This window comes from Mycobacterium sp. IDUB_21 (assembly GCF_055419425.1).
The window spans coordinates 1-57,671 of the sequence record NZ_JBVAXQ010000014.1 but is presented as its reverse complement, the minus strand read 5'-3'; the positions used below and the strand labels follow the sequence as shown (position 1 = coordinate 57,671).

General features: G+C 68.2%; 51 protein-coding genes (1 of these 51 running past the window's edge). 36 read left to right on the top strand and 15 right to left on the bottom strand.

The features are described from left to right. The 3 genes in view from zwf to tkt are tightly spaced (at most 44 nt apart) and all read right to left on the bottom strand, a layout consistent with a single transcriptional unit that may run on beyond the window. Nucleotides 1-825, bottom strand: partial view of a glucose-6-phosphate dehydrogenase gene (gene zwf / locus ACZYY4_RS18955; protein WP_463811545.1) — the 5' portion only. The gene continues 732 nt to the left of window position 1, outside the view; the window shows 825 of its 1,557 coding nt (coding positions 1-825); it begins with the start codon at nucleotides 823-825; its stop codon lies beyond the left edge, outside the window. A gap of 4 nt (nucleotides 826-829) precedes the next feature. Beyond that, nucleotides 830-1,942: a transaldolase gene (gene tal / locus ACZYY4_RS18950; RefSeq protein ID WP_463811544.1), complete on the bottom strand. Its 1,113-nt coding sequence runs from the start codon at nucleotides 1,940-1,942 to the stop codon at nucleotides 830-832. A gap of 44 nt (nucleotides 1,943-1,986) precedes the next feature. Next, nucleotides 1,987-4,077 (bottom strand): transketolase, encoded by a 2,091-nt coding sequence (tkt, locus tag ACZYY4_RS18945; RefSeq protein ID WP_463811543.1) that lies wholly within the window; start codon nucleotides 4,075-4,077, stop codon nucleotides 1,987-1,989. Between the two features lie 204 nt (nucleotides 4,078-4,281). Here tkt and ACZYY4_RS18940 point away from each other — a divergent pair, with 204 nt between their 5' ends. From ACZYY4_RS18940 to ACZYY4_RS18930, 3 genes are all read left to right on the top strand, one after another. Beyond that, on the top strand, nucleotides 4,282-5,205 hold the full coding sequence (locus ACZYY4_RS18940) for a heme o synthase (protein ID WP_463811542.1): 924 nt from the start codon (nucleotides 4,282-4,284) through the stop codon (nucleotides 5,203-5,205). A 216-nt stretch (nucleotides 5,206-5,421) separates the two neighbouring features. Further along, the gene (locus ACZYY4_RS18935) at nucleotides 5,422-6,987 is read left to right on the top strand and encodes a PPE domain-containing protein (protein ID WP_463811541.1); all 1,566 of its coding nucleotides are present in this window, start codon (nucleotides 5,422-5,424) and stop codon (nucleotides 6,985-6,987) included. 57 nt (nucleotides 6,988-7,044) lie between these two features. Then, the gene (locus ACZYY4_RS18930; protein WP_463811636.1) at nucleotides 7,045-8,652 is read left to right on the top strand and encodes a PPE domain-containing protein; all 1,608 of its coding nucleotides are present in this window, start codon (nucleotides 7,045-7,047) and stop codon (nucleotides 8,650-8,652) included. Here the strand turns inward: ACZYY4_RS18930 and ACZYY4_RS18925 are convergent. After that, nucleotides 8,649-9,635: a quinone oxidoreductase family protein gene (locus tag ACZYY4_RS18925; RefSeq protein WP_463811540.1), complete on the bottom strand. Its 987-nt coding sequence runs from the start codon at nucleotides 9,633-9,635 to the stop codon at nucleotides 8,649-8,651. The genes ACZYY4_RS18930 and ACZYY4_RS18925 overlap by 4 nt on opposite strands. A gap of 31 nt (nucleotides 9,636-9,666) precedes the next feature. On the opposite strand from ACZYY4_RS18925, the gene ACZYY4_RS18920 reads away from it, so the two are divergent. Then, entirely contained in the window at nucleotides 9,667-10,377 is a 711-nt protein-coding gene (locus ACZYY4_RS18920) for a hypothetical protein (RefSeq protein ID WP_463811635.1), read from the top strand. Here the strand turns inward: ACZYY4_RS18920 and ACZYY4_RS18915 are convergent. The 4 genes from ACZYY4_RS18915 to mptB all read right to left on the bottom strand — a co-directional run bounded on the left by ACZYY4_RS18915 (nucleotide 10,327) and on the right by mptB (nucleotide 14,826). Then, nucleotides 10,327-11,277 (bottom strand): COX15/CtaA family protein, encoded by a 951-nt coding sequence (locus tag ACZYY4_RS18915; protein ID WP_463811634.1) that lies wholly within the window; start codon nucleotides 11,275-11,277, stop codon nucleotides 10,327-10,329. The two genes, ACZYY4_RS18920 and ACZYY4_RS18915, sit on opposite strands and share 51 nt — an antisense overlap. Before the next feature lie 84 nt (nucleotides 11,278-11,361). Next, on the bottom strand, nucleotides 11,362-12,150 hold the full coding sequence (locus ACZYY4_RS18910; RefSeq protein ID WP_463811539.1) for an ABC transporter permease: 789 nt from the start codon (nucleotides 12,148-12,150) through the stop codon (nucleotides 11,362-11,364). 58 nt (nucleotides 12,151-12,208) lie between these two features. Further along, nucleotides 12,209-13,147, bottom strand: a complete 939-nt coding sequence (locus ACZYY4_RS18905; RefSeq protein ID WP_463811538.1) for an ABC transporter ATP-binding protein — start codon at nucleotides 13,145-13,147, stop codon at nucleotides 12,209-12,211. Beyond that, nucleotides 13,144-14,826 carry a polyprenol phosphomannose-dependent alpha 1,6 mannosyltransferase MptB gene (mptB, locus tag ACZYY4_RS18900; RefSeq protein ID WP_463811537.1) on the bottom strand — a complete coding sequence of 561 codons (1,683 nt, stop codon included), beginning with the start codon at nucleotides 14,824-14,826 and terminating at the stop codon, nucleotides 13,144-13,146. Before mptB ends, ACZYY4_RS18905 begins: the two co-directional genes overlap by 4 nt. A 195-nt stretch (nucleotides 14,827-15,021) precedes the next feature. Between mptB and ACZYY4_RS18895 the strand changes: the two genes are divergently transcribed. The 9 genes from ACZYY4_RS18895 to ACZYY4_RS18855 all read left to right on the top strand — a co-directional run bounded on the left by ACZYY4_RS18895 (nucleotide 15,022) and on the right by ACZYY4_RS18855 (nucleotide 24,153). After that, nucleotides 15,022-15,798: a helix-turn-helix transcriptional regulator gene (locus tag ACZYY4_RS18895; protein ID WP_463811633.1), complete on the top strand. Its 777-nt coding sequence runs from the start codon at nucleotides 15,022-15,024 to the stop codon at nucleotides 15,796-15,798. A 67-nt stretch (nucleotides 15,799-15,865) separates the two neighbouring features. After that, nucleotides 15,866-17,323 (top strand): Fe-S cluster assembly protein SufB, encoded by a 1,458-nt coding sequence (gene sufB, locus ACZYY4_RS18890; protein WP_463811536.1) that lies wholly within the window; start codon nucleotides 15,866-15,868, stop codon nucleotides 17,321-17,323. Further along, entirely contained in the window at nucleotides 17,323-18,516 is a 1,194-nt protein-coding gene (gene sufD / locus ACZYY4_RS18885) for a Fe-S cluster assembly protein SufD (RefSeq protein ID WP_463811535.1), read from the top strand. Before sufB ends, sufD begins: the two co-directional genes overlap by 1 nt. A 39-nt stretch (nucleotides 18,517-18,555) precedes the next feature. Continuing rightward, a complete protein-coding gene (gene sufC, locus ACZYY4_RS18880; protein ID WP_463811534.1) occupies nucleotides 18,556-19,338 on the top strand; it encodes a Fe-S cluster assembly ATPase SufC in 783 nt (260 codons plus the stop codon). Nucleotide 19,339: 1 nt separating this feature from the next. Next, complete coding sequence (locus ACZYY4_RS18875) at nucleotides 19,340-20,602, top strand: cysteine desulfurase (protein WP_463811533.1); 1,263 nt, start codon at nucleotides 19,340-19,342, stop codon at nucleotides 20,600-20,602. 1 nt (nucleotide 20,603) lies between these two features. Next, a complete protein-coding gene (gene sufU / locus ACZYY4_RS18870; protein ID WP_463811532.1) occupies nucleotides 20,604-21,146 on the top strand; it encodes a Fe-S cluster assembly sulfur transfer protein SufU in 543 nt (180 codons plus the stop codon). Then, a complete protein-coding gene (locus tag ACZYY4_RS18865; protein WP_463811531.1) occupies nucleotides 21,143-21,484 on the top strand; it encodes a metal-sulfur cluster assembly factor in 342 nt (113 codons plus the stop codon). The genes sufU and ACZYY4_RS18865 overlap by 4 nt, the downstream gene beginning before the upstream one ends. A gap of 2 nt (nucleotides 21,485-21,486) precedes the next feature. Further along, entirely contained in the window at nucleotides 21,487-22,311 is an 825-nt protein-coding gene (locus ACZYY4_RS18860) for a hydrolase (protein WP_463811530.1), read from the top strand. 132 nt (nucleotides 22,312-22,443) lie between these two features. Next, nucleotides 22,444-24,153, top strand: coding sequence for an amidohydrolase (locus ACZYY4_RS18855; RefSeq protein ID WP_463811529.1), 1,710 nt, complete (start codon nucleotides 22,444-22,446; stop codon nucleotides 24,151-24,153). A 6-nt stretch (nucleotides 24,154-24,159) separates the two neighbouring features. Here ACZYY4_RS18855 and ACZYY4_RS18850 read toward each other — a convergent pair whose 3' ends face one another. Beyond that, nucleotides 24,160-24,813: a DUF5666 domain-containing protein gene (locus tag ACZYY4_RS18850; protein ID WP_463811528.1), complete on the bottom strand. Its 654-nt coding sequence runs from the start codon at nucleotides 24,811-24,813 to the stop codon at nucleotides 24,160-24,162. 179 nt (nucleotides 24,814-24,992) lie between these two features. On the opposite strand from ACZYY4_RS18850, the gene trxA reads away from it, so the two are divergent. The 4 genes from trxA (at nucleotide 24,993) to ACZYY4_RS18830 (ending at nucleotide 28,255) form a co-directional block, all read left to right on the top strand. Beyond that, nucleotides 24,993-25,376: a thioredoxin gene (gene trxA, locus ACZYY4_RS18845; RefSeq protein WP_463811527.1), complete on the top strand. Its 384-nt coding sequence runs from the start codon at nucleotides 24,993-24,995 to the stop codon at nucleotides 25,374-25,376. A gap of 26 nt (nucleotides 25,377-25,402) precedes the next feature. Continuing rightward, the gene (locus ACZYY4_RS18840) at nucleotides 25,403-26,236 is read left to right on the top strand and encodes an enoyl-CoA hydratase (RefSeq protein WP_463811526.1); all 834 of its coding nucleotides are present in this window, start codon (nucleotides 25,403-25,405) and stop codon (nucleotides 26,234-26,236) included. 20 nt (nucleotides 26,237-26,256) lie between these two features. Further along, nucleotides 26,257-27,894, top strand: a complete 1,638-nt coding sequence (locus tag ACZYY4_RS18835; RefSeq protein WP_463811525.1) for an ABC-F family ATP-binding cassette domain-containing protein — start codon at nucleotides 26,257-26,259, stop codon at nucleotides 27,892-27,894. A gap of 160 nt (nucleotides 27,895-28,054) precedes the next feature. Continuing rightward, nucleotides 28,055-28,255, top strand: a complete 201-nt coding sequence (locus tag ACZYY4_RS18830; RefSeq protein ID WP_463811524.1) for a helix-turn-helix domain-containing protein — start codon at nucleotides 28,055-28,057, stop codon at nucleotides 28,253-28,255. Nucleotides 28,256-28,265: 10 nt separating this feature from the next. Here ACZYY4_RS18830 and ACZYY4_RS18825 read toward each other — a convergent pair whose 3' ends face one another. Together ACZYY4_RS18825 and acnA are read right to left on the bottom strand one after the other, a co-directional pair. Then, nucleotides 28,266-28,829, bottom strand: coding sequence for a TetR/AcrR family transcriptional regulator (locus ACZYY4_RS18825; RefSeq protein ID WP_463811523.1), 564 nt, complete (start codon nucleotides 28,827-28,829; stop codon nucleotides 28,266-28,268). A gap of 14 nt (nucleotides 28,830-28,843) precedes the next feature. After that, a complete protein-coding gene (gene acnA, locus ACZYY4_RS18820) occupies nucleotides 28,844-31,675 on the bottom strand; it encodes an aconitate hydratase AcnA (protein ID WP_463811522.1) in 2,832 nt (943 codons plus the stop codon). 177 nt (nucleotides 31,676-31,852) lie between these two features. Between acnA and ACZYY4_RS18815 the strand changes: the two genes are divergently transcribed. From ACZYY4_RS18815 to ACZYY4_RS18775, 9 genes are all read left to right on the top strand, one after another. Beyond that, nucleotides 31,853-32,359 carry an Rv1476 family membrane protein gene (locus tag ACZYY4_RS18815; protein WP_463811632.1) on the top strand — a complete coding sequence of 169 codons (507 nt, stop codon included), beginning with the start codon at nucleotides 31,853-31,855 and terminating at the stop codon, nucleotides 32,357-32,359. Between the two features lie 243 nt (nucleotides 32,360-32,602). Next, the gene (gene ripA / locus ACZYY4_RS18810) at nucleotides 32,603-34,060 is read left to right on the top strand and encodes an NlpC/P60 family peptidoglycan endopeptidase RipA (RefSeq protein ID WP_463811521.1); all 1,458 of its coding nucleotides are present in this window, start codon (nucleotides 32,603-32,605) and stop codon (nucleotides 34,058-34,060) included. A 10-nt stretch (nucleotides 34,061-34,070) separates the two neighbouring features. Next, nucleotides 34,071-34,772 (top strand): NlpC/P60 family peptidoglycan endopeptidase RipB, encoded by a 702-nt coding sequence (gene ripB, locus ACZYY4_RS18805; protein ID WP_463811520.1) that lies wholly within the window; start codon nucleotides 34,071-34,073, stop codon nucleotides 34,770-34,772. 132 nt (nucleotides 34,773-34,904) lie between these two features. Further along, nucleotides 34,905-36,023 (top strand): chaperone MoxR1, encoded by a 1,119-nt coding sequence (gene moxR1, locus ACZYY4_RS18800; protein WP_463811518.1) that lies wholly within the window; start codon nucleotides 34,905-34,907, stop codon nucleotides 36,021-36,023. A gap of 59 nt (nucleotides 36,024-36,082) precedes the next feature. After that, entirely contained in the window at nucleotides 36,083-36,994 is a 912-nt protein-coding gene (locus tag ACZYY4_RS18795; protein WP_463811631.1) for a DUF58 domain-containing protein, read from the top strand. 31 nt (nucleotides 36,995-37,025) lie between these two features. Continuing rightward, nucleotides 37,026-38,033, top strand: coding sequence for a VWA domain-containing protein (locus ACZYY4_RS18790; protein ID WP_463811517.1), 1,008 nt, complete (start codon nucleotides 37,026-37,028; stop codon nucleotides 38,031-38,033). Nucleotides 38,034-38,129: 96 nt separating this feature from the next. Further along, entirely contained in the window at nucleotides 38,130-38,873 is a 744-nt protein-coding gene (gene fabG1 / locus ACZYY4_RS18785; RefSeq protein WP_463811516.1) for a 3-oxoacyl-ACP reductase FabG1, read from the top strand. 25 nt (nucleotides 38,874-38,898) lie between these two features. Beyond that, nucleotides 38,899-39,708 (top strand): NADH-dependent enoyl-ACP reductase InhA, encoded by an 810-nt coding sequence (gene inhA / locus ACZYY4_RS18780; RefSeq protein WP_463811515.1) that lies wholly within the window; start codon nucleotides 38,899-38,901, stop codon nucleotides 39,706-39,708. 11 nt (nucleotides 39,709-39,719) lie between these two features. Further along, nucleotides 39,720-40,748: a ferrochelatase gene (locus ACZYY4_RS18775; RefSeq protein ID WP_463811514.1), complete on the top strand. Its 1,029-nt coding sequence runs from the start codon at nucleotides 39,720-39,722 to the stop codon at nucleotides 40,746-40,748. A 54-nt stretch (nucleotides 40,749-40,802) separates the two neighbouring features. Here the strand turns inward: ACZYY4_RS18775 and ACZYY4_RS18770 are convergent, their stop codons facing one another. Beyond that, nucleotides 40,803-41,630, bottom strand: a complete 828-nt coding sequence (locus ACZYY4_RS18770; protein WP_463811513.1) for a hypothetical protein — start codon at nucleotides 41,628-41,630, stop codon at nucleotides 40,803-40,805. Between the two features lie 79 nt (nucleotides 41,631-41,709). Between ACZYY4_RS18770 and ACZYY4_RS18765 the strand changes: the two genes are divergently transcribed. The 3 genes from ACZYY4_RS18765 to ACZYY4_RS18755 are packed head-to-tail and all read left to right on the top strand — an operon-like array spanning nucleotide 41,710 to nucleotide 43,688. Continuing rightward, a complete protein-coding gene (locus tag ACZYY4_RS18765; RefSeq protein ID WP_463811512.1) occupies nucleotides 41,710-42,144 on the top strand; it encodes an NfeD family protein in 435 nt (144 codons plus the stop codon). A gap of 15 nt (nucleotides 42,145-42,159) precedes the next feature. Beyond that, nucleotides 42,160-43,308, top strand: coding sequence for an SPFH domain-containing protein (locus tag ACZYY4_RS18760; RefSeq protein ID WP_463811511.1), 1,149 nt, complete (start codon nucleotides 42,160-42,162; stop codon nucleotides 43,306-43,308). Further along, nucleotides 43,305-43,688: a DoxX family protein gene (locus ACZYY4_RS18755; protein ID WP_463811510.1), complete on the top strand. Its 384-nt coding sequence runs from the start codon at nucleotides 43,305-43,307 to the stop codon at nucleotides 43,686-43,688. The genes ACZYY4_RS18760 and ACZYY4_RS18755 overlap by 4 nt, the downstream gene beginning before the upstream one ends. A 177-nt stretch (nucleotides 43,689-43,865) precedes the next feature. On the opposite strand, the gene ACZYY4_RS18750 is transcribed toward ACZYY4_RS18755, so the two are convergent. From ACZYY4_RS18750 to ACZYY4_RS18740, 3 genes are all read right to left on the bottom strand, one after another. Continuing rightward, nucleotides 43,866-44,543: an MIP/aquaporin family protein gene (locus tag ACZYY4_RS18750; protein WP_463811509.1), complete on the bottom strand. Its 678-nt coding sequence runs from the start codon at nucleotides 44,541-44,543 to the stop codon at nucleotides 43,866-43,868. Nucleotides 44,544-44,715: 172 nt separating this feature from the next. Beyond that, the gene (locus ACZYY4_RS18745; RefSeq protein ID WP_463811508.1) at nucleotides 44,716-45,189 is read right to left on the bottom strand and encodes a nitroreductase family deazaflavin-dependent oxidoreductase; all 474 of its coding nucleotides are present in this window, start codon (nucleotides 45,187-45,189) and stop codon (nucleotides 44,716-44,718) included. Between the two features lie 2 nt (nucleotides 45,190-45,191). Beyond that, nucleotides 45,192-45,953 carry a TVP38/TMEM64 family protein gene (locus ACZYY4_RS18740; RefSeq protein WP_463811507.1) on the bottom strand — a complete coding sequence of 254 codons (762 nt, stop codon included), beginning with the start codon at nucleotides 45,951-45,953 and terminating at the stop codon, nucleotides 45,192-45,194. A 165-nt stretch (nucleotides 45,954-46,118) separates the two neighbouring features. Between ACZYY4_RS18740 and mutA the strand changes: the two genes are divergently transcribed. From mutA to ACZYY4_RS18705, 7 genes are all read left to right on the top strand, one after another. Then, nucleotides 46,119-48,035, top strand: coding sequence for a methylmalonyl-CoA mutase small subunit (gene mutA, locus ACZYY4_RS18735; protein ID WP_463811506.1), 1,917 nt, complete (start codon nucleotides 46,119-46,121; stop codon nucleotides 48,033-48,035). 5 nt (nucleotides 48,036-48,040) lie between these two features. Next, a complete protein-coding gene (gene scpA, locus ACZYY4_RS18730) occupies nucleotides 48,041-50,356 on the top strand; it encodes a methylmalonyl-CoA mutase (protein ID WP_463811505.1) in 2,316 nt (771 codons plus the stop codon). After that, nucleotides 50,357-51,382 (top strand): methylmalonyl Co-A mutase-associated GTPase MeaB, encoded by a 1,026-nt coding sequence (gene meaB / locus ACZYY4_RS18725; protein WP_463811504.1) that lies wholly within the window; start codon nucleotides 50,357-50,359, stop codon nucleotides 51,380-51,382. A gap of 40 nt (nucleotides 51,383-51,422) precedes the next feature. Then, nucleotides 51,423-52,688: an esterase/beta-lactamase LipL gene (lipL, locus tag ACZYY4_RS18720; RefSeq protein ID WP_463811503.1), complete on the top strand. Its 1,266-nt coding sequence runs from the start codon at nucleotides 51,423-51,425 to the stop codon at nucleotides 52,686-52,688. Nucleotides 52,689-52,793: 105 nt separating this feature from the next. Continuing rightward, a complete protein-coding gene (locus tag ACZYY4_RS18715) occupies nucleotides 52,794-53,504 on the top strand; it encodes a thioesterase II family protein (RefSeq protein WP_463811502.1) in 711 nt (236 codons plus the stop codon). Between the two features lie 555 nt (nucleotides 53,505-54,059). Continuing rightward, entirely contained in the window at nucleotides 54,060-55,817 is a 1,758-nt protein-coding gene (locus tag ACZYY4_RS18710; RefSeq protein ID WP_463811501.1) for an AMP-binding protein, read from the top strand. Between the two features lie 49 nt (nucleotides 55,818-55,866). Next, a partial coding sequence (locus tag ACZYY4_RS18705; RefSeq protein ID WP_463811629.1) for a type I polyketide synthase occupies nucleotides 55,867-57,671 on the top strand: 1,805 nt, incomplete at its 3' end.

The following is a 57,671-nucleotide window of genomic DNA, read 5'->3' as shown; positions in this document are numbered from 1 at the left end:
CTGCAGCAGGTGGTTCTGGATGACGTCGCGGGCGGCACCGATGCCGTCGTAGTAACCGGCCCGTCCGCCCAGGCCGATGTCCTCGGCCATGGTGATCTGCACATGGTCGACGTAGTGCGCGTTCCAGATCGGGTCGAAGAGTTGGTTGGCGAACCGCAGCGCCAGAATGTTCTGGACCGTCTCCTTGCCCAGGTAGTGGTCGATGCGAAACACCGACTCCTCCGGGAAGACGCTGTTGACCACGTTGTTGAGTTCACGGGCGCTGGACAGGTCGTGGCCGAATGGCTTCTCGATCACCACCCGGCTCCACCGGCCGTCCCGCGGACGTGCCAGTCCGCTGGCGTGCAACTTCTCGCACACCACCGGGAACGCGTCGGGCGGGATCGACAGGTAGAAAGCGTGATTGCCGCCGGTGCCACGCTCGGCGTCGAGCTTATCCAGTGTCTCGGCCAGCCGGGCGAATGCCGCGTCGTCATCGAAAGTGCCCTGCACGAAACGGAATCCCTCGGCCAGCCGGTCCCATACCACCTGGCGGAACGGGGTCCGGGCGTGCTGCTTGACGGCCTGGTAGACCACGTCCGCGAAATCCTCGTCGGCCCAGTCCCGGCGGGCGAACCCGACGAGGGCGAACGTGGGTGGCAGCAGCCCGCGGTTGGCCAGGTCGTAGATGGCCGGCATGAGCTTGCGCCTGGCCAGATCGCCGGTGACACCGAAGATCACCACCCCGCACGGGCCGGCGATCCGGGGCAGGCGCTTGTCCCGCTTGTCGCGCAGGGGGTTCTGCCACCCCGTGGAGGTGCGTCGCGCTGTCCCTGCGCTCACCATCAGGTCACTTGGCGGAGTCGAGCTGCGACGCTGTGGCGTCCAGAAGCTCGCTCCAGGATGCCTCGAACTTCTCCACGCCCTCCTTCTCCAACACCACGAACACGTCGGGCAGGTCGATGCCCACCGCGGAGAGCTGATCGAACACCTGCTGTGCGGCCGGGCCGGTGCCGCTGACGGTGTCGCCACGGATCTCGCCGTGATCGGCGACCGCTTCGATCGTCTTCTCCGGCAAGGTGTTGACGGTGTGCGGCGCCACCAACTCGGTGACGTAAAGGGTGTCCGGGTAGTCCGGGTTCTTCACCCCGGTCGACGCCCACAGCGGACGCTGCACCCGGGCGCCGTCGGCGGCCAGCGCGGCGTAGCGGTCGCCGCCGAAGACCTCCTCGTAGGCGGCGTAGGCCAGCTGGGCGTTGGCCACCCCGGCTTTGCCGCGTAGTGCCAGCGCGGCGTCGGAGCCGATCTTCTCCAGCCGGTCATCCACTTCGGTGTCCACCCGGGAGACGAAGAACGACGCTACCGAGTGCAGCTTGGACAGGTCGTGCCCGCCGGACTTGGCGGCCTGAAGGCCGGCCAGATAGGCGTCCATCACCTCACGGTGCCGCTCGACGGAGAAGATCAGTGTGACGTTGACCGAAATGCCCTCGGCCAGCACAGCGGTGATCGCCGGCAGGCCGGCCTTGGTGGCCGGGATCTTGATGAACAGGTTCGGCCGGTCGACGATCTTCCAGAGCTCGATGGCCTGCGAGATGGTCTTGTCGGTGTCGTGCGCCAGGCGCGGGTCCACCTCGATCGAGACCCGGCCGTCCACGCCGTCGGAGGCCTCCCACGCGGGCCGCAGCACGTCGCACGCTTGGCGGACGTCATCGGTGGTGACGGTGCGGATCACGGCATCCACATCGGCGCCGCGGGCTGCCAACTCGTTGAGCTGGTCGTCATAGGCGTGGCCCTTCTCCAGCGCCTTCTGGAAGATGGTCGGGTTGGTGGTCACCCCGACGACGCTGCGGGTCTCGGCGAGTTCCTTGAGATTGCCCGACGTCAGCCGGTCCCGGGACAGATCATCGAGCCACACCGATACTCCGGCCGCGCTCAGAGCGGCGAGATTTGGATTCTGAGTCATGTTGCGCTCCCTCTCGATCGGCCGTCATCCGGCCACAGTTTGCTTCATCTCTCCAAGGCTCGTTCGGCGGCGGCGACGACGGCCTCCGGGGTGAAACCGAACTCACGGAACAGGGTCTGGTAGTCGGCGGATTCGCCGTAGTGCTCGATCGAGACGATTTCCCCGGTGTCACCCACCAGCTTATGCCAGCACTGCGCGACACCGGCTTCGACCGCGACCCGTGCCGAGACCGCGGGCGGCAGCACCGCGTCGCGATATTCGGCCGGCTGTGACTCGAACCACTCCAGACAGGTCATCGACACCACACGGGCATTGATGTCCTTGTCCGCCAAGAGTTTCTGCGCCTCCACGGCGAGCTGCACCTCCGACCCGGTGGCGATCAGCACCACATCGGGCTGTTCTGCGCCTGCTCCGCCGAGTACGTATCCGCCGCGTGCGACACCGTCGGCGTCGGTGCCCTCCAGGATGGGCACGCCTTGACGGGTCAGGATCAGTCCGACCGGGCCGCTGTCGGCGCCGCGGGCCAGCACGGTATGCCAGGCGTAGGCGGTCTCATTGGCGTCGGCCGGGCGCACCACCGACAGCCGGGGGATCGCACGCAGCGCCGACAGGTGTTCGATCGGCTGGTGGGTGGGGCCGTCCTCACCCAGCCCGACCGAGTCGTGGGTCCACACGTAGATCGGGTCGATGTCCATCAGCGCCGCCAGGCGCACCGCGGGCCGCATGTAGTCGGAGAACTGCAGGAAGGTGCCGCCGTAGGCGCGGGTGGGGCCGTGCAGCACGATGCCGGACAGAATCGCACCCATCGCGTGCTCGCGGATGCCGAAGTGCAGGGTGCGGCCGTACGGGTTCGCGGTGTAGTCCTTGGTGGAGATCGACGCCGGCCCGAACGAGGCCACACCGTCCATTGTGGTGTTGTTGCTGCCCGCCAGATCGGCGGAGCCGCCCCACAATTCGGGAAGCTTCGGACCTACCGCGTTGAGCACCTTGCCGGATGCGGCGCGGGTGGCCACCGCCTTGGAGCCGGGCTCCCAGTGCGGCATGTCGGCGTCCCAACCGTCCGGCAGCTTCCCCGCGATCAGCCGGTCCAGCAGTGCCTTGCGCTCCGGTTCGCGGGCGGCCCACTCCTCGAACTGTGTCTGCCAGTCGGCGTGCGCCGCTTTGCCGCGCGCCACCAGTCCCCGGGTGTGGGTGATCACGTCGTCGGTGACGTCGAAGGACTTGTCCGGGTCGAACCCGAGGGCCTTCTTGGTGGCGGCCACCTCGTCTTCGCCCAGCGCGGAGCCGTGGGCGGCGCCGGTGTTCATCTTGTCCGGGGCCGGATAGCCGATGATCGTGCGCAGCGAGATGAACGACGGCTTGTCGGTGACGGCCTTGGCCTTGGCGATCGCGTCCTCGATGCCGGTGACGTTCTCGCCGCCCTCGACCTCCTGGACATGCCAGCCGTAGGCCCGGTAGCGGGCGGCGGTGTCCTCACACAGCGCGATCGCGGTGTCGTCCTCGATGGAGATCTTGTTGTGGTCGTAGAACACGATCAGGTTGCCGAGCTGCTGGACGCCGGCCAGTGACGACGCCTCGCTGGTGACGCCTTCTTCGATGTCGCCGTCCGAGGCGATCACGTAGATGAAGTGGTCGAACGGGCTCTGGCCCGGGTCGGCGTCGGGGTCGAACAGCCCACGTTCGTAACGGGCGGCCATCGCCATGCCGACCGCCGACGCCAGACCCTGGCCGAGTGGACCGGTGGTGATCTCCACACCTTTGGTGTGGCGGAACTCCGGGTGTCCGGGGGTCTTGGAACCCCAGGTGCGCAGCGCCTCGAGGTCGGAGAGCTCCAGGCCGAAACCGCCCAGGTAGAGCTGGATGTACAGCGTCAGGCTGGAATGCCCACAGGACAGCACGAAGCGGTCGCGGCCGAGCCAGTGCGTGTCGGAAGGGTCGTGGCGCATAACCCGCTGGAACAGTGTGTAGGCCAGCGGCGCCAGGCTCATAGCGGTGCCGGGATGGCCGCTGCCGCACTTCTGGACCGCGTCGGCGGCCAGCACCCGGGCGGTGTCGACGGCGACCGTATCGATCTCGGCCCAGTCAGACGGGTGGTTCGGGCGGGTGAGGGCGGAGATCTCTGCAGCAGTGGTCACGAACTTAAGATCCTCATCTTCGAGACGTGTCTGGACAAGCCGGGCTGGCTCCCACCCTAATGCGGGCACGGGCAGGGTTGCAGGTCGGCGTCGCCGTGTGGATTACCCATGAATCGACCCTGCGATTCGGTCGACCCGGCTGCGCGGTCTACCATCGTCCGTAGTAGACGCCGGCGTCGCTGCTGCCATCTGAGGAGTCATCACGTGAGTATTCGCGAGCGCGCCGCGCCGCGCCGAATACGCGCAGTACGTAGCACGCTGTTGGCGTATCTGTCCTTGACCAAGCCGCGGATCATCGAGTTGCTACTGGTCACGACTATTCCGGCGATGCTGTTGGCCGACCGCGGCACGGTGAATCCGCTGCTGATCTTCAACACGCTCATCGGCGGGATGCTGGCCGCCGCCGGCGCTCACGCACTGAACTGCGTCGTCGACGCCGACATCGACAAGATGATGAAGCGCACCGCGCGCCGTCCGCTGGCCCGCGACGCCGTGCCGACCCGAAATGCCCTGGTGTTCGGCCTGCTGCTCAGCGTCGTCTCGTTCGTCTGGCTGTGGCGCACCACCAACCTGATGTCAGGCGTGTTGGCCGTGGCCACCATCGCCTTTTACGTGGTGGTCTATTCGATGCTGCTCAAGCGCCACACCTCGCAGAACGTGGTGTGGGGCGGGGCGGCCGGGTGTATGCCGGTGGTGATCGGCTGGTCGGCGGTGACCGGCACTATCGGCTGGCCGGCGCTGGCGATGTTCGCGGTCATCTTCTTTTGGACGCCACCGCACACCTGGGCACTGGCCATGCGCTACAAGGACGACTACGCGGCAGCGGGAGTGCCGATGCTGCCGGTGGTCGCCACCGAGCGTGTGGTCACCCACCGGATCGTGATCTACACCTGGGCGACAGTGGCCGCCACGCTGGCGCTGGTGCCCGCCGCCGGGTGGCTGTACGCCGCGGTGGCGGTCCTGGCCGGGGCCTGGTTCCTGACCATGGCCCACCAGCTCTACGCCGGAGTGCGCCGCGGTGAGCCGGTCAAACCGCTGCGGTTGTTCCTGCAGTCGAACAACTACCTGGCGGTGGTGTTCTGCGCGCTGGCGGTGGACTCGGCCATCGGCCTGCCCACCCTGTTCTGAGCACGCCCCTCCACTCGAACCGCGACGACGAACTGCGGAATCGGGATGTGACTGACCGTGCCGGTCGGACCGTTCACATCACCGGGTCATCTGGGGCAACACGGAGCAGGGGTCTCTTGCGCTGACGGTCGCGGCGGGTATTCAATTGCCGATAATGAAAATCATGTTCAACATGCGCGCGGACGGCCGGCCGTGACCGCTGCGGCTCCTATGTGGATGGCCTCCCCACCCGAGGTGCACTCAGCGCTGCTGAGCGCCGGAGCGGGGGCGGGGCCGCTGTTGGCCTCCGCGGCCGCGTGGTCGGCGCTGGGAACCGAGTACATCGAGGCCGCCGACGAACTCATGACAGTGCTGGGAAGCGTCCAGGCCGGAGCGTGGCAAGGGCCCAGCGCCGAGTCCTACGTCGCGGCGCATGGCCCTTACCTGTCTTGGCTCCAGCAAGCCGCCGCGGACAGCGCGGCGGCCGCGGCCCAGTCCGAGACGGCCGCCGGGTCCTACATCAGTGCGCTGGCCACCATGCCGACGCTGCCGGAGCTGGCGGCCAACCACGCCATCCACGGGGTGCTGTTGGCGACGAATTTCTTCGGTATCAACGCCATTCCGATTGCACTCAACGAAGCCGACTATGTACGGATGTGGGTGCAGGCCGCGACGACGATGTCGGTCTATCAAGCAGTCAGCGGCGCGGCCGTGGCGTCGACGCCGCAGATCCCGCCGGCGCCGACGATCCTCAAAGCCGCCGCGCAATCCGATGACGGCGACGACCACGGCACCGACCCCACCGTCAACGATCCGCTGGATCAGCTGATCGCCAAGATCCTGCAGACCGCCAGTAATGGACAGATCAATTGGGATCCTGCCCATGCGATGGTGAACGGGATTCCCTATGACGAGTACGTCGACCCCAATCAGTCGATGTTCTGGGTGGTCCGGGCCCTTGAGCTGTTCGAGGATTTCCAGCAGCTCGGTGTGAATTTCCAACAGAACCCGGCGCTGGCGTTTCAGTATCTGGTCCAGCTCGCCGAGTTCGACTGGCCGACACACATTGCCGAGATTGCCTCCGGGTTGGGGCAATCACCCGCGTTGTTCGCCGCAGCGCTCGGCGTGATCGTCGCCCCGGTGGGCGCAGTGGGCGGCCTCGCCGGGCTGGCGGGATTGGCCGGCCTGCCGCAGCCGCCCGGGCCGCTGCCGGTGCCTGTCGTTCCCGACGCTCTCCCGGGTTTCGGGACGGTCCCAGCGGGCTCTGCGGCGCCGGCGGTCCCGTCGGCTCCAGCCCCAGCCCCAGCCCCAGCGCCCGCGACGGCTGGTGCCGGCGGCCCGGCACCGGCTCCGCCGCCCCCGCCCGGGCCGGGCGCGCCGCCGTTCTTTCCTCCGTATCTGCTCGGCCCGCCGGGTATCGGCACGGGCTCGGGTATGCCCGCCGGCGCCGGTGCGTCGCGCAAAGCGGCTGAGCCTCGTGGGGCTGCGGCGGTGGACGCGGCGACCGCCGCCGCGCGCGAGCAGGCGCGGGCCCGGCGGCGGCGCCGCGCCACCAAACGCGACCATTCCGATCGGTTCATGACCATGGGTGTGGAAGTCGACCCGGACTGGGGACTGCCGGATGACGAGCCGGTGGTGGCCGCGGACCGTGGCGCCGGGCCGGTGGGTTTCGCCGGCAATGCGGTCAAGGAACGGATCACCCCGGTGGGCATGACCCGCCGGCAGGTCAGCGCGTTGGGCAGCGGGCCTCAGGAGCCGATGGTGCCTGCCAGTTGGGGAGAGGGCGATAGCAAATCCCGATAAAGTTTGGCTAGCCGAAATTAGAAGTTCCTTGTATTAAACTCGGCGAACGTGCCAGTGATGTGGATGGGCTCGCCGCCGGAGGTGCATTCGGCGTTGTTGAGTGCTGGGGCGGGTCCTGGCCCGTTGTTGGCTTCGGCGGGGGCGTGGTCGTCGCTGGGTGCGGAGTATGCGGCGGTCGCCGATGAGTTGATGGCGGTGCTGGGGTCCGTGCAGGCCGGGGTGTGGCAGGGGCCCAGTGCGCAGGCGTATGTGGCTGCCCATGTGCCGTATCTGGCGTGGCTGAACCAGGCCGGTGCGGACAGTGTCGCAGCGGCAGCGCGGTGTGATACGGCGGCGGCGGCCTACACGGCCGCGTTGGCGGCCATGCCGACACTGCCGGAGTTGGCGGCCAATCACGCGGTGCACGGTGTCTTGTTGGCGACGAATTTCTTTGGGATCAACACCATTCCGATTGCACTCAACGAAGCTGACTACTTCCGGATGTGGGTGCAGGCCGCCGCCACGATGGCGATCTACCAGGAGGTCTGCGACGGGTTGGTGGCAACGACCCCGCGCGCCGTTGCGGCGCCGACGATTCTGACACCGGGCGCTGCTGCCGGTTCGTCGGAACCGCCGTCGTCGCAGAATCCGTTGCAGGGGCTGCTCGATTTCCTCGAGCCGATCCTGAAAAGCCTTGGCATACAAGATGGTGTGACCGCACACGACCCGATGATCTCCAACGCCCTGACCACCGCCGTCTCGGATTTCCTGCAGAACTTCGGGATCAATTGGAATCCAGCCGCCGGCACCCTCAACGGCCAGGTTTACGACTACTATTCCAATGCCGCCCAACCGATCTGGTATCTCGCGCGCAGCCTGGAGCTGTTCGAGGACTTCCTCAACGTGGCCCAGAACCCGAGCCAGATCATTCCGGCGCTGCAATACATCGCGGCCCTGGCCCTGTTCGACTGGCCCACCCATATCGCCCAGCTGGCGACCACGATCAGCCAGTCCCCGGCGCTGATTGCCGCCGCGGCGGGTGCCGTGGCGGCACCGGTCGCCGGCCTGGGTGGCCTTGGCGGTCTTGCCGGGCTTGCTCAGCCGCTGCCAGGGGCTGACGCGGTGCCGGTGGGCCCGGCGACTCCAGCGACCGTTGCCGCCGTGCCGGCTGCCGCGGTCGGCCCGGCGGTGGCGACGGCACCGCCTCCGCCCGCCCCGCCGCCGACCACCACTCCGGGCGGCGCGGCTTCCGCGGCCCCTGCGGCTGCGCCGCCGGCAGCGTCGGCGGGCGTGCCGCTGTTTCCCTATCTGATCGGGGGCGGACCGGGAATCGACTTCGGATCGGGGCTCGGAGCCCCCGCCGTTGCCGCGGAAAGTGCCAAGAAGAAGGCGCCCACCCCGGAGGCCGTCTCAGCCGCCGCGGCGGCGGAGTCCCGCCGGTCCAAACGCCTCCGGCGGCGCCGGACCAGACCGGGCCACGATGATGCCGTGATGGACATGACCGTCGAGGTCTCGCCGGACTGGGAACCGACACCGGTGTCCGACCGCGGCGCCGGAGAACTGGGGCGCCCCGGTGGCGCGCCCGCCGACACGCCCCGCGCAAAAGGCCTGACCGGATTGGCCGGGGCGGAACTGGCCGCCGGCCCGCGGCTGCCGCTGCTGCCGCGGGGCTGGGCCGCCGGCTAAGGCACCAACACGATCGAGCCGGTGGTCTTGCGGGCTTGCAGATCCCGGTGCGCGTCGGCCGCCTCGGCCAGCGGGTAGCGTCGGCTCACCGTCACCTCGATCGAGCCATTCGTGATGGCCTCGAAAAGTTCTCCTGCGCGCCAGGTGAATTCGTCCGCAGAGCGGGTGAAGTGAGCCAGGCTCGGCCGCGTCAGGTACACCGACCCCGCGGCATTGAGTCGCTGCGGATCCATCGGCGGGACCGGCCCGCTGGCCGCGCCGAACAGCGCCAGCGTCCCCCGGACAGCGAGGCTGGCCAGGCTGGCATCGAAGGTTGCCGCGCCCACACCGTCATACACCGCGGCGACTCCCTTGCCGTCGGTCAACTCCCGGATGCGGGCGCCGAAGGCTGCTGCGCCACCAGCGTCCGGGCCGGGGTAGTCGAGCACCTCGACGGCGCCGGCCCGCCGCGACAATTCGGCCTTGGCCGGAATCGACACCGTGGTGATAACCCGGGCGCCGAGCGCAGTGGCCCACTGGGTCAGGATCAGCCCCACCCCGCCGGCGCCGGCGTGCAGCAGGACGGTGTCTCCGGGTTGCACCGGATACACCGACTTGATCAGGTAATGGGTTGTCATGCCCTTGAGCAGTGCGGCCGCCGCCACGCCGGACTCAACGCCCCGCGGGATGGGCGCCACCAAAGACGCCGGGGCCGTGCAGTATTGCGCGTAGGCGCCGGACGCAGCCGCGGTCACCACGCGGTCACCCGCACCGAGCGTCGTCACCCCAGCGCCGACCTCGGCCACGGTGCCTGCTGCTTCGTTGCCGACGACGAACGGCAGCTCGGCGGGGTACACCCCGGAGCGGAAGTAGGTGTCGACGTAGTTGACCCCGACGGCCTCCGTCCGGATCAACACCTCGCCGGCGCCGGGGGAGGGCTGCGGTCTGTCGACCAGGTTCAAGACCTCTGGTCCGCCGGTTGCGGCGACTTCCATGGCGTGCATGGTGACTATCATCCTCAGGCATGAGGTCCGCATGAAGTTGGCCCGGCCCGATATCTTCCATCCGCGCATCGTCTTGGCGGGAGATCCGCTGGCGGCGGGTGAGGACACCGGACGTGTCGACGATGCGGGCCTGGTGGAGGCGCTGCGGCACCGCGGCCTGCAGGCGCGTTCGTTGGCTTGGGACGATCCGGAGGCCCTGGACGCGGATCTGGTGATCCTGCGGGCGGCCCACGACGGCGTGACTGGCAATGCGGAGTTCCTGGCCTGGACGCAACGGGTTCCCACGCTGCTCAACGCACCAGATGTGGTCGCCTGGAACGCCGACGGACGTTACCTGCGCGATCTGGAGTATGCCGGGGTGCCGACGGTGTCGGGGCAGTCGCGGGAGGATTCGATCGCGCTGATCTTTTTCGCCGGTGGCCAGTCGCATGCCTTCCGGGTGGCCGATGCCGGGCACGCCGTCGACCCCGATTTCGAGATGTGGGACCTGGGCCGGTCGGCCCTCCGTGCGGCGGCGGAGCGCCTGAGCATTCGCATCGATGAACTGCTGTACGCGCGCGCCGATGTGATCGGCCCGCCGGAGGACGTGCGGCTGGTGAGTCTGGATCTCATTGCGCCACAGCTGGGTTGGCGCCGATTGGCTGCCGCCGACCGCGACGACGCGCAGCGGCGGTTCACGCTGGCGGTGGAGTCAGCCCTGGACCGACTGGGACTCGGTCCGCTCGCGCATCGACGCCCATAGCGCCGCGGTCGCGCCGGTGACCAGCACTGCGCCCGCTACATGCATGGTGACCAGCACGGCCGGTACCCCGGTGAAGTATTGGACGACGCCGATCAGTCCCTGCCCGAAGGTCAGGGTGATCAGTACCGCAAGCCGGCGGGTCACCGGCTTCGCCGCATGCACCGCAGCCAGCCCGAACGCCAGGCCCACCACCAGTCCGAGGAAGCAGATCAGCAGGGACTCGTGCAGGTGGGCCAGCGTTTCCACCTCGACCTTGAGCCGGGCGACCGTCCGGGTCGCGCTCTTGTCGCCGGCATGCGGTCCAGCGCCGGTCACCAGGGTGCCGGTGGCAAGCACCGCGGCCAGCACGACGGCGCACAGCGCGGTCAGTCGGCGCAGGGCCGAGGGGACCCGGTGGGTTACCACGGCCGTCGCCCCGTCCTCGAAGTCGGGCTCACCGACCTTCACGTAGAACAGCACCGCCAGCCAGACCATCAGCATCGAGACCAATAGGTGCACGGCCACCGTCCACCAGGCCAGCCCGGTGCGCACCGTGATACCCCCGATCACCGCCTGCAGCACCGTGGAGGCCGGCATCAGCCAGGCGTAGATCAGAACCTCCCTGCGCCGCCGCGCCCGGATCACTGCAAGCACCGCCAGCGCCGAGGTGATGACCACCGCGAAGGTCACCATCCGGTTGCCGAACTCGATGGCCTGATGGATTCGCGGCACCTCCGAGACCGCCACCGGGACGTAACTGCCCGGGAAGCACTGCGGCCAGGTCGGGCAGCCCAGCCCGGAGGCGGTGACGCGGACGATCGCACCGGTGACCGAGATGAAGCCCTGGGTGAACACGACCGCGGCGGCCAGCAACCGCTGGGTGCGCAGGCTCGGGTCGGGCAGCAGATCCACCAGGCGCATCAGGAAGCGTCGCACGGGCCTGATCGTAGAGGATTGGTAACTACAGCCCGTAGTAGGTAGGACCCAGGCGGCGGTACGGGCCCGTCAGCTGAATCGGAACCAGCGCACCGCGCCGACACCGGCCAGCAGACCCCACACCGCCACCACCGCGACCCCGAACCAGTCGAACGAGACGGTCAGGGCCTGCGCCAGCGCTTCGGTGAGCGCGCCGGACGGTGTCAGCCGGGCAAGCCAGCGGATCACATCGGGCACCAGCTCGGTTTCCACCGTCAGCGCCGAGAATCCGCCGAACACGAACCACATCAGGTTGGCGACGGCCAGCACGATCTCGGCCCGCAGGCTGCCGCCCAGCAGCAGCCCCACCGCCGCGAAGCACGCCGTCCCCAGCGCGATGACCACTGCTCCCAGGCCCAGGCCGAGCAGCGTTGGTCGCCAACCCAGCGCGACGCCGATCGACCCGAGCAACACCGACTGCAGCAGCACCACGGTCGCCACCGACAGTGACTTGCCGGTGATGACTCCCCACACCGGCAACGCGGTGGCGCCCAGTCGTTTCAGCGCTCCGTAGCGGCGGTCGAACGCCACCGCGATCGCCTGGCCGGTGAAGGCGGTGGCGATCACGGCCAGCGCCATGATCACCGGAAGCAGCGCGGTGGCTCGCTCGGCATGGCTCTCGCCGAATGGTCCCAGCGGCAGCACCGACATCCCGACCAGCAACGTGATCGGGATGAACATCGTCAACAGCAGCTGCTCGCCGTTGCGCAACAACAGCGTCAGCTCCAGCCGGTACTGCGCGGCCAGCATGGCCAGCACACCGGCGGGCCGCGGGTCGGGGGTGAAGGTGCCGGGCGGGAAGGACTGATCTGTGCTCATTGGCGCCGCTCCTCCTCATCGCTCCGCAAGCTACGCTCTGCATCGTCGTCGACGCGACTCATGCGCGCAGCTCCCGTCCGGTCAGTTCCAAGAACACGTCCTCCAGGCTGCGCTGCTCCACCCGCAGCTGGGTGGTCAGCACGTCGAGGCGGGCGCACCACGCGGTCACCGTCGCCAGCACCTGCGGGTCGACCGGTCCTTCGACGAGGTACTCGCCGGGCTGCACCTCGCTGGCCCGGTAGCCCTCCGGCAACGCTGCGACCAGCAACGACAGCTCCAATCGCGGAGGTGCGCTGAACCGCACCTGGCCCTGGGCGCCGCTACGGGTCAACTCCTCGGGCGTTCCGGCCGCCACCTCCATCCCGTGGTCGATGATCAGCAGCCGGTCGGCCAGCTCCTCGGCCTCGCGCAGGTGGTGCGTGGTCAGCACCACGGTCACGCCGTCGCGGCGCAGCGCGTCGATCAGCTCCCACACCAGCAGCCGCGCGTGGGCGTCCATGCCGGCGGTCGGCTCGTCGAGAAACACCAGCTCCGGGCGGCCGACCAGGGCGCAGGCCAGCGCGAGCCGCTGTTGCTGCCCGCCCGAGAGCCGACGGTAGGTGGTGCGGGCCGCATCGGTGAGGCCCAGGGTGTCCAGCAACCACTGCGGGTCCAGCGGGTTCGCGGAGTAGGACGCCACCAGCTTGAGCATCTCGCCGGCGCGGGCCGCCGGGTAGCCGCCACCGCCCTGCAGCATCACCCCGATGCGTTCCCGCAATCGGTCGTTGTCGGCGACCGGGTCCAGCCCGAGTACTTCGATGGTGCCGGCGTCCGGGCCCACGAAGCCCTCGCACATCTCGACCGTCGTCGTCTTGCCGGCGCCGTTCGGGCCGAGTAGCGCGAACACTTCGGCGGTGTGCACCTCGAGATCAAGGCCGGCGACCGCCTCGATCGCCGACGGACCGGCCCCGTAACGCTTGCGGACTCCACGCAACCGGACCGCGACACCTGAGTTCACGGGGAATCAGCGTAAGCGTCGGCGACGGGGGTGGGCCGCGGGGTGGGTCCCGGCGTCGTGTCACCACCGGGGCGCCCGGGCGCGGTGGGCAACGCCCGCCACGGCAGGTGCCGGTAGGTCAGCAGGAACAACCCCAGCACCACGATGGCGCTGGCCAAGGTGGCGTCCACGATCTGGAACAGCGCGAAGCGGTCGCCGTTGGCGGTCGGCCCGAAGATGCCCACCACCAGCGTCACCGCGATCACCGCGATCCGGAAGCTCGGGCGGGTCGCCCAGGCGGCGAGCGGGATGATCGCCCACAGCAGGTACCAGGGCTGCACCACCGGGAACAGCAGGACCGTGATGCCCAGCGCGACGCCGAGCCCGCCGACCGGATGCAGCCGTCCTTGGAACACCACCAGCAGCAGCCAGATCACCATCACCCCGATGATCAGCACGCCGATGCCACGAGTCAGCGACAGCACCGCGGTGGTGTGATCGCCCAGACCCAGCAGGATTCCGACCTGGCCGGTGCCGAGGGCGAGCAGCGTCGGAGGCGACATCCAGCTGCGCACCACGTTGGCGGTGCCCAGGGTGAAGACCCAGCCGAAGCCCAGCCCGCTGGCCCAGCCGATCAGGGCCATCACCGCCGCCGCCAGCGCGCTGGTCCCGGCGCCGGCGAGCAGAAACGCCCGCAGGTCGCCGCCCCAGCGCCAGCCCAGGGCCATCGCCACGAATCCGAGCGCCAATAGCGACGGCAGCTTGACCTGCGACGACATCGTGATCAGTACCGCGCCGGCGATCAGTTCGAGCAGCGGCGCCCAGTCCCGCGGGTGCCGGCGCAGATCCGGCAGCAGCGGTTGTGCCGCGGTGATCCCGCGCAGCGCGAACTCCGTGCCGGTCAGCATCAGGCCGAGCATCAGTGCCTCGTTGTGGATGCCGGCGACCAGGTGCATCAACAGCAGCGGGTTGGCCGCCCCCAGCCACAGGGCGCTGACCTCGGCCACTCCGCAGCGCGCCGCCAGGCGCGGCACCGCCCACACGATCAACCCGACGCCGACCAGCACCACCACCCGGTGGCACAACACCGCGGTGACGATGTTCTCCCCGGTCAACGCCGATATTCCCCGGCCGATCCATAAGAACAGCGGTCCGTAGGGGGCCGGTGTCTCCCGCCAGAGGCTGGGCACCGACAGGGTGAACACGTGATCCAGTCCCAGGGCCGGCGCCGGGCCGACCCGATAGGGGTCCAGGCCCAGCCGGGAGATCTGACTCTGGGCCAGGTAGGAGTACACGTCTTTGCTGTACATCGGCGGGGCGACCAGCAGTGGCAGCATCCACAGCAGCAGGGTGCGGTCGAGCTGGCTGCGCGACATCCGGCGCGGGCCCAACGCGACGCGGCCCAGCATCAGCCAGGCCAGCGTCATCATCACCGCCCCGGTGGTGGTCATGGTCAGCGCCACCGTCTGCAGCCGTGAGGGCAGGTTCAGCAGCCGTACCCCGAAGGTGGGATCCTGGATCACCGGCCGCGCACCGGCCCCCAACGCACCGATCGCCATCAGTACGGTCCCGGTGGCGCCGAACAGCCGGGTGCGCTGCAGCGCGACAAGTTCAGCGTCGTTGAGGGGGGAGCCGACGGTGCGCTCGTCGCCGTGCAGGTGCGCGATCGACGTGCTCAGCGAGTGCCGGCGGACTGCCATCCCAGCAGCGTAACGGCCCATCATCCGCCGGCCGGCATGCGCGCGCTGTGACGAGCGCAACGGCCGATTCGGGCCGAACTGAGGTAACCCTTTCTAGACCCGGCCGGGGAATTGCGTCACACTGGTGTTGTGAAAATCAAGGCTGAGGCGACGGCCGCAACCGAAGCCGCCGGGCAGCGCCCCGGCGGTGCGGTTTTGCCTGAGACTCAACCGGTGCCTGACGTCGTCGGTAGCCATGACTCACCCGAGGGTCGCACCCGCCACGCGGTGGTGCGCCTGCTGATGGAGTCCGGCTCCATCACCGCTGGTGAGATCGGCGCGCAGTTGGGGTTGTCGGCCGCCGGGGTGCGGCGCCACCTCGACGCCCTGATCGAGATGGGCGATGCCGAGGCGCATGCGGCGGCGTCCTGGCAGCAGGTGGGGCGCGGGCGGCCCGCCAAGCGGTTCCAGCTGACCGCTGCCGGCCGCGGCAAGCTCGGCCATCGCTACGACGATCTCGCGGTGGCCGCGATGCGCCAGCTGCGCGAGATCGGTGGCGAAGACGCGGTGGTCGCCTTCGCCCGGCAGCGTATCGACACCATCCTGTCCGAGGTCGCGACCGTTGCCGCGGGTGACGACACCGCCGCCGACGGTGACCTCGAGGCGACCGCCGAACGGATCGCCGTGGCGCTGACCGGGGCCGGTTACGCCGCCAGTACCGCACGGGTGGACGGCGGCGTGCCGGGGGTGCAGATCCTGCAGCACCACTGCCCGGTGGCCAACGTCGCCAAGGAGTTCCCGGAGTTGTGCCGGGCCGAGCGGCAGGCGATGGCCGAAGTACTGGGCACCCACGTTCAGCCGCTGGCCACCATCGTCGACGGCGGGTACGTCTGCACCACCCACGTACCCCTGACCAATAAGACCACCAAAGCCGGCAGGGCCGGCAAGCCCGCCAAAGCCGGCAAGCCCGGTACCGCCAAAAAACAGCACTAGCAGCACCGATCGACCTTCGGCGCACAACCTGCGCCGAAGCCATCACGAGCACCGAAGGAGCGTCACCATGACACTCACGCCGGAGGTCACCGCTACCTCTTCGGCGGCCATAGAGCCGCTGACCCAGGACGAGACGATCGCGTCGCTGGGCAGCTACGAATACGGTTGGGCCGACACCGATGTCGCGGGCGCCGCCGCTCGGCGCGGGCTGTCCGAAGACGTCGTGCGCGACATATCCGCGAAGAAGAGTGAGCCGGAGTGGATGCTCGAGGCCCGGCTGCGGGCTTACCGGACATTTCTGAAGAAACCGATGCCCAACTGGGGCTCGGATCTGTCCGGCATCCACTTCGACAACATCAAGTACTTCGTCCGGTCCACCGAGAAGCAGGCCCAGACCTGGGACGACCTGCCCGAGGACATCCGCAACACCTACGACCGGCTGGGCATCCCGGAGGCGGAGAAGCAGCGCTACATCGGCGGGGTCGCCGCCCAGTACGAATCAGAGGTTGTTTACCACAAGATCCGGGAAGACCTTGAGGCGCAAGGGGTTATCTTCCTCGACACCGACACCGCGCTGAAAGAGCACGAGGACGTTTTCAAGCAGTACTTCTCCACGATCATCCCGGCCGGGGACAACAAGTTCTCCGCGCTGAACACCGCGGTGTGGAGCGGGGGATCGTTCGTCTATGTGCCCAAGGGGGTGCACGTGGACATCCCGCTGCAGGCCTACTTCCGGATCAACACCGAGAACATGGGCCAGTTCGAACGCACCCTGATCATCGTCGACGAAGACGCCTACGTGCACTACATCGAGGGCTGCACCGCGCCGATGTACTCATCGGATTCGCTGCACTCGGCGGTGGTGGAGATCGTCGTCAAGCCCGGGGGCCGGTGCCGCTACACCACCATCCAGAACTGGTCGACCAACGTCTACAACCTGGTCACCAAGCGGGCCCGCGCCGAGGCCGGCGCCACCATGGAGTGGGTCGACGGCAACATCGGCTCCAAGGTCACCATGAAGTACCCGGCGGTGTGGATGACCGGCGAGCACGCCAAGGGCGAGGTGCTCTCGGTGGCGTTCGCCGGTGAGGGCCAGCACCAGGACACCGGCGCCAAAATGCTGCACCTGGCGCCCAACACGTCGAGCAACATCGTCTCCAAGTCGGTGGCGCGCAGCGGCGGCCGCTCCTCCTACCGCGGCCTGGTGGAGATCCACAAGGGTGCGCACGGGTCGAAGTCGAGCGTCAAGTGTGACGCCCTGCTGGTCGACGATGTCAGCCGCAGCGACACCTACCCCTACGTCGACATCCGTGAGGACGACGTCACCGTGGGCCACGAGGCCACCGTGTCCAAGGTCAGCGAGAACCAGTTGTTCTACCTGATGAGCCGCGGCATCACCGAGGACGAGGCGATGGCGATGGTGGTGCGCGGCTTCGTCGAGCCGATCGCCAAGGAACTGCCGATGGAGTACGCGCTGGAGCTCAACAAGCTGATCCAGCTGCAGATGGAAGGCTCGGTAGGCTAGTGACTTCGACTGGTTTGAGTCCAAACCCGGCTGCCAATCTGACCGAAGCGGCCGAAGGCGTCAACAAAGGGGCACAATTCACCTCGTTCGACGTGGATGCCTTCGAGGTGCCGCACGGTCGTGACGAGGCGTGGCGGTTCACCCCGCTGCGCCGGCTGCGCGGCCTGCACGACGGTTCCGCGGTCGCCAATGAGGCCGCCACCATCACAGTCTCCGCGGACGCATCGGTGCGGACCGAGACCGTCACCCGCGGCGACAAGCGGCTGGGTGAGGCGGGCATTCCCGCGGACCGTGTTGCAGCCCAAGCCTTCTCGGCATTCTCCGAGGCGACGGTGGTCACCGTGCCCAAGGAGGCCGTCGTCGAGGAGCCGATCGCGATCACCGTCACCGGCCCAGGTGCCGATGCGGTGGCCTACGGGCATCTGCAGCTGCGGGCCGAGGAACTGTCGCGCGCGACGGTCGTGATCGATGTGCGGGGCAGCGGAACCTACGCCGACAACATCGAATTCGTCGTCGGCGATGCTGCCCAGCTGACCGTGGTGTGGATCGCCGATCCGGCCGAGGACATGGTGCATGTCACCATGCACCACGCGGCGCTGGGCAAGGACGCGGTGCTGCGCCACACCGCCGTGCAGCTGGGCGGCGAGTTGGTGCGGCTGACCGGCCGGATCCGGTTCGACGGCCCGGGCGGTGACGCCGAGCTGCTCGGGCTGTACTTCGCCGACGACGGTCAGCACCTGGAATCGCGACTGCTGGTCGACCACAGCCGGCCGAACTGCCGCTCCAACGTGCTCTACAAGGGTGCGCTGCAAGGCGACCCGGCTTCAGGGCTCCCGGACGCCCGTACCGTCTGGGTCGGGGACGTGGTGATCCGCGCCGAAGGTGTCGGCACCGACACCTTTGAGGTGAACCGCAACCTGGTGCTGGCCGAGGGCGCCCGGGCCGATTCGATCCCCAACCTGGAGATCGAGACCGGCGAGATCATCCAGGCCGGACATGCCAGCGCGACCGGGCGATTCGACGACCTGCAGCTGTTCTACCTGCAGGCGCGGGGCATCCCGGAAGATCAGGCCCGACGCCTGATCGTGCGCGGCTTCTTCGGCGAGATCATCTCGAGGATCCCCGTGCCCTCAGTGCAGGAACGGCTCACCGAAGCCGTCGAGCGTGAACTCGCGGTCACCGAGAACAAGTAAACCCGAACGCATCGAAAGACTTAAGGACACGAATCAGCAATGAGCACACTGGAAATCAAAGACCTGCACGTGAGTGTGTCGCCGGGCGGCGTCGGGGATGACGGCGCGGCGACGATCCCGATCCTGCACGGCGTCGACCTGACGGTGAAATCCGGTGAGACACATGCCCTGATGGGGCCGAACGGCTCGGGCAAGTCCACCCTGTCGTACGCGATCGCCGGCCACCCCAAGTACACCGTGACGTCCGGGTCGATCACCCTCGACGGCCAGGATGTCCTGGAGATGACGGTGGACGAGCGGGCCCGCGCCGGCCTGTTTTTGGCCATGCAGTACCCGGTCGAGGTGCCGGGGGTGTCGATGTCGAACTTCCTGCGCACCGCGGTGACCGCGATGCGCGGCGAGGCGCCGAAGCTGCGCCCCTGGATCAAGGAGCAGCGGGCGGCCTTCACCGAGTTGGGTATCGACTCCGGCTTCGCCGACCGCAATGTCAACGAGGGCTTCTCCGGCGGCGAGAAGAAGCGGCACGAGATCCTGCAGCTGAGCATGCTCAAGCCCAAGATCGCGATCCTCGACGAGACCGACTCCGGCCTGGACGTCGATGCGCTGCGGGCAGTCAGCGAAGGGGTGAACCGCTACCAGCAGGCGGAGAACGGTGGCATCCTGCTGATCACGCACTACACCCGCATCCTGCGCTACATCCAGCCGCAATACGTGCACGTTTTCTCGGGCGGGCGGATCGTCGAGTCGGGTGGTCCCGAACTCGCCGACGAGCTGGAGGAGAAGGGCTACGAACGCTTCACCGGGGCAGCAGCGGGGGCGTGACGTGACACTCTCGGTCAGTCGTCCGGCGGCGCCGGACCTGGACGCGATTCGGGCGGATTTCCCGATCCTGAACCGCGTCATGCGTGGCGGAAGCCGGCTGGCCTATCTGGACTCCGGCGCCACCTCGCAGCGCCCGCTGCAGGTGCTCGATGCCGAGCGGGAGTTTCTGCTCAACTCCAATGGCGCGGTGCACCGCGGGGCGCACCAGCTCATGGAGGAGGCCACCGACGCCTACGAGGACGGCCGGTCGGCCATCGCGCGCTTCGTCGGCGCCGCCCCGGACGAACTGGTATTCACCAAGAACGCCACCGAGTCGCTGAACCTGGTGTCGTATGCGCTCGGCGATGACCGCTTCGAGGCCGCCGTCGGCCCGGGCGACGTCATAGTCACCACCGAGCTGGAACATCACGCCAACCTGATTCCATGGCAGGAATTGGCGCGGTGCACCGGCGCGACGCTGAAGTGGTACGGCGTAACGAGCGACGGCCGCATCGACGTGGACTCGCTGAAACTCGATGAACGGGTAAAAGTCGTTGCGTTCACCCATCATTCGAACGTGACCGGCGCGCTGGCGCCGGTTGCCGAGCTGGTGTCGCGGGCCAAGGCGGTGGGTGCGTTCACAGTGCTGGACGCCTGCCAATCGGTGCCGCACCAGCCGGTCGACCTGCATGAACTGAACGTCGATTTCGCCGCGTTCTCCGGCCACAAGATGCTGGGGCCCAACGGGATCGGTGTGCTCTACGGCCGGCGTGCCCTGTTGGGGGCGCTGCCGCCGTTTCTCACCGGCGGATCGATGATCGAGACCGTGACGATGTCGTCGAGCACCTACGCGCCGCCGCCGCAACGTTTCGAGGCGGGCACGCCGATGACCTCGCAGGTGGTGGGGCTGGCCGCGGCCGCCCGCTACCTGGACGTGATCGGGATGGATGTGGTGGAAGCCCACGAACGCGAACTGGTGGCCGCCGCTCTCGATGGACTCGCCGGCATCGACGGGGTGCGCATCGTGGGTCCGACGACGATGACCGACCGCGGTTCCCCGGTCTCGTTCGTGATCGACGGCGTGCACGCACACGACGTCGGCCAAGTGCTTGACGACGACGGGGTCGCGGTGCGGGTGGGTCACCACTGCGCAATGCCGTTGCACCGCAAGTTCAATGTGGCGGCCACCGCCCGGGCGTCGTTCGCGGTGTACAACACCCACGACGAGGTCGAGCGACTGCTGGCGGGGATTCGCCGCGCCGTGAAATTCTTTGGCGGAGCGTGAGATGCGCCTCGAGCAGTTCTACCAGGAGGTGATCCTCGATCACTACAAGCATCCGCAGCATCGCGGACTGCGGGAGCCCTACGGAGCCGAGGTACATCACGTCAACCCGACCTGCGGCGACGAGCTGACCCTGCGGGTGGCGCTGTCGGCCGACGGTGAGCGGATCGCCGACGTCTCCTACGACGGGCAGGGATGCTCGATCTCGCAGTCGGCAACCTCGGTGCTGGCCACCCAGGTGATCGGGACGACGGTCGCGCAGGCCTTGACGACGTTCGACGCGTTCCACGAGATGGTGTCGTCGCGGGGGTCTGTGGAGGGCGACGAGGAGGTCCTCGGCGACGGGATCGCGTTCGCCGGGGTGGCCAAATACCCGGCGCGGGTCAAGTGCGCGCTGCTCGGCTGGATGGCGTTCAAAGACGCGTTGGCGCGGGCTCTCGCTGAGCTGCCCGGCGGGGCACCAGAACACACGCTGGCATCAGCCAGTGTGCCAACCCAGGTACCGGTTCGGGCCGGTGCCGGATCAACCGTGGAGATGAAGCAATGAGCGAAACCGGACCAGACGAGTTACTCGCCGAGGTCGAGGAGTCGATGCACGACGTCATCGATCCCGAGATCGGCATCAACGTCATGGACCTGGGGCTGGTCTACGACCTGTCGATCCGCCAAGACGAGGACGGCGCGGCCGCCGTCGTCAACATGACGCTCACCTCACCGGCCTGCCCGCTGCAGGACATGATCGCCGAGCAGGTCGAGAACGCCACCGTCGGTTCGGGTCTGGTTAAAAAGCTTGACCTCACCTGGGTTTGGGAGCCGGCCTGGGGCCCGGACAAGATCACCGACGAGGGTCGCGAGATGATGCGCGCCGTCGGCTTCACGGTCTGAGGGTGACCGATAGCCCCTTCTGGGTGTGCCGGACCTGTGGCGTCGAGTACGAGACGACACCCGACGTCTGCGCGATCTGCGCCGACGACCGGCAATGGTTGCCGCCGGACGGCCAACACTGGGCTACTTTGGACGGCCTGGCCGCCGAGGGCATGCGATCCAGCGTCTTCGTCCTCGAACCCGGGCTGATCGCGATCGGAAGCAATCCGCCGCTCGGTATCGGTCAGATGGGCAAGCTGGTGTGCACGCCGAGCGGCAATATGCTGTGGGATCCGCCGGGATTCGTCGATGACGCGGCGGTTGCCGCGGTACTTGAACACGGCCCGGTTCTGGGGGTCGTCACCAGCCACCCGCACATGTTCGGCGTCCAAGTGGAATGGGGTCGCCGCCTCGGCGGGGTGCCGGTGCACGTCAACTCCGCCGACAAAGAGTGGGTGATGCGGCCGGATCCGGCGATCCGATATTGGTCCGGCCGGTTGGAGCTCGCGCCGGGGCTGACCGTGATTCAAGTCGGCGGACACTTCCCGGGCAGCTCCGTCGCATGCTGGGATGACGGTGCAGACGGGCGCGGGGTACTGCTGGTCGGTGACACCATCTTCCCGAATTCCGACCGGCGAACCGTGGCGTTCTTGCGCAGCTATCCGAACCGGATTCCGCTGTCGGCTGCTGTCGCCCAGCGGATGGCCGGAACGTTGGAGGAATTGCGATTCGACCGTATCTACGGGCTGTACACCAATGCCATCGACTCCGATGCCGTGGCCGCTGTCCGGTTTTCCGCCGACCGTCACGCAGCGTGGGCGCGCGGCGACCACGACGATCTGACGTGACGCCGGGTGGCTGGACGACAGTAGTGTGACGGTCGCTGCCATACTCGTCGCGTGAACCGCGTAAGGCCTTTGGCGGCGGTCGACTGCGACTGAGGAAGAGCGGACAGGGTGACGACGAGCAGGCGACGGTTCATGGCTGGGATGGCGGCTGCGGCGGCCGGTACGGCGGTCGGCGGGCTCGCAGCCTGCGGATCGCGGGGGCCCGGGGCCGACACCATCTTCATCGGCGGTCCGGTGGTCACGGTGGCGCCGGGAGCCCCTGAGGCCGAAGCACTCGCCGTTACCGGCACCCGGATCAGCAAGGTCGGCACCTCCGAAGAGGTGCTGCGGCTGCGCGGATCGGAGACCACCGTCGTCGACCTGCGCGGGCGAGCGTTGCTGCCGGCGTTCGTGGAACCGCATGGCCACCCGTTCGAGATGGGCACCACCCTGGCCCCGCCGGCCATCGACGTGCGGCCCTTCACGGTCTCGACCGCCGGCGGTGTGTTCGCCAAGCTCACCGAGGCCGTAGCGGACACGCCAAAGGGCCAGCCGATCCTGCTCAACGGTGTCGATCCGCTGCTGCAGACCGGACTGCAGTCGTTCACCCGCACCGAACTGGACCGGCTGGCACCGCACAACCCGGTCGTGATCATCACCAACAGCGGTCACGCCGGCTACGGAAACACCGCCGCGTTCGCCGCCGCCGAGATCACCAAAACCACCCCCAACCCGCCCGGTGCGCAGTATTTGCACGGGCCCGACGGACAGCTGACCGGCGAGGTCCGCGAGGCGGCGGCGCTGATGACGCTGACCGCGCCGTTCTCCGGTGCGATCATGGCCAATGCCGGCGACAACCTGCGCTGGGCGTACGCCCAGCTAGCCCGCGCGGGTATCGCGACCGCCACCGAGCACTCCTACGACGCGCGTGCGCAATCAGAGGTGTTCGGCAAGCTGGCCCAGCAGCCCGACTGCGCGATACGGGTCCGCGCCTACGAGATCGGCACGCCGGAGTTGGCCGACGACTCGAACAACGTGCGGGGCAAGCGGGCCGGCGCAGACGTGCTGTTCGACAAGATCGGAATGAAGATCTGGGCCGACGGGTCACCGTGGCAGGGCAACATCTTCACCACGTTCCCGTACCTGACCAACGCGACCACGGCGGGCATGGGCCTGGGTCGTGACCACCGCGGGGGGATGAACTACACCCCGGAACAGATCCAGCAGCTGGCAACGGCCTTCATCGACCAGCGCTGGCAGGTCTCCTGCCACGTGCACGGTGATGCCGCCATCGACGTCGTGCTGGACGCCTTCGAGCAGGCGCAGGTGCCCCCGGCGCTGCGGCCCCGGCTCGAACACGTCGGCGCCATGCGCCCGGATCAGTTCGCCCGGGCCGCAAACCTGGGTGTCACCCCGAGCCTGTTCATCGAGCACATCTACTTCTGGGGAGATGCGCTGGTGGACAAGCTGTTCGGTCCCGATCACGGGGCGCACTGGATGTCGGCGCGCTCAGCCTTCGATGCCGGCCTGCGCGTTTCGTTCCACAACGACGGCACCGTCACCCCGCCCGACCCGATCGGCAACATCGCCACCGCGGTGAACCGGATCGCCAAGGGCAGCGGGCGGGTGCTGGCCCCCGAGCAGCGGATCGGTGTGGACGCGGCGATCAGGGCACAGACGCTCAACGCCGCCTGGCAGCTGCGGTTGGACACCGAGATCGGCAGCCTGGAGGCCGGCAAGTACGCCGATCTCGTTGTGCTGTCGCAGAACCCACGGCGCGTCCCGCCGACCGACCTGCGTGAGGTGGCGGTCGAGGCGACTTACCTGATGGGGCGGCAGACCTACGGGAAGGTGCTGGGGTAGCCCCGCTTACATCGGCGGCTCGGGGCAGTTGCCCTCGTCGGGCGCCCAGACCGTGACCTTGGTCGCCTGCAGCACGCCGTCGCCGTCCTTCTCGCCGCGCGCGGCCACACACTTGCCGGCGGCGATCTGCGACGCGGCAGCGGGGATCATCCGGCGCAGGTGGGTGTCGTCGTTGACCGTCACGGTGGTCTGCCCGCTCGCACCGGTCACGGTGATGGTGTCGCCGGAGACGGAGTCGACGACCCCGCGGACTCCGCGGTGCGGTGCGGGCGGAGCGGGGGCGTCGGCGCCACCGGGCCGCTGCGGGCACTTGCCGTCGACCGGGGTGCTGATCGCCACCCATTTCGCGGTGATCGCACCGCTGTCGACGGGAGCGCTGTCCGGAGTGGCGCCGGCCTTGATGCAGGTGCCTGCGGTGACCTCGCCCAGCTGAGCCGGTACCGGCTCGACGATCCGGGTGGCGTCGGTGAAGGCCACCGTGGCGTTGCCGGCCGGGCGCGTCACCTCGAAGGTGGTGCCGGACACCGAGGAGACCGGGCCGATGACGCGGTCGCCCTGGGCGTGGGCCGGGGCCGGGACGAACAGCGCGGCGGCGAACAGCGCGGCGGCGCCCGTGAGCGTGCAGATCGCCGGTGCAGGTGTGCTGGAGCGGGCGAACATCAGCGTTTCTCCGATCGTCGACGTCCGGCGGCGGGTGTGCCGTCGGACACGTGCTACTACCGTCAATGGCCGAGTTAGCGCACAGCTAGCTCTCCGCTGTGAGCCCGCTGTGTAAGCCACTCCGTCATTGCCCGGCGGCGGCCGGGAACACCGCGGGGAATCCGGGCGTTGGCCCAATCATGGCAACTCAAGACCTCACCGCAGCGAAATTCGAAGAAACCATCGCCGATAACGACATTGTGCTCGTCGATTTCTGGGCGTCCTGGTGTGGCCCGTGTAAATCCTTCGCGCCGACCTTCGCAGCCGCCTCGGAGAACCACCCCGATGTGGTGTTCGCCAAGGTCGACACCGAGGCCGAGCAGCAGCTGGCCGCCGCCGCGCAGATCCGGTCGATCCCCACCCTGATGGCGTTCAAGAAGGGCACGCTGGTGTTCAATCAGGCCGGCGCGCTGCCCGCCGCGGCGCTGGATCACCTGGTCCAACAGGTCAAGGATCTCGATGTTGAAGCGGCGATGGCCGCCCAAGAGGCGCAGGCTTCCCAGGACAAGCCCGACCAGGTCTGAGCGTCAGCACGCGATAGCGTGCAAGCGTGAGCCCCGCATCCGAGTACGTCTCCGAATTTGTCAAGGTCGAACGCCCGCGCCCCCAGGTGGCCCTGATCACGCTGAATCGACCGGAGCGAATGAACTCGATGGCGTTCGACGTCATGGTGCCGCTGCGCGAGGCGCTGGCGCAGGTCAGCGATGACAACGCGGTGCGGGTGGTGGTGCTGACCGGGGCCGGCCGGGGATTCTCCTCGGGCGCCGATCACAAGTCCGCCGGGTCGGTGCCGCACGTGGCCGGGCTGACCCGGCCCAGTTTCGGGCTGCGGTCGATGGAACTGCTCGACGACATCATCCTGGCCCTGCGGCGGCTGCACCAACCGGTGATCGCGGCGGTCAACGGTGCGGCCATCGGCGGCGGGCTGTGCTTGGCACTGGCGGCCGACATCAGGGTCGCCGCCTCGGGCGCTTACTTCCGGGCAGCCGGGATCAACAACGGGCTGACCGCCAGCGAACTGGGGCTGAGTTATCTGCTGCCGCGCGCGATCGGGGCGTCGCGGGCGTTTGAGATCATGCTCACCGGCCGCGACGTCGACGCCGACGAGGCCGAGCGGATCGGCCTGGTCTCCCGGGTGGTTGACCTGCCGAATCTCCTCGATACGTGCTACGAGCTGGCCGAGCGGATCGCCGGTTTCTCCCGGCCGGGTACCGAATTGACCAAGCGGACGCTCTGGAGCGGACTCGATGCCGGTAGTCTGGAGGGGCATATGCAGGCCGAGGGGCTCGGACAGCTCTATGTGCGCCTGTTGACCAGCAACTTCGAAGAGGCCGTCGCTGCGCGCGCCGAGAAGCGCCCACCGGTCTTCACCGACGACAAGTAGTACGACAACAGGAGTGCGCCGTGATCACCGCAACGGACCTGGAGGTCCGCGCCGGGGCGCGCACCCTGCTCTCGTCAGTCGGACCGGCACTGCGGGTGCAGCCCGGCGACCGCATCGGACTGGTTGGGCGCAACGGTGCCGGCAAGACCACCACGCTGCGAATCCTGGCCGGCGAGGGCGAGCCGTACGCCGGCAGCGTCACCCGCAGCGGTGACGTCGGCTACCTGCCGCAGGATCCCCGCGAAGGCAATCTCGACGTGGTGGCGCGCGACCGGGTGCTCTCCGCGCGTGGCCTCGACACCCTGCTGGCCGACTTGGAGAAGCAGCAGGTGGCGATGGCCGAGGTCGTCGACGAGGCCGCCCGCGACCGCGCCATCCGCCGCTACGGCCAACTGGAGGAGCGATTCGCCTCCCTGGGCGGCTATGCCGCCGAGAGCGAGGCCGGCCGGATCTGCACCAGCCTGGGACTGCCCGAGCGGGTCCTGGCCCAGCCGCTGCGCACCCTGTCCGGTGGACAGCGTCGCCGTGTCGAGCTGTCGCGCATCCTGTTCGCGGCAGCCGACGGGGGAGCAGGCGCGGCGAACTCCGCCACCACACTGCTGCTCGACGAGCCGACCAACCACCTCGATGCGGACTCGGTGGGGTGGCTGCGCGACTTCCTCAAAGCGCACACCGGCGGGCTGGTACTGATCAGCCACAACGTCGAACTGCTCGCCGACGTCGTCAACCGGGTGTGGTTCCTCGACGCGGTGCGCGGTGAGGCCGATGTGTACAACATGGGTTGGCAGAAGTACCTCGACGCCCGGGCCACCGATGAGCAGCGCCGCCGTCGTGAGCGGGCCAACGCCGAACGCAAGGCCTCCGCGCTGCGCACCCAGGCCGCCAAGATGGGCGCGAAGGCCACCAAAGCCGTTGCAGCGCAGAATATGTTGCGTCGGGCCGATCGGATGATGGCAGCCTTGGACGATGAGCGGGTGGCCGACAAGGTGGCCCGCATCAAGTTCCCGACGCCGGCCCCGTGCGGCCGCACCCCACTGATGGCCTCCGGCCTCACCAAGATGTACGGCTCGCTGGAGGTCTTCAGCGGCGTCGACCTGGCGATCGACCGCGGTTCGCGGGTGGTCATCCTGGGCCTCAACGGTGCCGGCAAGACCACCCTGCTGCGGCTGCTGGCCGGTGTCGAGACACCGGATGCAGGCGCGTTGGAGCCCGGACACGGATGCAAGATGGGGTATTTCGCCCAGGAGCACGACACCATCGACAACGCGGCGACTGTGTGGGAGAACACCATTCATGCCGCACCCGACACCTCCGAGCAGGATCTGCGCGGCCTGCTGGGTGCGTTCATGTTCACCGGCGCGCAGCTGGATCAGCCGGCCGGCACGCTGTCCGGCGGTGAGAAGACCCGGCTGGCGCTGGCGGGGCTGGTGGCCTCCACCGCGAATGTGCTGTTGCTCGACGAGCCGACCAACAACCTCGATCCGGCCTCACGCGAACAGGTGCTGGACGCGCTGCGCAGCTACGCCGGGGCCGTCGTACTGGTCACCCACGATCCGGGGGCGGCCGAGGCGCTCGACCCGCAGCGGGTGGTGCTGTTGCCCGACGGCACCGAGGACCATTGGTCGCCGGAGTACCGGGATCTGATCGAGCTGGCATAGCGCCGATCGCAAGCGCGGCGGAGCCGGGCGCTGCGGGTCGTCGCCGTCGGGTCAGCGCCGATCGCAAGCGCGGCGGCGGCATTTCGGCCAAAGCCGCCCGGTATCGCCAACGCCTTCCTACGCTGAACCCGTTGGCTCAGCGAGGGGATGGTGAGGGGACGTGGCGACGACGACGAAGCCGGACAAGCTGCGCGATCGACAGCTGGTCGAGTTGCGCAACGCCTACGAACGCGGGGCCAGCATCCGCACCCTGGCGGCGTCCACCGGGCGATCGTACGGTTCCGTGCACAGCATGCTGCGCGAGTCCGGTGTCGCGATGCGCAGTCGCGGCGGCCCCAATCACCGCACCCGGTCTCGCTAGCGGCGCGAAATCAGCGCTGCCGCACCGAATCCTCCACCAGGTCGAGAACCGCGGACAGCCGCTGGGGATCTTCGCCCGAGGCCAATCGTGCCACCAGGCCGTCGAGCACCAGGTCCAGGTAGTAGTGCAGCACGTCGCTGGGGACATCGTCGCGGAGCCGGCCGGCCTGCTTCTGCCGGTTCAGCCGATCCGTTGTCGCAGCTGACAATTCGGCTGACCGCTCCGCCCAGCCGCGCCTGAAATCCGGGTCGTGGCGCAGCTTGCGTGCGATCTCCAGTCGGGTGGCCAACCAGTCATACTGCTCCGGCGCGGCCAGCATGTCCCGCATGACGCCGATCAGGCCGGACCGGGCGGCCACCTCCGCCATCTGCGCGGCATCCTCTTGGGCCAGCTCGAAGAACAGCGTGTCCTTGTCGCGGAAGTGATGGAAGATCGCACCCCGCGACAGCCCGACCGTCTGCTCCAGGCGGCGCACCGTCGCCTGGTCGTAGCCGTAGGCGGCGAAGCACCGGCGCGCACCGTCAAGGATCTGGCGGCGCCGGGCCGCCAGGTGATCCTCGCTGACCCTGGGCATCAGGTTCTCGCCGCCTACACGCGCGACTTCGACTTGAGCATGTTGCGCAGCACGTACTGCAGGATGCCGCCGTTGCGGTAGTAGTCGGCCTCACCGGGGGTGTCGATGCGCACCACCGCATCAAACGCAGTACGAGATCCATCAGCCTTGGTGGCGATGACCTTTACCGTCTTGGGCGTCTTGCCCTTGTTGAGCTCCTCGATGCCGGTGATGTCGAACACCTCGGTGCCGTCCAGCTTCAGCGACGCCGCGGACTCGCCGGCGGGGAACTGCAGCGGGATCACGCCCATGCCGATCAGGTTGGAACGGTGGATGCGTTCGAACGACTCGGTGATCACCGCGCGCACCCCCAGCAGCACGGTGCCCTTGGCGGCCCAGTCGCGTGACGAACCGGACCCGTATTCCTTACCGCCCAGCACCACCAACGGAATGTTCTGGGCCGCATAGTTCTGCGCGGCGTCGAAGATGAACTCCTGCGGGCCACCATCCTGAGTGAAGTCACGGGTGTAACCGCCGGACACATCATCTAGAAGCTGGTTGCGCAGCCGGATGTTGGCGAAGGTGCCGCGGATCATCACCTCGTGGTTGCCGCGCCGTGAGCCCAGGGAGTTGTAGTCCTTGGCGGTGACGCCGTTGGCCTCCAGATACTGGGCGGCCGGGGTGCCCTTCTTGATCGCACCGGCCGGGCTGATGTGGTCGGTGGTGACCGAATCTCCCAGCAGCGCAAGCACTCGGGCACCGGTGATGTCGGCGACCGGTGCCGGCTCGGCGGGCATGCCGTCGAAGTAGGGCGCCTTGCGCACGTAGGTCGACTTCTCGTCCCAGGCGAAGGTGTTGCCCTCCGGGGTCGGCAGCGAGCGCCAGCGCTCGTCGCCCTTGAACACGTCGGCGTAGGAACTGACGAACATGTCGCGGTCGATGGAGGAGGCGATGGTCTCCTGGATCTCCGCGGTGGACGGCCAGATGTCCTCGAGGAAGACGTCTTTGCCCTCGGTGTCGCGCCCCAGCGGTTCGGTTGCGAAATCGAAGTCCATGGTTCCGGCAATGGCGTAGGCGATGACCAGTGGCGGTGAGGCCAGGTAGTTCATCTTCACGTCCGGCTGGATGCGGCCCTCGAAGTTGCGGTTACCCGACAGCACCGCCGTCACCGACAGGTCGTTCTCGTTGATCGCCGCGGAGATCTCCTCTGGCAGCGGGCCGGTGTTGCCGATGCAGGTGGTGCAGCCGTAGCCGCCCAGGTAGAAGCCGAGCTTCTCCAGGTACGGCCACAGGCCGGCCTTGTTGTAGTAGTCGGTCACCACCTGCGAGCCCGGCGCCATGTTGGTCTTGACCCACGGCTTGGAGGTCAGGCCCTTCTCGACGGCCTTCTTGGCCAGCAATGCCGCACCCAGCATCACCTCGGGGTTGGAGGTGTTGGTGCACGAGGTGATGCCGGCGACGACGACGGCGCCGTGGTCGAGGATGTGGTCACCGCGTTCGACCGAGGCCACCTTGACCGGCTTGCTGGGCCGCCCGCTGCAGTTGTGGGCTGCCGAGGGCACGGCCGCGTCGTCGTCGGCGAACGACAGCACCGCGGGGTCCGACGCGGGGAAGGACTCTTCCACGGCCTCGTCCAGTTTGCTGTGCGGGGCGGCACCCTCCTCATCCACGTAGTTGTGAATGTCCTTGCGGAATGCGTTCTTTGCGTCGGAGAGCTCGATGCGGTCCTGCGGACGCTTGGGGCCGGCGATGGACGGGACCACGGTGCCCAGGTCCAATTCCAGGTACTCCGAATATGCCGGCTCGCGAGCCGGGTCGTGCCACATGCCCTGACGCTTGGCGTAGGCCTCCACCAGCGCCAGCTGCTGCTCGCTGCGGCCGGTCAGCCGAAGGTAGCTGATCGTTTCTTCGTCGATCGGGAAAATCGCTGCGGTGGAACCGAATTCGGGGCTCATGTTGCCCAGGGTGGCGCGGTTGGCCAGTGGCACCTCGGCCACGCCTTTGCCGTAGAACTCGACGAACTTACCCACCACGCCGTGCTTGCGCAGGATGTCGGTGACGGTCAGCACCACGTCGGTGGCGGTCACGCCCGGCTTGATCTCACCGGTCAGCTTGAACCCGACCACGCGGGGGATCAGCATCGACACCGGCTGGCCCAGCATCGCGGCCTCGGCCTCGATGCCGCCGACGCCCCAGCCCAGCACGCCGAGGCCGTTGACCATGGTGGTGTGGCTGTCGGTTCCCACGCAGGTGTCGGGGTACGCGATCTTGGTTCCGGCCTCCTCGCGGATCATGATGGTTCGCGCCAGGTACTCGATGTTGACCTGGTGCACGATGCCGGTGCCCGGCGGAACCACCTTGAAGTCGTCGAACGCGCCCTGGCCCCACCGCAGGAATTGGTAGCGTTCGCCGTTGCGCTGGTACTCCAGGTCCACGTTGCGCTCGAACGCGTCGGCGCGGCCGAACACATCCAGGATCACCGAGTGATCGATGACCAGCTCGGCCGGAGCCAGCGGGTTGACCTTCTCCGGGTCGCCGCCCAGGGCCGCGACGGCTTCGCGCATGGTGGCCAGGTCGACGATGCAGGGCACACCGGTGAAGTCCTGCATGACCACCCGGGCGGGGGTGAACTGGATCTCGACGCTGGGTTCGGCGGCCGGATCCCAGTTGGCGATCGCGTTGATGTGGTCTTTGGTGATGTTGGCGCCGTCTTCGGTGCGCAGCAGGTTCTCGGCCAGCACCTTGAGGCTGTAGGGGAGTTTCTCGGTGCCGGGGACGGCGTCGAGGCGGTAGATCTGATATTCATCGTCACCCACAGTGAGGGTGTCGCGGGCTCCGAACGAGTTCACCGAATCTTTGCTGCTCACTTCAACTCCCCGAAATCGAGTTCTCATCCATCGACGGGTCCGCGCCGACGGGCGCGCTAACTCTAACAGTACGATTGTCCTGTATGAAGTAAGGTTCACCTCACCTGAGCGGGGTTGATACCGTCGTGAACCGTGACGATCCAGCACCCGCCGGCCTACATCCCCGGCGAGCTCTGCATCACCGTCGGCCTCGACCCGGCCACCCCGCCCGATGACTGCATGGCGCTGGTGAAGGTCGCCGTGGCAGCCGACGGGGTGAGCGCTCCGGCCGCCGACGTGCCGGCGCTGCGAGACGTGGTCGCCGACGCGGCCCGCGACGGCATCGACCTCAAGATCATCGAGGTCGCCCGCAACCCCGGGATGGACACCGCGCTTCGCGACGTCGCCACGGTGGTGGGCTATGACTATCCGGATTCCACCGTGCTGGTGCTCAGTACTACTTACGTCGGCAGTTACAGCGGCCAGTTTCACCGAGCCAAATTGGAGGCCGCCGAAGATCACGCCAAAACAGGCGATCCGGTGGTGTCCGCGCAGAATTTCCTCAATGAATTGACCAGCCCCGATCTGTCGTGGACGGGGCTGACGGTGGCGCTGCTGATCGGGGTGCTGGCGGCGGCCGTCGGCACCCGTTTTCTGCAGCGGCGCAGCAAACGCGCATCCGAGCGCGTCGACGCCGCCGAATAGCGGCTTACACCTGCTGGAATACGTTTTCACGGGTGATCAATGATCGTTCTCATTTGGGCTATGGCAAAGAATTAGGTCACCAGTCGGTCACAACCGGCTTAATTACAATGACGTAGTTTGTTACGAACGTTTCTGCAGTGACTGATGTGACGTATGGTTCAAAAGGCGCAGCTGTTGTATCTGTGCTTTGCCACCGGCCGAAGCGCGGCGCCGCCTGCCCGAGTCCGAGGAGATCCAAGCCGAATGAGACGCATCCGCTGTGGCGCTGCCGACTCTGCCGGCTCTGTCTTCCGCCGGGCCGCCAGGCTCACCCAACCCGCCGCAGTGTCGATGCTGAGCACCGCGCTGTTGTTGGGCACCCCCGGGCTGGCGGCAGCCGAACCGCCGGCGAGCCCCGACGGTATCGCCGCGCTGATCGCCGACGTCGCCGAGGCCAACCAGCAGCTGCAGAACCTGGGTGCCCAGATCGCCGGAGAGAAGGAAAGCGTCAACAAGGCCCTGGTGGAGCTGCAGACCGCGCGCGATGACGCCACCGCCGCACAACAGGAGGTGGAGGCCGGCCGGCAGGCGATCACCGATGCCGACGCCGCGATCGTCGCCGCCCAGCGGCGGTTCAACACCTTCGCCGCGTCGACCTACGTCAACGGGCCGTCGGACAGCTACCTGACTGCGACCGACCCGTCGGAGATGATCGCCACCGCCGCCGCGGGACGGACCCTTGCGCTCAGCTCCCAGCAGGCGCTGGACAACCTGAAGCGGGCCCGCACCGAGCAGTTGAACAAGGAGTCGGCCGCCCGGCTGGCCAAGCAGAAGGCCGACCAGGCGGTCGGCGATGCGCAGTCGAGCCAGGACGCCGCGGTGGCCGCGCTCACCGACACCCAGCGCAAATTCGGCGAGCAACAGGGCGAGATCGACCGGTTGGCCGCGCAGCGCAACGCGGCACAGGCCAAGCTCGCCGCCGCCCGCCGCCAGCAGCAGCCCGCAGAGCAGCCCGCACCGGCCGGCGGGCCGTCGGGTGACCGGTGGGGCAACCCGGTGGACCCCGGCGCCGGCCCTGCGGCGGTGCCGGCCGCCAAGCGCACCGACCAGTGGGACGGCGCATGGGACCCGACCCTGCCGATGGTGCCCAGCGCCAACATTCCCGGCGACCCGATCGCCGTCATCAACCAGGTGCTCGGGATCTCCCAGACCTCGGCGCAGGTGACCTCGAACCTGGGCCGCCAATTCCTGCAGTCGATCGGCCTGGCCAGTCCCGAATCCTCCGGGATCAACAACGGCCAGATCCCGCGGGTGTACGGCAGGCAGGCCTCGGAGTACGTGATCCGTCGCGGGCTCTCGCAGCGCGGCGTGCCCTACTCCTGGGGCGGCGGGACCGCCGCGGGCCCCGGCCGCGGCATCGGATCCGGTTCCGGCACCGTCGGATTCGACTGCTCCGGGCTGATCCTGTACGCGTTCGCCGGGGTGGGGATCAAGCTGCCGCACTACTCGGGGGCGCAGTACAAGATGGGCCGCCAGATCCCGACGGCGATGGCGCGCCGCGGCGACGTCATCTTCTACGGCCCGGGCGGCAGCCAGCACGTGACGCTCTACCTCGGGAACGGTCTGATGCTGGAGGCGCCCGACGTGGGCCAGCCCGTGAAGGTGTCGCCGGTACGGAAAAGCGGCATGACGCCCTTTGTAGTCCGATACATCGAATACTGACGGCGGAGCGATGCGACAGAGTCTTTTGCGTTTTTACCAGGTCCTCGGGTCACTGCTGGCGGTGATCCCATTGACGCTCGGCCTGGCCGGACCGGCCGCGGCCGAGGGGCCCTGGGACCCCACCCTGCCGGCGACGATCAGCGCGGGGGCGCCCGGTGATCCGCTGGCGGTCGCCAACGCGTCGTTGCAGGCGACCGCGAATGCCACCCAGACCACCATGGACCTGGGCCGCAAGTTCCTGTCCGGCCTGGGATTCAACGTCGGCGACGAAGCCGCCGCCAATGTGTCACCCGGCCAACGGGTGCACGGTAAGCAGGCCATCGAGTACGTCATCCGCCGCGGCGGCTCGCAGATGGGAGTGCCCTACTCATGGGGCGGTGGCTCGCTGACCGGTCCGAGCAAGGGGATCGACTCCGGGGCCGGAACGGTCGGTTTCGACTGCTCGGGTCTGATGCGTTACGCGTTCGCCGGCGTCGGCGTGTTGATCCCACGCTTCTCCGGTGACCAGTACAACGCCGGTCGGCACATTCCGCGCAACCAGGCCCGCCGCGGTGACCTGATCCTTTACGGTCCCGGCGGCGGACAGCACGTCACGATGTACCTCGGTGGCGGGAAGATGCTGGAGGCTTCGGGCAGCGCAGGCAAGGTCGTCGTCAGCCCGGTGCGGACCTCCGGGATGACGCCGTATCTGACCCGGATCATCGAGTACTGACGTACCGAGCGGGGCCGTACGTCGACGGATGCTGCGATCCCTGGAATAGTGAAACGCGGGCACGACGCTGCCCCTCGGCTCCCGGGCCGTGCAAGCAGTTGTGTCTGACCGACCTTTGTGGAGGATTTCTCGATGACGTCATCGGATGGGACGCCCGCGGGCGCCAGCGGTTTCCCGAGTTCGGCTGGTGCCGAGGGAGGCGCAGTCGGCGGTAGCGGACTCGGCGCCGATGTACACGCGCTGGAGCGGGCCATCTTCGAGGTCAAGCGCGTCATCGTCGGGCAGGACCAGCTCGTCGAGCGGATCCTGGTCGGACTGCTGGCCAAGGGCCACGTGCTGCTCGAGGGCGTTCCCGGCGTCGCCAAGACGCTGGCCGTCGAGACGTTCGCCCGGGTGGTCGGCGGCTCGTTCGCGCGGATCCAGTTCACCCCGGACCTGGTCCCGACCGACATCGTCGGTACCCGGATCTACCGGCAGGGCCGGGAGGAGTTCGACACCGAGCTCGGACCGGTGATGGTCAACTTCCTGCTGGCCGACGAGATCAACCGGGCACCGGCCAAGGTGCAGTCGGCGCTGCTGGAGGTCATGCAGGAACGCCAGGTGTCCATCGGCGGCAAGAGGTTCCCGCTGCCCACCCCGTTCCTGGTGATGGCCACCCAGAACCCGATCGAGCACGAGGGCGTCTACCCGCTGCCGGAGGCGCAGCGGGACCGTTTCCTGTTCAAGATCAACGTCGGCTACCCGTCGCCGGAAGAGGAACGCGAGATCATCTACCGGATGGGTGTCACCCCGCCGGAGCCCAAGCAGATCCTCAACCCCGGCGACCTGCTGCGGTTGCAGGGGCTGGCGGCCAACAACTTCGTGCACCACGCACTGGTCGACTACGTGGTGCGGGTGATCACCGCGACCCGGGTGCCCGAGCAGTTCGGCATGCCGGACGTGAAGAACTGGCTGTCCTTCGGCGCCTCGCCGCGTGCCTCGCTGGGCATCATCGCCGCATCCCGGGCGCTGGCCCTGGTGCGTGGACGCGACTACGTGATCCCGCAGGACGTCATCGAGGTCATCCCCGACGTGCTGCGGCACCGGCTGGTGCTGTCCTACGACGCCCTCGCCGACGAGATCACCTCGGAGATCGTCATCAACCGGGTGTTGCAGACGGTGCCGCTGCCGCAGGTGAACGCCGTTCCGCAGCAGCCGCACTCAGCGTCGCCGGGCGCCCCGACCGCGGCGGCAGTGGCCAGCGGTCGGTGAGCGGCCCGGACACCGGGCAGGCAGCACCAGACCCGGGAACCAGCACCGCGCCTCCGTCGATGCTGCGCGGTGGAATCCGTGACCCCAAGTTGGCGGCGGCGCTGCGAACCCTCGAGCTGACCGTCAAACGCAAGCTCGACGGGGTACTGCACGGCGATCACCTCGGATTGATCCCCGGCCCGGGCTCCGAGCCCGGCGAGTCGCGGCTCTACCAGCCGGGTGACGACGTGCGCCGGATGGACTGGTCGGTCACGGCGCGCACCACCCATCCGCACGTGCGCCAGATGATCGCCGACCGGGAGCTGGAGACCTGGCTGGTGATCGACATGTCGGCCAGCATGGATTTTGGCACCTCGACCTGCGAGAAGCGTGATCTGGCGGTGGCCGCGGCCGCGGCCATCATCTACCTCAACAGCGGCGGCGGTAACCGGCTGGGCGCATTGGTGGCCAACGGCGAGCGGGTCGTGCGGGTGCCGGCGCGCTCCGGGCGAAACCACGAGCAGACGCTGCTTCGCACCATCGCCACCGTTCCGCGGGCCCCCCTCGGGGTGCGCGGCGATCTGGCGGCGGCCATCGACGCGCTGCGCCGTCCGGAACGCCGGCGCGGCATGGCGGTCGTGATCAGCGACTACCTCGGTCCGATCAACTGGATGCGTCCGTTGCGCGCGATCGCAGCCCGCCACGAGGTGCTGGGCATCGAGGTGCTCGACCCGCGTGACGTCGAATTGCCCGACGTCGGCGACGTGGTGCTGCAGGACACCGAATCCGGCGTCACCCGCGAGTTCACCATCGACGCCAAGCTGCGTGACGACTTCGCGCGGGCCGCAACCGCCCACCGCGCCGACGTCGCGCACGCGCTGCGCAGCTGTGGTGCGCCGTTGCTGTCATTGCGTACCGACCGGGATTGGATCGCCGACATCGTCCGATTCGTCGAGTCACGCCGGCGCGGCGCGCTGGCGGGGATGCCGTGATTTCGACCCGCATGCAAAAGACAGGTCTGTTATGACATTGCCGCTACTCGGGCCGATGACGCTGTCCGGCTTCGCTCATCCGTGGTTCTTCCTGTTCCTGTTCGTCATCGGCGGCCTGGTCGCGCTCTACATCCTGATGCAGGTGGCGCGGCAGCGGCGGATCCTGCGGTTCGCCAACATGGAGTTGCTGGAGAGCGTGGCGCCCAAGTCGCCCACCCGCTGGCGGCACCTGTCGGCGATCCTGTTGATCGGGTCGCTGCTGCTGTTCACCGTCGCGATGGCCGGCCCGACCCACGACGTGCGGATCCCGCGCAACCGTGCGGTGGTGATGCTGGTGATCGACGTGTCGCAGTCGATGCGGGCCACCGACGTCGAACCCAGCCGGCTGGTCGCCGCGCAGGAGGCCGGCAAGCAGTTCGCCGATGAGCTGACCGCGGGCATCAACCTCGGGCTGATCGCCTACGCCGGCACCGCGACCGTGCTGACCTCACCGACCACCAACCGGGAGGCCACCAAGGCGGCGATCGACAAGCTGCAACTGGCGGACCGGACCGCCACCGGGGAGGGCATCTTCACCGCGCTGCAGGCGATCGCCACCGTGGGTGCGGTCATCGGCGGCGGCGACACCCCACCGCCGGCCCGCATCGTGCTGCTGTCCGACGGCAAGGAGACGGTGCCGTCCAACCCGGACAACCCCAAGGGTGGATTCACCGCGGCGCGCACCGCCAAGGACCAGGGGGTGCCGGTCTCGACGATCTCCTTCGGTACGGCGTATGGCTACGTGGAGATCAACGATCAGCGCCAGCCGGTGCCGGTCGACGACGACTCGCTGAAGAAGATCGCCGACCTGTCCGGCGGCAGCGCCTACACCGCCTCCAGCTTGGCCCAGCTCAAAGAGGTTTACGCCACCCTGCAGGACCAGATCGGCTACGAGACCATCCGCGGTGACGCCAGCACCGGCTGGCTGCGGCTGGGCGCGTTCATCCTGGCGCTGGCCGGGCTGGCGGCGCTGCTGCTGAACCGGCGACTGCCCGCCTGATTCGTTCCGACGTCGACACTGCGCTCAGGGTGCGAAAGTGCGAGTAGAGCGCGCCCTCAGCGCGGAGTCAGCACGTCAGTCCGATAAGTTATGCCGGTGACTGACAGCGAAACGCCGGCAGGCAAACCTCCGTTTGTATCCCGTTCCGTCCTCGTCACCGGCGGAAACCGGGGCATTGGTCTGGCAATCGCGCAGCGGCTGGCCGCCGACGGCCACAAGGTGGCGGTGACCCACCGCGGTTCCGGGGCGCCGGAGGGCCTGTTCGGGGTGGAGTGCGATGTCACCGACAACGAGGCCGTCGACCGGGCGTTCACGGAGGTCGAGGAACACCAGGGGCCCGTGGAGGTGCTGGTGTCCAACGCCGGTATCTCCAAGGATGCCTTCCTGATGCGGATGACCGAGGAGCGTTTCGAAGAGGTCATCAACGCCAACCTGACCGGGGCCTTCCGCGTGACGCAGCGCGCATCGCGCAGCATGCAGCGCAAGAGGTTCGGCCGAATCATCTTCATCGGCTCGGTCTCGGGTATGTGGGGCATCGGCAACCAGGCCAACTACGCTGCGGCCAAGGCAGGCCTGATCGGGATGGCCCGCTCGATCTCTCGGGAACTGTCCAAGGCGGGCGTCACCGCGAACGTCGTCGCTCCCGGCTACATCGACACCGAGATGACCCGCGCCCTCGACGAGCGAATCCAGGCAGGCGCACTGGAGTTCATCCCTGCCAAGCGAGTCGGCACCGCCGATGATGTCGCCGGGGCGGTCAGCTTTCTGGCGTCCGAGGATGCCGGCTACATCGCCGGCGCGGTGATCCCCGTCGACGGCGGCATGGGCATGGGCCACTGACGCCCCCGATTGGAAAAGGACTGACATGGCAGGCATTCTCGAAGGTAAGCGGATCCTGGTCACCGGGATCATCACCGACTCCTCGATCGCGTTCCACATCGCCAGACAGGCGCAGGAGGCCGGCGCGCAACTGGTGCTCACCGGCTTCGACCGGATGCGACTGATCCAGCGCATCGCCGACCGACTCCCGGAGCCGGCGCCGCTGATCGAACTCGACGTGCAGAACGACGAGCATCTGGGCACCCTGGCCGAGCGGATCACCGAGGTGATCGGGGAGGGCAACAAGCTCGACGGTGTGGTGCACTCGATCGGCTTCATGCCGCAGACCGGCATGGGGATCAACCCGTTCTTCGACGCCCCCTACGAGGACGTGTCCAAGGGCATCCACATCTCCGCGTACTCGTATGCCTCGCTGGCCAAGGCGGTGCTGCCGATCATGAACTCCGGCGGATCGATCGTCGGCATGGACTTCGACCCGACCCGGGCGATGCCGGCTTACAACTGGATGACGGTGGCCAAGAGTGCCCTGGAATCGGTGAACCGGTTCGTGGCTCGCGAGGCCGGCGCGCAAGGTGTGCGGTCGAATCTCGTTGCGGCCGGACCGATCCGGACGCTGGCGATGAGTGCGATCGTCGGTGGTGCCCTCGGTGAGGGAGCCGGCGAGCAGATCCGGCTGCTCGAAGAGGGCTGGGACCAGCGCGCCCCGATCGGCTGGGACATGAAGGACGCCGCACCGGTGGCCAAGACGGTCTGCGCGCTGTTGTCGGACTGGCTGCCGGCCACCACCGGCACCGTCGTCTACGCCGACGGCGGCGCCCACACCCAGCTGCTCTAACTGGATCCCGAGTGGACGTAGACGCCGTCTTACTCTTGTCGTTCGGCGGTCCCGAAGGGCCCGAGCAGGTCCGGCCGTTCCTGGAGAACGTCACCCGGGGACGCGGCGTGCCACCGGCGCGGCTCGAGGCCGTCGCCGAGCACTACCGGCATTTCGGTGGGGTGTCGCCGATCAATGCGATCAACCGTGCGCTCGCCGAAGCATTGCGTGCCGAATTGCCCGGCCTGCCGGTGTATTTCGGCAACCGTAACTGGCAGCCCTACATCGAGGACGTCGTCGCGCAGATGGCCGCCGACGGGATTCGCCGCGCCGCGGTGTTCCCGACCTCGGCCTGGGGTGGGTATTCCGGCTGCGAGCAGTACGCCGAGGACATCGCCCGGGCCCGGGCGTCGGTCGGTGAGAACGCCCCGGAACTGGTCAAACTGCGCCAGTATTTCGACCATCCGATGTTTGTGGCGATGTTCGCCGAGGCGATCGCCGCGGCTGCCGACACCCTGCCGGTCGGCGTGCGCGACACCGCCCGGCTGGTCTTCACCGCGCATTCGATACCGGTGGCCGCCGATGAACGCTACGGACCGCGGCTCTACAGCCGCCAGGTCGGCTATGCGACCGGTCTGGTGGCGGCCGCGGCCGGATACGCCGACTATGACCAGGTCTGGCAGTCGCGCTCGGGGCCGCCGCAGGTGCGGTGGCTGGAGCCCGACGTCGAAGAACATCTCGGTGTGCTGGCCGACTCGGGGGTCCGCGCGGTGATCGTGTGCCCGATCGGATTCCTCAGCGACAACATCGAGGTGCTCTGGGATCTCGACAACGAAGTGCGGTCGCAGGCGCAGGCGGCCGGTATCGCCTACGCCCGCGCGGCCACCCCGAACGCCGACCGGCGGTTGGCCCGACTGGCGCACGGGCTCATCGATGAGCTGTGCGACGGCGGTGTACCCGGGCGCGTCGCCGGCCGGGCTGGGCTGGGCTGCGGATTCGGTGTCAATGGAGCGCCGTGCGGATCGTCGCACTGTGCTGTGGCCGTCACGCCGAGGGGCTAGCGGTGATCGCAAGCGCGGCGGAGCCGGGCGAAGCGGGTCGCCGTCGAGGGGTTGTTAGGTCCGCCAGGCTGAGTGCAGGATCGCGTTCACCGCGGCGCTGCGCGCCGAGCGCACCACCATCGACAGCGGCTGCACCGCGTCCACGGCGCGTTGCACCGCGGCCGACGACTGCGCGCCGGCGGTCAGCAGCTCGGCGCTGACCGTGATGATCGCCTCGACATGGGCGGCGCTTTGCAGCACACGTACCGCACGGGACGGAGCATGGTCGGGAATGCGGTGCAGCGCAGCGGCTTCCATCATCTGTTCGACCCGCAGCCGCGGATCCTCGACGCCGTAGTCCGCCCAGCGTGAAGCGGTGGACCCCAATGCCTCGGCGGCTGTTCGCACCGCCGAGCGCAATGCGTATTCGGAGTCACCCAGATCGTGCTGATCGGTGACAGGCATGCTGGTCAGCTGGAAGGCCGTCCAACACAGTGCGCCGGGGGAGTCGGTGTCTTCCAGGTAAGCCGGAACCAGGCCGATCGGTGAGGCCGAACCCGGCGAACCGATGAGCACTGCCTCGCCGGCGAGGATCGCCTCGCGGGCGAATGCGGTCCCGGCCGGCAGCCCCCGCACGTCGCCCGGAACCGGAAACACCGGGTAGAGGCCCGACCCGGCAGCCGGAGCGGCCGCGCCGCGCACCACCTGCAGCAGCGATGCCGCACCCCCGTCGTGCCCGCCGGGCCACGCCCAGCCGGCCTCGCCGATGCTGATCGCGTCATAGGCGGCCACCGATTGCACTGGCGCCCAAGCCGATAGTGCGTCCAACAGGTCGTCGGGCGCGGCCTGGCCGGCGAGCCAGGCGTTGGCCCACACCGACAGGGAGACACTCGGGCACCACATGATGCAAGGCAGTGTAGTTGCCGGTGTCGGTGGTCCCGGACCGCAGAGGTCCGCGGCATTCTCGGGCTATCCTGACCGCATGTCGTCTGCCCTGATCTGGTTGGTCTTCGCACTCGGGCTTGCCGGTGCCGAAGCGCTCACCGGCGACATGTTCCTGCTGATGCTCTCCGGCGGCGCGCTGTCGGCGGCCGCCGCCAGCTGGCTGACAGATTGGCCGCTCTGGTCCGACGGCGCGGTGTTTTTGGTGGTGTCGATTCTGCTGCTGGTTCTGGTGCGTCCGGCCCTGCGGCGGCGGTTGTGGTCGGGGCTGGGCAGCGAGACCGGGGTGCTGGCCCTGCAGGGCAAGACCGCGCTGGTGCTTGACCGCGTCGAGCAGCATGGCGGCCAGGTGAAGCTGGACGGTGAGGTGTGGACGGCGCGCCCGCTCGCCGACGACGACGTCTTCGAGCCGGGTGAGCACGTCACGGTGATGCATATCGACGGGGCCACCGCGGTGGTCGGCAAGGTCCTGTAAAGAAGGGAAGTGCTCATGGAAGGCGCTACGACGGGCCTGGTGTTACTGGCCGTACTGGTGATTTTCGCGGCGATCGTGGTGGCCAAGTCGGTCGCGTTGATTCCGCAGGCCGAGGCGGCGGTGATCGAACGGTTGGGCCGCTACAGCCGCACCGTCAGCGGCCAGTTGACTCTGCTGCTGCCGTTTGTCGACCGGGTGCGGGCCCGCATCGACCTGCGTGAGCGGGTGGTGTCGTTCCCGCCGCAGCCGGTGATCACCGAGGACAACCTGACGCTGAACATCGACACCGTCGTCTACTTCCAGGTCACCAACCCCAAGGCCGCGGTGTATGAGATCAGCAACTACATCGTCGGAGTGGAGCAGCTGACCACCACCACGCTGCGCAACGTGGTCGGCGGCATGACGCTGGAGCAGACGCTGACCTCCCGCGAGGTGATCAACAGTCAGCTGCGCGGCGTGCTCGACGAGGCGACCGGCCGTTGGGGACTGCGGGTGGCGCGGGTGGAGCTGCGCAGTATCGATCCGCCACCGTCGATCCAGGCGTCGATGGAGAAGCAGATGAAGGCGGATCGCGAGAAACGGGCGATGATCCTGACCGCCGAGGGAATGCGTGAGGCCGCGATCAAACAGGCCGAGGGGGAGAAGCAGGCCGAGATCCTGACCGCCGAGGGCTCCAAACAGGCGGCGATCCTGACCGCCGAAGGCGAGCGGCAGTCCCGGATGCTGCGGGCCCAGGGTGAGCGGGCCGCCACCTACCTGCAGGCCCAGGGGCAGGCCAAGGCGATCGAGAAGACGTTCGCGGCGATCAAGGCCGGCCGGCCCACCCCGGAGATGCTGGCCTACCAGTACCTGCAGGTGCTGCCGGAGATGGCTCGCGGTGAGGCCAACAAGGTCTGGGTGGTGCCCAGCGATTTCGGCGCCGCCCTGCAGGGCTTCACCAAGCTGCTCGGAGCCCCCGGCGAGGACGGCGTCTTCCGCTACCAGCCCTCGCCCGTTGACGAGAACCCGCACCGGCCGGAGGACGACAGCGACGAGGTCGCCGACTGGTTCACCACCAAGACCGACCCGGCGATCGCGCAGGCGGTCGCCAAAGCTGAGGCCGAGGCGCGCAAGCCGGTCGAGGGCGCGATACTGCCACCGCAGCTCGATCCCGGCTTGGCGTGAGTGTTCTGACCGGACGGCCGACGTACGCGGCGCTGTCCGCGTTTCTGGCCGGTGACGCGGTGGCGTCGGCGATTCCGGTGCCCTACGTGGCCAAGAACATGGATGCCATGCGGGTGCCGCCGGAGATCCGCTGGGCGGTTCCGGTGGCCAAAGCCGCCGCCGCGCTCGGTCTGGCCTCGGTGTTCCGCCTCCCGGGTGTCGCCCGGGCGACCACCGCGGTATTGACGCTGTATTTCGCCGGGGCGCTCGGCATTCACCTGCGGGTCCGCAACCGCCCGGCGAATATTGTTCCCGCGGTGCTGCTGCTGGCGGTGTTCGCCGTGATGACGGTCCAGGGCCCGGACACCGCTCGGAGCGGCGTACGGGCCCTGGAGTCGTAATGCGTCGTAACGGGGGTTGCTAAGGCCACGGCGGCGACCCGCAGCGCCCGACTCCGTCGCGCTTGCGATCGCCTTAGCCCTTGCGGCGACCCGCAGCGCCCGACTCCGTCGCGCTTGCGATCGCCTTAGCCCTTGCGGCGACCCGCAGCGCCCGACTCCGTCGCGCTTGCGATCGCCTTAGCCCTTGCGGGCGGCGGTGTGCTCGTCGAGGGTGGTCGCCTTGTAGGCGTAGGCCGCCACGACCCCGCCGAGCACCTGGGCGACCAGGTAGACCCAGAGGAACTTCCAGGCGAAGATGCCCGACAGCATCAGGCCGAAGGTGACGGCCGGGTTGAACGAGGCACCGGAGATGGCGCCGACGGCCACCACACCGACGGTGACGATGAACCCGATCGCCAGTCCGTAGAAGCTGTTGCCGGCACTGTCTTTGCTCGTTGCGGTGTGCAACACGATGTAGCAGAGCGCGAACGTGAATACCAGTTCGGCTAGGAATGCCGGCCAAACCGCCCCGGTCAGATCAAGGGTTCCGCTGGAATATTTGTCGTGCCACAACCCGAATCCGACCCCGAATGCAGCGAGCGCACCGACCAACTGGGCGACGATGTAGGGCCCCAGATCGCCCAACGGCAGAGCGCCCCGCAAATACGCGGCGATCGAAACCGCCGGGTTCAGGTGGCCACCCGAGATGTGCCCACTGGCGTAGACCATCACCATCAGCGCAGCGCCGATGCCCACCGCGGTGGCGGCGACGCATTCGGTGCCGGACAAGACGATGCCGATCACCGCGAACACGAAAACAAACGTGCCTATCATTTCGGTCAGATACTTGCGCACCGCGGCGTTGCGATCAGCCATTGATCCGGTCCCTTCAATCCGTCGAGCACCAGTCGAATTTGTGCTGTGCCAGCACAGGGCACTGAGGAAGACTTTAACGGGATATCGGTGATTCCCTCGATATGGGCAGACCGTTTTACACCGAATTGTTGCCGGATTGAGGAGGCCTTCGTGTCGTTTGCCAGCGGGCCAATCACCGATCCAGGCGCAGCTCGACCATCGGCAGGGCGGTGTCGGTCGCGGTGACGGGCTGGCCCAGCGTCCGTTCGAGCACCGCGCTGAACTGTTCCCAGGTGCGGGGGTGAGCCCGGATGTAGTCGCCCAGCACCCGGTCGGCCTCGGGTTGGTCGAGCACCCGGGCGGTGGCCGGTGCGGGGCGCCGGCTGCCGGCGTAGACCCGCACTCGGGGGTTGGCAGTGATATTGCGGAACCATTGCGCCCGGTCACCGAAACCTGACGCGACGATGTAGCTGTCGGGATGGTCTCGGGCTTCCAGTACTTCCAGAACGACCTGGCGTCGGGCGCCGGTCTTGCGCCCGATGTGTTCGAGCATCAGCAGCCGCCCACCGAGCAGGCCACCGAGTCGTGCCCGATACAGCCAGATCGGGGCCCGCGTCAGCCGCCGCGACCGCAGCAGTCGGCTGGCGGCGTCGGCGAGGGCGGACATGCTCAGCAGGTTACCGCCGGCACGGCGGGCTCAACTGTTACCCCGGTACCCGCTGCGTTCGGTTGCCGGCGATGGGTGCGCACCTCGTAGACCAGCAGCGCCACTCCGACCGCGGCGGTGCACGCCGACACTGCGAACAGCAGCGGGCTGACCTCGCCGGTGAGGGCGTCGCCCAGCACCACCACCGCGGCGGTGCCCGGTAGCAGCCCGATCAAGGTGGCCACCGTGTAAGGCAGCAGCCGCACCGCCGATGCGCCGGCGGCATAGTTGATCACCGAGAACGGGATGGCTGGAATCAACCGCAGGGACACCACCGCCGGCCACCCGCGCTGACGCAGCCGGGCGTCCAGCGAGTGCATCCGCGGATGACGCACCACCCGGCTCAGCTGCCAACCGAACACCCGCATCAGGATCAGCACGGTCACGGCGCTCAGCGCGCTGGCCGAGACCGCCAGGACAACGCCCAGCCAGGGCCCGAAGAGCAGGCCGGCGGCCAGCGTGAACGCGGTACGGGGAAACGGGAATACGGTGACCACGGTGTGAGCGGCCAGAAACGCCAGCGGAAACCACGGGCCCAGCGTCTGCGCCCAGTCCCGCAACTGCACGGCGGTGGGCACCGGCACCAGCAGTGCCACCGCGACCAGGGTTGCGATTACCCCGGTCGTCAATGCCAACCGCCACACCGCCACTTGGCGTGCGATGGTGACAAGCGCCGGCCATGCACTGCGCAGCGCCTGCGGGATTCCGGTCGCGGCGGACTTCACGGGGCTCAGGGTACGGGCCGATGGTTAACGATCTGCGTCACACGGCAGGGAGTTTCTCCGCTCGGCGCACCTCGGCCGCACGCGCTGACCGCCATCATTTAGCCTGGTTAACACGTGTCGGGTAGCGATCCATCCGCTACTCATGAGTAACAACAGGAGCCGCCGGTGTCAATCGACGTGTCCGCCGAACCCGCCGGCATGGAACAGGCCCGTGCCCGCTGGCGTGCCGCGGTGGCCGGGGTGCTGGCCAAGAGCGCGCGCCGCGAGCCGGCCGATATCGACTCCGAGACCGGCGGTGAGCCCGAACGTCTGTTGGACACCCCCGTGCAGGGGCCGGACGGCTTCGCGATCCGGGCGCTCTACACCGCCTTCGACGCGCTGCCGGAGCCGCCGCTGCCGGGGCGGTGGCCCTACGTGCGTGGCGCCGACGCCCTGCGCGACGTCAACAGCGGCTGGAAGGTCGCCGAGGTCTTCCCCGCTAACGGTCTGGTGTCGGCTTCGGACACCAACGGCGCGGTCCTGGGTGCTCTGACCGACGGGGTCAGCGCGCTGACGGTGCGGGTCGGGGGCGCCGGCGTGCCGGCCGGCGAGCTGCGTCGGGTCTTCGACGACGTCTACCTGGAACTGGTCCCGGTGCTTCTCGACGGAGCGGGGGCCGGTGACTACACCGCTGCCGCCGACGCGATGCTGGCGCTGGTCGACGGTCTCGACCCGGACAACCGTGCCAACCTGTCGGTGGATCTGGGTGCCGATCCGCTGACCGCTTCGCTGGGCGAGTTGCCGGCCCCGGCGATCGACGAGGTGGTCGCGGCGGCGTCGCGCGCTGCCGGTCACTCCGGTGTCCGCGCGATCGCCGTCAACGGCCCGGCGTTGCACAACCTGGGCGCCGGCGCGGCCGGCGAGTTGGCCGGTGGACTGGCCGCCGCGGTGGCATATCTACGGGTGCTCACCGACGCGGGCCTGTCGATCGCCGACGCCGCCCGCCAGATCAGCTTCCGGCTCGCCGCCGACGACGACCAGTTCATGACGATCGCCAAGATCAGGGCGGCGCGCCAGCTCTGGGCGCGGGTGGCAGAGGTGGCCGGGGCGCCGGAGTCCGGCGCCGCCGTCGTCCACGCCGAGACGTCGTTGGCGATGATGACCCAGCGCGACCCGTGGGTGAACATGCTGCGCACCACGCTGGCTGCATTCGGAGCCGGTGTGGGCGGCGCGGACACCGTGCTGGTGCGCCCGTTCGACGCCGCGATTCCGGGCGGCCAGCCGGGCACCTCGGCCACCTTCGCCCGGCGCATCGCGCGAAACACCCAGCTGCTGCTGCTGGAGGAGTCGCACCTGGGCCGGGTGCTCGACCCGGCCGGTGGGTCGTGGTTCGTCGAGGACCTCACCGAGCAGTTGGCGCAGCAGGCGTGGCGCCAGTTCCAGGAGATCGAGGCTTTGGGAGGCTTCGAAGCCGCCCGTGATCACATCGCCGAGCGGATCGCCGATGTCGCCGCCGCCCGGGCCGACGACATCGCGCACCGGCGCAGCGCGATCACCGGGGTCAACGAGTACCCCAACCTCGCCGAGCCGCCGTTGGCGGTGTCTTCCGAGTCTGAAAGCCAGTCGGCCCCGACGGGATTGCGACGTTATGCGGCGCAGTTCGAGGCCCTGCGGGACCGCTCCGATGCCTACCTGGCCCGTACCGGCGCTCGGCCGCAGGTGCTGTTGTTGCCGTTGGGCACGGTGGCCGAGCACAACATCCGGACCACGTTTGCCGCCAACCTGCTGGCCTCCGGCGGTATCGAGGCGGTCAACCCCGGGCCGGTGGACGCCGACGGGGTGGCTCAGGCCGTTTCGCAGGCCGGGTCGCCGTCCGTGGCGGTGTTGTGCGGCAGTGACCCGCGATACGGAGCCGAGGCCGCCGGGATCATCGCTGCCGCCCGTGCGGCCGGGGTCACCAGGGTTTACCTGGCCGGCCCGGCCAAGGCCCTGGCGGGCCCGCAAGACGCGGCCGACACCGATTCTCGGCCCGACGACTACCTGACCATGAAAATCGATGCGGTGCAGGTGTTGTCGGACCTACTCACCCGATTGGGGGCTTGAGAGCCATGACCACCAGCACCTCACGTGGCACCCTGGCCAGCTTCGCCGACGTCGCGCTGCACGGAGATCGGGACAAGGCGCCGGTCGCTGAAGCCTCTGCGAGTGCCGTCGCCGAGCACGTCGCGGCCGCCGCGGCCGCGCACGGCTACACACCCGAGCAGCTGGAGTGGCAGACCCCGGAAGGCATCGCGGTCAAGCCGGTGTACACCGCCACCGACCGCGCTGCCGCGGTCGCCGACGGCTACCCGCTGGACAGCTTCCCCGGCGAAGCCCCTTATCTGCGCGGGCCCTACCCGACGATGTATGTCAACCAGCCGTGGACGATCCGTCAGTACGCCGGGTTCTCCACCGCCGCGGACTCCAACGCGTTCTACCGGCGCAACCTCGCTGCGGGGCAGAAGGGCCTGTCGGTCGCGTTCGACCTGGCCACCCACCGCGGCTATGACTCCGACCACCCCCGGGTGCAGGGCGATGTCGGAATGGCCGGGGTGGCAATCGATTCCATCCTGGACATGCGGCAGCTGTTCGATGGGATCGACCTGAGTGCGGTCAGCGTGTCGATGACCATGAACGGTGCGGTGCTGCCGATCCTGGCGCTCTACGTGGTGGCCGCCGAGGAGCAGGGAGTGCCGCCGGAGAAGCTGGCCGGCACCATCCAGAACGACATCCTCAAAGAGTTCATGGTCCGCAACACCTATATCTATCCGCCCAAGCCGTCGATGCGGATCATCTCCGACATCTTCGGCTACACCAGCGTCAAGATGCCCAAGTTCAACTCGATCTCGATCTCGGGCTACCACATCCAAGAGGCCGGTGCCACAGCGGATCTGGAGTTGGCCTACACCCTGGCCGACGGGGTGGACTACATCAAGGCCGGCTTGGACGCCGGCTTGGACATCGACAAGTTCGCACCCCGACTCTCGTTCTTCTGGGGAATCGGAATGAACTTCTTCATGGAGGTCGCCAAGCTGCGCGCGGGCCGGCTGCTGTGGAGTGAGCTGGTCGCGAAATTCGAACCCAAAAACTCGAAATCCTTGTCATTGCGCACCCATTCGCAGACCTCCGGATGGTCGCTGACCGCCCAGGACGTCTACAACAACGTGGCCCGCACCTGCATCGAGGCGATGGCCGCCACCCAGGGTCACACCCAGTCGCTGCACACCAACGCGCTCGACGAGGCGCTGGCACTGCCCACCGACTTCTCCGCCCGTATCGCCCGCAACACCCAGCTGCTGCTGCAGCAGGAATCGGGTACTACCCGGCCGATCGACCCGTGGGGCGGCTCCTATTACGTGGAGTGGCTGACTCATCAGCTGGCGCAACGCGCCCGCGCCCACATCGAAGAAGTGGCCGAGCACGGCGGGATGGCGCAGGCGATCAGTGACGGCATCCCCAAGCTGCGTATCGAGGAGGCCGCGGCCCGCACCCAGGCCCGGATCGACTCCGGGCGTCAGCCGCTGATCGGTGTCAACAAGTACCAGGTGGCCGAGGACACCGAGATCGAGGTGCTCAAGGTCGAGAACAGTCGGGTGCGTGCCGAACAGCTGGCCAAGCTAGACCAGTTGCGGGCCGAGCGGGACGAGGCGGGCTGCCAGGCCGCGCTGGCCGAGCTGACCCGGGCGGCCGGGGCCACTTCGGGACAGCCCGGGGCTGAAGACCCAGACGGCCTGGGCAACAACCTGCTGGCGCTGGCCATCAACGCCGCCAGGGCCAAGGCGACCCTCGGGGAGATCTCCGACGCTTTGGAGAAGGTCTACGGGCGCCATCAGGCCGAGATCCGTACCATCTCTGGCGTCTACCGTGACGAAGTGGGGGCAGGAAACATCGCTGTGCTTTCTGACGCGACCACCTTGGTGGAGAAGTTCGCCGAAGCCGACGGCCGCCGGCCCCGCATCCTGATCGCCAAGATGGGACAGGACGGGCACGACCGGGGCCAGAAGGTGATCGCCACGGCGTTCGCCGACATCGGGTTCGACGTCGACGTCGGCGCGCTGTTCTCCACCCCCGACGAGGTGGCGCGGCAGGCAGCCGACAACGACGTGCACGTGGTCGGGGTGTCGTCGCTGGCGGCCGGGCATTTGACGCTGGTGCCGGCGTTGCGCGACGCCCTGGCCGAGGTGGGCCGCCCCGACATCATGATCGTGGTCGGCGGGGTGATCCCGCCCGGCGACTTCGACGAACTCCATGCCGCCGGGGCGACCGCGATCTTCCCGCCCGGCACGGTGATCGCCGACGCCGCGGTGGACCTGCTGTACACGCTCGCGTCCCGGCGAGGCTACGAACTCGGCGAACCGGGCGGACCAGCCGCAGATCCGGCATAGATGGTCGACAACGCCGACGACGCTGACGACGCCGTCGCACAATTGGCGGCGGCGGTGCGCTCCGGTGACCGCTCGGTCCTGCCGCAGGCCATCACGCTGGTCGAATCCACCCGCGCCGACCACCGCAAGCAGGCCCAGAAATTGCTGTTGGCGCTGCAGTCGGCCGCCGGCGGCGCTCGACGGGTTGGCATCACCGGCGTCCCCGGCGTGGGTAAGTCGACCACCATCGAGGCGCTCGGGATGCATCTCATCGAATGCGGACACCGGGTCGCGGTGCTGGCAGTGGACCCCTCGTCGACGCGCACCGGCGGTTCCATCCTGGGCGACAAGACCCGAATGCAGCGGCTGGCCGCACACCCGGACGCCTATATCCGGCCGTCGCCGACCTCGGGGACCCTGGGCGGGGTCGCCAAGGCCACCCGGGAGACCGTGGTGCTGCTGGAGGCCGCCGGCTTCGACGTGATCCTGATCGAAACCGTCGGCGTCGGCCAGTCCGAGGTGACGGTGGCCAACATGGTCGACACCTTCGTCTTCTTGACCCTGGCCCGCACCGGCGATCAGTTGCAGGGCATCAAGAAGGGTGTGCTGGAGCTGGCCGACGTGGTGGTGGTCAACAAAGCCGACGGGAAACACCTCGCCGAGGCGCGGATGGCCGCACGGGAGCTGTCGAGCGCGATCCGGCTCATTTATCCTCGTGAAACACTGTGGCGGCCACCGGTTTTGATGATGAGTGCGCTCGAGGGCACTGGGTTGACCGAGTTCTGGGACACCGTCGAGCGGCACCGTCAGACGCTGATCGACGCGGGCGAGTTCGAGGCCCGCCGGCGCGCGCAGCAAGTGGACTGGACCCGGCAGTTGGTGCGCGACGCGGTGCTGGAGCAGGCACTGTCGGATCCGGCGGTGCGCGCCTTGCGGGCCGAGGTGGAGCAGCAGGTACTCAGCGGCGACCTGACCCCCGCACTGGCCGCCCAGCGAATCCTCACCGAGATCTGGCACGAGCCGGATCGGAACCGAATCGCGCCATAACACCGATTATGTGCGCCGGTCACGAGGTAGATTTTCAGCCATGACGCAGCATCCCGCCGCTCGCCAGACGGCGCTTCCGGCGAACGTGCACGGCTCGGCCGACCCGAACTTCGCCTGTGCCGTGCGTGCTTTCGCCGCGATGTTCCCCGGTCGCCGCTACGGCGGCGGCGCCCTGGCGGTGTACCTGGACGGCCGGCCCCTTGTCGACGTGTGGACGGGATGGTCGGACCGGGCCGGCCGGGTGCCGTGGTCGGCGGACACCGGCGCCATGGTGTTCTCGGCGACCAAGGGCGCGGCTTCGACGGTCATTCACCGGCTGGTCGATCGGGGTCTGATCGACTATGAGGTCCCGGTGGCGCACTACTGGCCGGAGTTCGGCGCCAACGGCAAGGCCGGCATCACCGTCCGGCAGCTGCTGGACCACCGGGTCGGGCTGACCCATCTGCGCGGGGCCAGCAGGGCCGAGCTGCTCGATCACGAGGCCATGGAAGCGCGGATGGCCGCCGCGGCACCGGGACGCGAGTACGGCAAGCCCGCCTATCACGCGTTGACCTACGGCTGGCTGGTCTCCGGGCTGGCCCGCGCGATCACCGGCACCGGTATGCGCGAGCTGTTCCGCACCGAGTTGGCCGCCCCGCTGGACACCGACGGCCTGCATCTGGGCCGTCCAGCCGCTGGCTCGCCGACCGTGCCCGCGGAGATCATCATGCCGCAACGCGGCCGACGCCGCCCGGCCGTGGACTTCCTGGTGACCAGGGCTGCCGCGCTGCTGCCGTACGGGGGGCTCGGCGCTTTCTACTTTCCCGGGGTGATGGACACCGTGCGCGGCGGCATCCCGTTCCTGGACACCGAGGCGGCCTCCCTCAACGGCGTGGCCACCGCCCGGGGACTGGCCCGCCTCTACGGCGCACTGGCCAACGGCGGCCGGATCGACGGCACCCAGTTCCTGTCCCGCCGGCTGGTCGCCGGCCTGACCGGCCGGCGCACCATCGAACTGGACCGGACCGTCGGGGTTCCGCTGGCCTTCCACCTGGGGTATCACGCGGTCCCGTTCGGTCAGGTGCTGCCCGGGTTCGGTCATGTCGGATTGGGCGGTTCGGTGGGCTGGGCCGACCCGGCGTCCGGGCTGGCATTCGGCTTCGTGCACAACCGGCTGTTGACTCCGTTCGTGGCGCTGGACCATGCCGGTTTCGTCGGGACGGCCGCACTGATCCGGCGCGGCGTGACCCGCGGACGTCGGCACGGGTTCGAACCGGTCCCGCTGCTCGGGGCGCCGTTCGCCGAGTGGGATGCCGCAACCGGGTAGCCCCAGCACCCGGCTTCGCCGGGTTTGCGATCGCCGCGGTGCTGACGGCGGCGACCCGCTGCACCCGGCTTCGCCGGGTTTGCGATCGCCGCTAGGGTTGCCCGAGTGACAGAACGTACGCCGAAGCTCTACATCTTCCCGCACGCCGGCGGATCGCCGCAGTTCTACCTGCCGTTCTCCAAAGCCTTCACCACCGACGTCAAACGCATCGGGGTGCAGTATCCCGGCAAGGGCGGCAACCACGACCTCGGCGCGTTCACGAGCATCGAAGACCTCGCCGACCGCGTCTGCGAGAAGCTGGCCCCGCCGACCGACGGAGTTGCCGCCTTCTTCGGTCACAGCATGGGCGCCCTGCTGGCCTTCGAGGTGGCCCGCCGGTTCGAGGCAGACGGGAATGCGATCGCGGCGCTGTTCGTCTCCGCGGCGGGCGCGCCGGGGCGAGCGGGGTACGACAACATCGGAGACTCCGACCGTGGCCTGCTCGACGCGGTCAGCCAGATGACCGGGGTCAATCCGGAGTTCCTGGAGAACGAGGAGTTCGCGGCGAAGATCCTCCCGACGCTGCGGGGGCTTAAAGCCATCGCGAACTATGACTGCCCACCCGATGCCCGGGTGTCCTGCCCGATTTTCGCGTTCCACGGTGACGACGACGACGTCGCTACCGCCGACAAAGTGGCCCCGTGGGCGGAGCGCACCACCAGCGAGTTCAGCGCTCGGATGTTCACCAACCCCGGCCATCACTTCTACCTCAGCGATCACTTGCCGGAGCTGGTAGGCGACATCGAGGCGAAGCTCGCGACCCACTGCAGAGGATGACGCCGGGCGGCCATCACCCTGTGAATTACCTGTTGGTGCGGGTGTGACCACTGGTGCTGTGGACAATTTCTGCGCTACCATGCCGAGTCTGCTGCATTCGCGCTGTATGGGACCCATAAATTCCCTTTCAACAGCGCCTACGTGGTAGCCTCCGCGGGAGGGAAACGCCTGGGATGTCGGGGTCCGAGGGGTTTTGCGTCGGTTCCAAACATCCAGAAGGGGTACCCGTGTCGATGGTCGAATCATCCGTACCGGCCGCGTCGGCCGGGCGATCTCGGCGCCTGGATGTACCCGCCCCCGTCTTTGACCGGCATGGCGAGCAACCGGCCCCGGGTTGGGCTGAAGTACTCAGCTAAGTAGGTCGGGCAGTGTTGCCCAGCTGAGCCGCCGGGAAGCATCCCAAATGTCGCTAATCCAATTGCATACCTCCGCTGTGCAGGGACATTGCGCAGCGAAACCGTCAGTTCGGACCACACGCGTAACGACTCTCGACGGGGCCGAAGTACTCAGCAGGTGAGGTCCACGGACCTGACAGCACAAGGAGAAATCATCGCTATGCCGGTTACTCAATCGCACATCCCGACCGTGTTGGCGGACCGGGCCCGGGAAAAGCCGGACGCGCCTGCGTACACCTTCATCGACTTCGACGTCGACCCGGCCGGCTACCGCGAGACGGTGACCTGGTCGCAGCTGCGCAATCGGGCGCAGGTCGTGGCGGCCGAACTGGCGACCTGCGCATCCCCGGGTGACCGGGTGGCACTGTTGGCCCCGCAGAGCATGGAGTACATCGTCGGGTTCTACGGTGCGCTGGAGGCGGGGATGATCGCCGTCCCGCTGCCGGTGCCGATGTTCGGGGCGCACGACGAGCGGGTGTCGGCAGCACTGCGCGACTGCACTCCGTCGGCGATCCTGACGACGTCGGCGGCGGTCGGCGACATCGCCAGCTCCATTCGTGACCTCGGCGGCAAACCGCCGGTGGTGATCGAGGTGGACGCCCTGGATCTCGACTCCGAGCCGATGGTCACACCCACCGCCACGGCCCACACCAAGACGGCGTTCCTGCAGTACACCTCCGGCTCGACCCGGACCCCGGCCGGCGTCATGGTCGGGCACCACAACGCGATCGAGAACATGCGGCAGATGATCGCCGACACCTTCGAGAACGTCGGCAAGACGGTGCCGGACGACACCACGCTGGTGGCATGGCTGCCGTTCTACCACGACCTGGGCCTGATGTGCGGCATCATCTTCCCCCTGGTGGGCGGCCACCAGGGCGTGATCTTCAGCCCGATGGCCTTCCTGGCCAAGCCGGCCCGCTGGATGCAGCTGGTGGCCAGTTACCCCAACGCCTACACCGGTGGGCCGAACTTCGCCTACGAGCTGGCCGTTCGGCGCACCTCCGACGAGGACATGGCCGGACTCGACCTGGGGCGTGTCCACACGTTCGCGTTCGGTGCGGAGCGGGTGCACGCCGCGACGCTGCGGCGGCTCGTCGACCGGTTCGCGAAGTTCAACCTCAACCCGGCGGCGCTGCGCCCCGGTTACGGCCTGGCCGAGGCGACCGTCTACCTGACCTCGAACACCCCCGGCAACCCGCCGCCGACCGCGCGTTTCGACTACACCAAGCTCGCGAACGGCACCGCGGAGCCGGGCGGGGCCGAGGGCGGCGTGGAGCTGGTCAGCTGCGGTGTTCCGCGGGCCTGCACGGTTCGCGTCGTGGACCCGGACACCCAGACCGAGAACCCCGACGGCAAGGTCGGTGAGATCTGGGCCCACGGCCCCAACCTCGCTGCGGGCTACTGGCACAACCAGCAAGCGACTGAGGCCACCTTCGGTGGCAAGCTGGTCGACCCATCGGCGGGCACCCCGCAGGGCCCCTGGCTCAAGACCGGTGACCTCGGGGTGATCTCGGCCGGCGAGCTCTACATCGTCGGCCGGATCAAGGACCTGCTGATCGTCGACGGACGCAACCACTACCCGGACGACATCGAGGCCACTATCCAGGAGATCACCGGCGGCCGTGTGGCAGCGGTGTCCATCCCGAACAGCCGGTCGGAGCAGCTTGTTACGATCGCCGAGTTCAAAAACAAGGGGGGTTCGGACGAGGAGATCGCCGACAGGCTGAACGAGGTGCGGCGGAAGGTCACGGCCGCGTTGTCCAAGGCGCACGGCCTGGCGATCGGTGATCTGGTTCTGGTGCCGCAGGGTGCCATCCCGATCACGACCAGCGGCAAGATCCGCCGCTCCAGCTGCGTGGAGATCTACCAGCGGGATGGATTCGACCGACTGGATACTTCCGCTCGGTCTGTGTGAGCGATGACTAGCTGCTCGCGCGGCTTTCGGGGAGGTTGAGTTGAGCGAGATGAATGGTGCACCGGCCGGGGGGCCGGACCGCCGGGCGATCGTTGCTGAGGCGTTGCGCAAGATCGATGATCTGACGGCGCGGTTGGCGGTGGCCGAGGCGGGTGACACCGAGCCGATCGCCGTGGTGGGTCTGGGTTGTCGGCTGCCCGGTGGGGTGGATGATCCGGCCGGTTTTTGGCAGCTGTTGTGCGATGAGGGCTCGGGGATTGTGCGGGTTCCGGCGGATCGCTGGGACGCGGATGTGTTCTTCTCGGCGGACCATTCGGTGCCCGGGACGATTTGTTCTCGCGATGGTGGTTTCTTGTCGTCGTGGCAGCCTGCGGAGTTCGATGCGGAGTTTTTTGGTATTTCGCCGCGTGAGGCCGATGCGATGGATCCTCAGCAGCGGTTGTTGATGGAGGTGGCCTGGGAGGCGTTGGAGCACGCCGGGATCACCAAAGAGGCGATCCGCGGTACCCAGACCGGTGTTTTCGTCGGCATGACCACCAACGACTATGCCCTCGATATCGTCGGCAAAATCCAGCCCGCGGAAATCGATCCCTACGTTCCCTTCGGCAATGCCGCCAATTTCGCGGCCGGCCGGTTGTCGTATTTCCTCGGCGTGCACGGCCCGGCGGTGATGCTGGATACGGCGTGTTCGTCGTCGTTGGTGACGATTCATCTGGCGTGTGCGAGTCTGCGGCGCCGGGAGTCCGATGCGGCGTTGGCCGCCGGGGTGAACCTGATGCTGACCCCGCAGAACAGTATTGCGACGTCGCGGTGGGGGATGTTGGCCCCCGATGGGCAGTGCAAGACGTTCGATTCGGCTGCTGATGGGTATGTGCGGTCTGAGGGCGCCGGTGTGGTGGTGCTCAAGCGGCTCTCGGATGCTCAGCGTGACGGTGACCGGGTCTTGGCGGTGGTGCGGGGTTCGGCGGTGAATCAGGATGGGCCGTCGAGTGGTCAGACGGTGCCGTCGGGTCCGGCGCAGCAGAAGGTGGTGCGGGCGGCGTTGGCGTCGTCGCGGTTGACGCCGGGCGATATCGATTATGTCGAGGCGCACGGGACCGGTACGGCGCTGGGTGATCCGATCGAGTTGGATGCGCTCTCGGCGGTGTTCGGTGAGCGGGGTTCCTCGGCGCCGTTGGTGTTGGGTTCGGTCAAGACCAACCTGGGGCATCTGGAATCCGCCTCTGGCGTAGCGGGTTTCATCAAGACGGTGCTGTCGGTGCAGCACGGGTTCATTCCGCGGCATTTGAATTTTGCGGAGTTGACGCCGAATGCGGGTGTGGGGGCGTCGAAGTTCACGATTGCGGCCAAGGCGATGGATTGGCCGGCGGTGTCGCGTCCGCGTCGGGCCGGGGTGTCGTCGTTCGGGGTGTCGGGCACGAATGCGCATGTGGTGATCGAACAGGCTCCTGTTGTCGAACCGGTTGAGTCGGCTGTGCCCGTGGTCGAGCCGGTGGTCACGACGTTGGTCGTGTCGGGTAGGTCGCCGGCGCGGATCGCGGCCACAGCCGGTGTGCTCGTGGCATGGCTGACCGGCGACGGCGACGACGTGCCACTGGCAGACGTCGCACACACGCTCAACCATCACCGCACCCGCCACCAGAAGTTCGCCACCGTGGTTGCCCGGGATCGGGAACAGGCCATCGCCGGATTGGCCGCCTTGGCCGCCGGCGAATCCGCACCCGGAGTGGTCGCGCCCGTCGCGGCGCCGCCCGGACCCGGCACGGTGTTCGTATTCTCGGGTCAGGGTTCGCATTGGGTGGGGATGGGTCGTCGGTTGCTGGCTGATGAGCCGGCGTTCGCTGCGGCGGTTGA

Coding starts and splice junctions, on each gene's coding strand:
- ACZYY4_RS18710 (WP_463811501.1), top strand. CDS start 54,060: ATGCCGGTTACTCAATCGCACATCCCGACCGTGTTGGCGGACCGGGCC.
- sufC (WP_463811534.1), top strand. CDS start 18,556: ATGAGCACACTGGAAATCAAAGACCTGCACGTGAGTGTGTCGCCGGGC.
- scpA (WP_463811505.1), top strand. CDS start 48,041: ATGACCACCAGCACCTCACGTGGCACCCTGGCCAGCTTCGCCGACGTC.
- inhA (WP_463811515.1), top strand. CDS start 38,899: ATGGCAGGCATTCTCGAAGGTAAGCGGATCCTGGTCACCGGGATCATC.
- ACZYY4_RS18920 (WP_463811635.1), top strand. CDS start 9,667: ATGAAGTTGGCCCGGCCCGATATCTTCCATCCGCGCATCGTCTTGGCG.
- ACZYY4_RS18770 (WP_463811513.1), bottom strand. CDS start 41,630: ATGTGGTGCCCGAGTGTCTCCCTGTCGGTGTGGGCCAACGCCTGGCTC.
- meaB (WP_463811504.1), top strand. CDS start 50,357: ATGGTCGACAACGCCGACGACGCTGACGACGCCGTCGCACAATTGGCG.
- ACZYY4_RS18865 (WP_463811531.1), top strand. CDS start 21,143: ATGAGCGAAACCGGACCAGACGAGTTACTCGCCGAGGTCGAGGAGTCG.
- ACZYY4_RS18850 (WP_463811528.1), bottom strand. CDS start 24,813: ATGTTCGCCCGCTCCAGCACACCTGCACCGGCGATCTGCACGCTCACG.
- trxA (WP_463811527.1), top strand. CDS start 24,993: ATGGCAACTCAAGACCTCACCGCAGCGAAATTCGAAGAAACCATCGCC.
- ripA (WP_463811521.1), top strand. CDS start 32,603: ATGAGACGCATCCGCTGTGGCGCTGCCGACTCTGCCGGCTCTGTCTTC.
- ACZYY4_RS18910 (WP_463811539.1), bottom strand. CDS start 12,150: ATGAGCACAGATCAGTCCTTCCCGCCCGGCACCTTCACCCCCGACCCG.
- ACZYY4_RS18930 (WP_463811636.1), top strand. CDS start 7,045: ATGTGGATGGGCTCGCCGCCGGAGGTGCATTCGGCGTTGTTGAGTGCT.
- moxR1 (WP_463811518.1), top strand. CDS start 34,905: ATGACGTCATCGGATGGGACGCCCGCGGGCGCCAGCGGTTTCCCGAGT.
- ACZYY4_RS18825 (WP_463811523.1), bottom strand. CDS start 28,829: ATGCCCAGGGTCAGCGAGGATCACCTGGCGGCCCGGCGCCGCCAGATC.
- ACZYY4_RS18760 (WP_463811511.1), top strand. CDS start 42,160: ATGGAAGGCGCTACGACGGGCCTGGTGTTACTGGCCGTACTGGTGATT.
- ACZYY4_RS18750 (WP_463811509.1), bottom strand. CDS start 44,543: ATGGCTGATCGCAACGCCGCGGTGCGCAAGTATCTGACCGAAATGATA.
- ACZYY4_RS18765 (WP_463811512.1), top strand. CDS start 41,710: ATGTCGTCTGCCCTGATCTGGTTGGTCTTCGCACTCGGGCTTGCCGGT.
- ACZYY4_RS18745 (WP_463811508.1), bottom strand. CDS start 45,189: ATGTCCGCCCTCGCCGACGCCGCCAGCCGACTGCTGCGGTCGCGGCGG.
- ACZYY4_RS18855 (WP_463811529.1), top strand. CDS start 22,444: ATGGCTGGGATGGCGGCTGCGGCGGCCGGTACGGCGGTCGGCGGGCTC.
- mptB (WP_463811537.1), bottom strand. CDS start 14,826: ATGGCAGTCCGCCGGCACTCGCTGAGCACGTCGATCGCGCACCTGCAC.
- ACZYY4_RS18915 (WP_463811634.1), bottom strand. CDS start 11,277: ATGCGCCTGGTGGATCTGCTGCCCGACCCGAGCCTGCGCACCCAGCGG.
- sufU (WP_463811532.1), top strand. CDS start 20,604: ATGCGCCTCGAGCAGTTCTACCAGGAGGTGATCCTCGATCACTACAAG.
- ACZYY4_RS18935 (WP_463811541.1), top strand. CDS start 5,422: ATGGCCTCCCCACCCGAGGTGCACTCAGCGCTGCTGAGCGCCGGAGCG.
- lipL (WP_463811503.1), top strand. CDS start 51,423: ATGACGCAGCATCCCGCCGCTCGCCAGACGGCGCTTCCGGCGAACGTG.
- sufB (WP_463811536.1), top strand. CDS start 15,866: ATGACACTCACGCCGGAGGTCACCGCTACCTCTTCGGCGGCCATAGAG.
- ACZYY4_RS18795 (WP_463811631.1), top strand. CDS start 36,083: ATGCTGCGCGGTGGAATCCGTGACCCCAAGTTGGCGGCGGCGCTGCGA.
- tal (WP_463811544.1), bottom strand. CDS start 1,942: ATGACTCAGAATCCAAATCTCGCCGCTCTGAGCGCGGCCGGAGTATCG.
- ripB (WP_463811520.1), top strand. CDS start 34,071: ATGCGACAGAGTCTTTTGCGTTTTTACCAGGTCCTCGGGTCACTGCTG.
- ACZYY4_RS18925 (WP_463811540.1), bottom strand. CDS start 9,635: ATGCACGCCATGGAAGTCGCCGCAACCGGCGGACCAGAGGTCTTGAAC.
- ACZYY4_RS18790 (WP_463811517.1), top strand. CDS start 37,026: ATGACATTGCCGCTACTCGGGCCGATGACGCTGTCCGGCTTCGCTCAT.